The sequence below is a fragment of the Streptacidiphilus melanogenes genome (assembly GCF_000787835.1).
Taxonomy (GTDB): domain Bacteria; phylum Actinomycetota; class Actinomycetes; order Streptomycetales; family Streptomycetaceae; genus Streptacidiphilus; species Streptacidiphilus melanogenes.
Map to the genome: position 1 here is coordinate 1 of NZ_BBPP01000033.1, position 51,517 is coordinate 51,517.

At 71.0% G+C, this 51,517-nt stretch carries 51 protein-coding genes; 39 read left to right on the top strand and 12 right to left on the bottom strand.

Annotated elements, in window-relative coordinates:
• The 21 genes from rho to TR49_RS28100 form a co-directional block, all read left to right on the top strand.
• On the top strand, positions 1-1,603 hold a 1,603-nt coding region (gene rho, locus TR49_RS28000), incomplete at its 5' end, for a transcription termination factor Rho (protein ID WP_042386655.1).
• A gap of 103 nt (positions 1,604-1,706) precedes the next feature.
• Positions 1,707-2,744 carry an LCP family protein gene (locus TR49_RS28005; protein ID WP_042386656.1) on the top strand — a complete coding sequence of 346 codons (1,038 nt, stop codon included), beginning with the start codon at positions 1,707-1,709 and terminating at the stop codon, positions 2,742-2,744.
• Between the two features lie 144 nt (positions 2,745-2,888).
• The gene (rpmE, locus tag TR49_RS28010) at positions 2,889-3,107 is read left to right on the top strand and encodes a 50S ribosomal protein L31 (RefSeq protein WP_042373553.1); all 219 of its coding nucleotides are present in this window, start codon (positions 2,889-2,891) and stop codon (positions 3,105-3,107) included.
• A gap of 139 nt (positions 3,108-3,246) precedes the next feature.
• A complete protein-coding gene (gene prfA, locus TR49_RS28015; protein ID WP_042386657.1) occupies positions 3,247-4,320 on the top strand; it encodes a peptide chain release factor 1 in 1,074 nt (357 codons plus the stop codon).
• A gap of 61 nt (positions 4,321-4,381) precedes the next feature.
• Complete coding sequence (gene prmC, locus TR49_RS28020) at positions 4,382-5,248, top strand: peptide chain release factor N(5)-glutamine methyltransferase (protein WP_042386658.1); 867 nt, start codon at positions 4,382-4,384, stop codon at positions 5,246-5,248.
• A gap of 15 nt (positions 5,249-5,263) precedes the next feature.
• Positions 5,264-5,911, top strand: coding sequence for an L-threonylcarbamoyladenylate synthase (locus TR49_RS28025; RefSeq protein WP_042386659.1), 648 nt, complete (start codon positions 5,264-5,266; stop codon positions 5,909-5,911).
• Between the two features lie 59 nt (positions 5,912-5,970).
• Positions 5,971-6,594 carry an arsenate reductase/protein-tyrosine-phosphatase family protein gene (locus tag TR49_RS28030; protein ID WP_236653564.1) on the top strand — a complete coding sequence of 208 codons (624 nt, stop codon included), beginning with the start codon at positions 5,971-5,973 and terminating at the stop codon, positions 6,592-6,594.
• A 64-nt stretch (positions 6,595-6,658) separates the two neighbouring features.
• Positions 6,659-7,951, top strand: coding sequence for a serine hydroxymethyltransferase (glyA, locus tag TR49_RS28035; RefSeq protein ID WP_042386660.1), 1,293 nt, complete (start codon positions 6,659-6,661; stop codon positions 7,949-7,951).
• 119 nt (positions 7,952-8,070) lie between these two features.
• On the top strand, positions 8,071-9,447 hold the full coding sequence (locus TR49_RS28040; protein WP_084725542.1) for an MraY family glycosyltransferase: 1,377 nt from the start codon (positions 8,071-8,073) through the stop codon (positions 9,445-9,447).
• 134 nt (positions 9,448-9,581) lie between these two features.
• Entirely contained in the window at positions 9,582-10,004 is a 423-nt protein-coding gene (locus TR49_RS28045) for a Cg1360 family ATP-synthase-associated protein (RefSeq protein WP_052434714.1), read from the top strand.
• A 189-nt stretch (positions 10,005-10,193) separates the two neighbouring features.
• Positions 10,194-11,003 carry a F0F1 ATP synthase subunit A gene (gene atpB, locus TR49_RS28050; protein WP_042386661.1) on the top strand — a complete coding sequence of 270 codons (810 nt, stop codon included), beginning with the start codon at positions 10,194-10,196 and terminating at the stop codon, positions 11,001-11,003.
• An 81-nt stretch (positions 11,004-11,084) separates the two neighbouring features.
• On the top strand, positions 11,085-11,336 hold the full coding sequence (atpE, locus tag TR49_RS28055) for an ATP synthase F0 subunit C (RefSeq protein WP_174501616.1): 252 nt from the start codon (positions 11,085-11,087) through the stop codon (positions 11,334-11,336).
• Positions 11,337-11,376: 40 nt separating this feature from the next.
• Positions 11,377-11,928, top strand: coding sequence for a F0F1 ATP synthase subunit B (locus TR49_RS28060; RefSeq protein WP_042386662.1), 552 nt, complete (start codon positions 11,377-11,379; stop codon positions 11,926-11,928).
• On the top strand, positions 11,925-12,740 hold the full coding sequence (locus TR49_RS28065) for a F0F1 ATP synthase subunit delta (RefSeq protein ID WP_042386663.1): 816 nt from the start codon (positions 11,925-11,927) through the stop codon (positions 12,738-12,740). Before TR49_RS28060 ends, TR49_RS28065 begins: the two co-directional genes overlap by 4 nt.
• A gap of 138 nt (positions 12,741-12,878) precedes the next feature.
• Positions 12,879-14,453: a F0F1 ATP synthase subunit alpha gene (gene atpA / locus TR49_RS28070; protein WP_042386664.1), complete on the top strand. Its 1,575-nt coding sequence runs from the start codon at positions 12,879-12,881 to the stop codon at positions 14,451-14,453.
• Positions 14,454-14,478: 25 nt separating this feature from the next.
• On the top strand, positions 14,479-15,390 hold the full coding sequence (locus tag TR49_RS28075) for a F0F1 ATP synthase subunit gamma (protein WP_042386665.1): 912 nt from the start codon (positions 14,479-14,481) through the stop codon (positions 15,388-15,390).
• A 4-nt stretch (positions 15,391-15,394) separates the two neighbouring features.
• Positions 15,395-16,840, top strand: coding sequence for a F0F1 ATP synthase subunit beta (gene atpD / locus TR49_RS28080; RefSeq protein ID WP_042386666.1), 1,446 nt, complete (start codon positions 15,395-15,397; stop codon positions 16,838-16,840).
• 110 nt (positions 16,841-16,950) lie between these two features.
• Entirely contained in the window at positions 16,951-17,322 is a 372-nt protein-coding gene (locus TR49_RS28085; RefSeq protein WP_042386667.1) for a F0F1 ATP synthase subunit epsilon, read from the top strand.
• 164 nt (positions 17,323-17,486) lie between these two features.
• A complete protein-coding gene (locus TR49_RS28090; protein WP_042386668.1) occupies positions 17,487-17,954 on the top strand; it encodes a DUF2550 domain-containing protein in 468 nt (155 codons plus the stop codon).
• A 10-nt stretch (positions 17,955-17,964) separates the two neighbouring features.
• Positions 17,965-18,414 carry a MarR family winged helix-turn-helix transcriptional regulator gene (locus tag TR49_RS28095; protein ID WP_042386669.1) on the top strand — a complete coding sequence of 150 codons (450 nt, stop codon included), beginning with the start codon at positions 17,965-17,967 and terminating at the stop codon, positions 18,412-18,414.
• Between the two features lie 22 nt (positions 18,415-18,436).
• Positions 18,437-19,009 carry a cob(I)yrinic acid a,c-diamide adenosyltransferase gene (locus tag TR49_RS28100; protein ID WP_042386670.1) on the top strand — a complete coding sequence of 191 codons (573 nt, stop codon included), beginning with the start codon at positions 18,437-18,439 and terminating at the stop codon, positions 19,007-19,009.
• Between the two features lie 3 nt (positions 19,010-19,012).
• Here TR49_RS28100 and TR49_RS28105 read toward each other — a convergent pair whose 3' ends face one another.
• On the bottom strand, positions 19,013-19,450 hold the full coding sequence (locus TR49_RS28105) for a MarR family winged helix-turn-helix transcriptional regulator (RefSeq protein ID WP_042386721.1): 438 nt from the start codon (positions 19,448-19,450) through the stop codon (positions 19,013-19,015).
• 114 nt (positions 19,451-19,564) lie between these two features.
• Between TR49_RS28105 and TR49_RS28110 the strand changes: the two genes are divergently transcribed.
• Complete coding sequence (locus tag TR49_RS28110; RefSeq protein WP_042386671.1) at positions 19,565-20,389, top strand: alpha/beta fold hydrolase; 825 nt, start codon at positions 19,565-19,567, stop codon at positions 20,387-20,389.
• Positions 20,390-20,485: 96 nt separating this feature from the next.
• Positions 20,486-21,766 carry a UDP-N-acetylglucosamine 1-carboxyvinyltransferase gene (gene murA, locus TR49_RS28115; RefSeq protein ID WP_042386672.1) on the top strand — a complete coding sequence of 427 codons (1,281 nt, stop codon included), beginning with the start codon at positions 20,486-20,488 and terminating at the stop codon, positions 21,764-21,766.
• A 103-nt stretch (positions 21,767-21,869) separates the two neighbouring features.
• Here the strand turns inward: murA and TR49_RS28120 are convergent, their stop codons facing one another.
• Positions 21,870-22,175 (bottom strand): putative signal transducing protein, encoded by a 306-nt coding sequence (locus TR49_RS28120; protein ID WP_042386723.1) that lies wholly within the window; start codon positions 22,173-22,175, stop codon positions 21,870-21,872.
• A gap of 130 nt (positions 22,176-22,305) precedes the next feature.
• Here TR49_RS28120 and TR49_RS28125 point away from each other — a divergent pair, with 130 nt between their 5' ends.
• From TR49_RS28125 to TR49_RS28135, 3 genes are all read left to right on the top strand, one after another.
• The gene (locus TR49_RS28125) at positions 22,306-23,160 is read left to right on the top strand and encodes a 3-hydroxyacyl-CoA dehydrogenase family protein (protein WP_084725543.1); all 855 of its coding nucleotides are present in this window, start codon (positions 22,306-22,308) and stop codon (positions 23,158-23,160) included.
• A gap of 219 nt (positions 23,161-23,379) precedes the next feature.
• Positions 23,380-23,712, top strand: coding sequence for an STAS domain-containing protein (locus TR49_RS28130; protein WP_042373581.1), 333 nt, complete (start codon positions 23,380-23,382; stop codon positions 23,710-23,712).
• 131 nt (positions 23,713-23,843) lie between these two features.
• Positions 23,844-26,147, top strand: a complete 2,304-nt coding sequence (locus TR49_RS28135; protein WP_052434715.1) for an ATP-binding protein — start codon at positions 23,844-23,846, stop codon at positions 26,145-26,147.
• Positions 26,148-26,180: 33 nt separating this feature from the next.
• On the opposite strand, the gene nucS is transcribed toward TR49_RS28135, so the two are convergent.
• Positions 26,181-26,840: an endonuclease NucS gene (nucS, locus tag TR49_RS28140; protein ID WP_042386673.1), complete on the bottom strand. Its 660-nt coding sequence runs from the start codon at positions 26,838-26,840 to the stop codon at positions 26,181-26,183.
• A gap of 361 nt (positions 26,841-27,201) precedes the next feature.
• Between nucS and TR49_RS28145 the strand changes: the two genes are divergently transcribed.
• Complete coding sequence (locus TR49_RS28145) at positions 27,202-27,594, top strand: SCO5389 family protein (protein WP_042386674.1); 393 nt, start codon at positions 27,202-27,204, stop codon at positions 27,592-27,594.
• Between the two features lie 72 nt (positions 27,595-27,666).
• Here the strand turns inward: TR49_RS28145 and TR49_RS41790 are convergent, their stop codons facing one another.
• Positions 27,667-28,920: an LLM class flavin-dependent oxidoreductase gene (locus TR49_RS41790; protein WP_084725544.1), complete on the bottom strand. Its 1,254-nt coding sequence runs from the start codon at positions 28,918-28,920 to the stop codon at positions 27,667-27,669.
• 241 nt (positions 28,921-29,161) lie between these two features.
• Here TR49_RS41790 and TR49_RS28155 point away from each other — a divergent pair, with 241 nt between their 5' ends.
• Positions 29,162-29,491: an Rv1322 family protein gene (locus tag TR49_RS28155; protein WP_042386730.1), complete on the top strand. Its 330-nt coding sequence runs from the start codon at positions 29,162-29,164 to the stop codon at positions 29,489-29,491.
• Between the two features lie 6 nt (positions 29,492-29,497).
• Here TR49_RS28155 and TR49_RS28160 read toward each other — a convergent pair whose 3' ends face one another.
• Complete coding sequence (locus TR49_RS28160; RefSeq protein ID WP_439654137.1) at positions 29,498-30,262, bottom strand: ABC transporter permease; 765 nt, start codon at positions 30,260-30,262, stop codon at positions 29,498-29,500.
• A complete protein-coding gene (locus TR49_RS28165) occupies positions 30,259-31,245 on the bottom strand; it encodes an ABC transporter ATP-binding protein (protein ID WP_042386676.1) in 987 nt (328 codons plus the stop codon). The genes TR49_RS28160 and TR49_RS28165 overlap by 4 nt, the downstream gene beginning before the upstream one ends.
• A 70-nt stretch (positions 31,246-31,315) precedes the next feature.
• Between TR49_RS28165 and TR49_RS28170 the strand changes: the two genes are divergently transcribed.
• Positions 31,316-32,110, top strand: a complete 795-nt coding sequence (locus TR49_RS28170; RefSeq protein ID WP_042386677.1) for an alpha/beta fold hydrolase — start codon at positions 31,316-31,318, stop codon at positions 32,108-32,110.
• A gap of 457 nt (positions 32,111-32,567) precedes the next feature.
• On the opposite strand, the gene TR49_RS28175 is transcribed toward TR49_RS28170, so the two are convergent.
• From TR49_RS28175 to mce, 3 genes are all read right to left on the bottom strand, one after another.
• The gene (locus TR49_RS28175) at positions 32,568-33,503 is read right to left on the bottom strand and encodes a coiled-coil domain-containing protein (RefSeq protein WP_042386678.1); all 936 of its coding nucleotides are present in this window, start codon (positions 33,501-33,503) and stop codon (positions 32,568-32,570) included.
• 123 nt (positions 33,504-33,626) lie between these two features.
• Positions 33,627-38,525: a polarized growth protein Scy-related protein gene (locus tag TR49_RS28180; protein ID WP_042386679.1), complete on the bottom strand. Its 4,899-nt coding sequence runs from the start codon at positions 38,523-38,525 to the stop codon at positions 33,627-33,629.
• A gap of 273 nt (positions 38,526-38,798) precedes the next feature.
• Complete coding sequence (gene mce / locus TR49_RS28185) at positions 38,799-39,236, bottom strand: methylmalonyl-CoA epimerase (protein WP_042386680.1); 438 nt, start codon at positions 39,234-39,236, stop codon at positions 38,799-38,801.
• A gap of 245 nt (positions 39,237-39,481) precedes the next feature.
• Here mce and TR49_RS28190 point away from each other — a divergent pair, with 245 nt between their 5' ends.
• From TR49_RS28190 to TR49_RS28205, 4 genes are all read left to right on the top strand, one after another.
• The gene (locus tag TR49_RS28190) at positions 39,482-40,690 is read left to right on the top strand and encodes an acetyl-CoA C-acetyltransferase (RefSeq protein WP_042386681.1); all 1,209 of its coding nucleotides are present in this window, start codon (positions 39,482-39,484) and stop codon (positions 40,688-40,690) included.
• Positions 40,691-40,847: 157 nt separating this feature from the next.
• Positions 40,848-41,801, top strand: coding sequence for a methylmalonyl Co-A mutase-associated GTPase MeaB (gene meaB / locus TR49_RS28195; protein WP_042386682.1), 954 nt, complete (start codon positions 40,848-40,850; stop codon positions 41,799-41,801).
• Between the two features lie 93 nt (positions 41,802-41,894).
• Positions 41,895-42,470, top strand: a complete 576-nt coding sequence (locus tag TR49_RS43125; RefSeq protein ID WP_063770194.1) for a helix-turn-helix domain-containing protein — start codon at positions 41,895-41,897, stop codon at positions 42,468-42,470.
• Positions 42,463-43,374, top strand: a complete 912-nt coding sequence (locus tag TR49_RS28205; RefSeq protein ID WP_063770195.1) for an MBL fold metallo-hydrolase — start codon at positions 42,463-42,465, stop codon at positions 43,372-43,374. Before TR49_RS43125 ends, TR49_RS28205 begins: the two co-directional genes overlap by 8 nt.
• Before the next feature lie 96 nt (positions 43,375-43,470).
• On the opposite strand, the gene TR49_RS28210 is transcribed toward TR49_RS28205, so the two are convergent.
• Both TR49_RS28210 and TR49_RS28215 read right to left on the bottom strand, forming a co-directional pair.
• Positions 43,471-43,992 carry a MarR family winged helix-turn-helix transcriptional regulator gene (locus TR49_RS28210; protein WP_084725547.1) on the bottom strand — a complete coding sequence of 174 codons (522 nt, stop codon included), beginning with the start codon at positions 43,990-43,992 and terminating at the stop codon, positions 43,471-43,473.
• 35 nt (positions 43,993-44,027) lie between these two features.
• The gene (locus TR49_RS28215; protein ID WP_084725548.1) at positions 44,028-44,912 is read right to left on the bottom strand and encodes a DUF2127 domain-containing protein; all 885 of its coding nucleotides are present in this window, start codon (positions 44,910-44,912) and stop codon (positions 44,028-44,030) included.
• A gap of 98 nt (positions 44,913-45,010) precedes the next feature.
• On the opposite strand from TR49_RS28215, the gene TR49_RS28220 reads away from it, so the two are divergent.
• From TR49_RS28220 to icmA, 4 genes are all read left to right on the top strand, one after another.
• The gene (locus TR49_RS28220) at positions 45,011-45,319 is read left to right on the top strand and encodes a DUF3817 domain-containing protein (RefSeq protein ID WP_268874125.1); all 309 of its coding nucleotides are present in this window, start codon (positions 45,011-45,013) and stop codon (positions 45,317-45,319) included.
• 81 nt (positions 45,320-45,400) lie between these two features.
• On the top strand, positions 45,401-45,949 hold the full coding sequence (locus TR49_RS28225; protein WP_042386683.1) for a MarR family winged helix-turn-helix transcriptional regulator: 549 nt from the start codon (positions 45,401-45,403) through the stop codon (positions 45,947-45,949).
• 34 nt (positions 45,950-45,983) lie between these two features.
• Entirely contained in the window at positions 45,984-46,328 is a 345-nt protein-coding gene (locus tag TR49_RS28230) for a DUF3817 domain-containing protein (protein ID WP_042386684.1), read from the top strand.
• Positions 46,329-46,491: 163 nt separating this feature from the next.
• On the top strand, positions 46,492-48,195 hold the full coding sequence (icmA, locus tag TR49_RS28235) for a coenzyme B12-dependent isobutyryl-CoA mutase large subunit (protein ID WP_042386685.1): 1,704 nt from the start codon (positions 46,492-46,494) through the stop codon (positions 48,193-48,195).
• 157 nt (positions 48,196-48,352) lie between these two features.
• Here the strand turns inward: icmA and TR49_RS28240 are convergent, their stop codons facing one another.
• Complete coding sequence (locus TR49_RS28240; RefSeq protein ID WP_042386686.1) at positions 48,353-48,973, bottom strand: TetR/AcrR family transcriptional regulator; 621 nt, start codon at positions 48,971-48,973, stop codon at positions 48,353-48,355.
• Positions 48,974-49,283: 310 nt separating this feature from the next.
• On the opposite strand from TR49_RS28240, the gene TR49_RS28245 reads away from it, so the two are divergent.
• Both TR49_RS28245 and TR49_RS28250 read left to right on the top strand, forming a co-directional pair.
• On the top strand, positions 49,284-50,261 hold the full coding sequence (locus TR49_RS28245; RefSeq protein WP_042386687.1) for a tetratricopeptide repeat protein: 978 nt from the start codon (positions 49,284-49,286) through the stop codon (positions 50,259-50,261).
• A 548-nt stretch (positions 50,262-50,809) separates the two neighbouring features.
• Entirely contained in the window at positions 50,810-51,442 is a 633-nt protein-coding gene (locus TR49_RS28250; protein ID WP_236653565.1) for a DUF6230 family protein, read from the top strand.
• Positions 51,443-51,517: the final 75 nt, after the last annotated feature.

Below are 51,517 nucleotides of genomic sequence, written 5' to 3' on the forward strand. Positions count from 1 at the left end.
GGGCGCCGCCGCCACCGCGACCGTCGCCACCGAGGCCGCCCAGGCGTCCGCCAGCGCCGCCCCGGCCCAGTCGCAGCAGGCGGAGAAGACCGAGAAGGCCGAGAAGGCCACCGCCGAGAAGCCCGCCGTCGAGGCGCAGGCCGGCACCGAGACCCGCGAGCGTGCCGACCGCGGGGACCGCGGCGACGGTCGCGAGAGCCGTCGCGAGCGCCGCAACCGCCGTGACCGCCGTGACGGGGGCCAGGACGGCGGCCAGGGCCAGCAGGGCCAGGGCGGCCGCCAGCAGGACGGCGGCGGCCAGGGCGGCCGTCAGGGTCGTCAGCAGCAGGGCCAGAGCCAGGGCCAGCAGGGCGGCGGCGACTTCGAGGACGACGAGTTCGGCGGCCGTCGCCGCGGCCGTTACCGCGACCGCAACCGCCGTCGCGGTGACCGCTTCGACGGTGTGGCCGAGCCGCAGGTCGGCGAGGACGACGTCCTGATCCCGGTCGCGGGCATCCTGGACATCCTGGACAACTACGCCTTCGTCCGCACCTCGGGTTACCTGGCCGGGCCGAACGACGTCTACGTCTCGCTGGCCCAGGTTCGCAAGAACGGCCTGCGCAAGGGCGACGCCATCACCGGCGCGGTCAAGCAGCCGAAGGAGGGCGAGCGCCGCGAGAAGTTCAACGCGCTGGTCCGCCTCGACTCGGTCAACGGCACGGACGCCGAGGGCGCCCGCAACCGTCCCGAGTTCACCAAGCTCACGCCGCTGTACCCGCAGGAGCGGCTGCGCCTGGAGACCGACCCGGGCGTGCTGACCACCCGCATCATCGACCTGGTCGCCCCGATCGGTAAGGGCCAGCGTGGTCTGATCGTCGCCCCGCCGAAGACCGGCAAGACGATGATCATGCAGGCCATCGCCAACGCGATCACCCACAACAACCCCGAGACCCACCTGATGGTCGTCCTCGTCGACGAGCGTCCGGAGGAGGTCACGGACATGCAGCGCTCGGTCAAGGGCGAGGTCATCTCCTCGACCTTCGACCGCCCCGCCGAGGACCACACCACCGTCGCCGAGCTCGCCATCGAGCGCGCCAAGCGCCTGGTGGAGCTGGGCCACGACGTGGTCGTGCTGCTGGACTCGATCACCCGCCTGGGCCGCGCCTACAACCTGGCGGCGCCGGCCTCCGGCCGCATCCTGTCCGGTGGTGTCGACTCGACCGCGCTCTACCCGCCGAAGAAGTTCTTCGGCGCCGCGCGCAACATCGAGAACGGCGGCTCCCTGACGATCCTCGCCACCGCGCTCGTCGAGACCGGCTCGCGCATGGACGAGGTGATCTTCGAGGAGTTCAAGGGCACCGGCAACATGGAGCTCAAGCTCGACCGGAAGCTCGCCGACAAGCGCATCTTCCCCGCGGTGGACGTCGACCCGTCCGGCACCCGCAAGGAAGAGATCCTCATGTCCCCCGAGGAGCTCAAGATCGTCTGGAAGCTGCGCCGGGTGCTGCACGCGCTCGACTCGCAGCAGGCGATCGAGCTGCTGCTGGACAAGATGAAGCAGACGAAGAGCAACGCCGAGTTCCTGATGCAGATCGCCAAGACCACTCCCGGTCAGGACGACTGATCTCACCTTTTTCGGTGAATGAACGTGAGGCCCCGGGCTTTCTGCCCGGGGTTTCACGTTTTTCTGAGAAGGGTTTTAAGGCGCATCACGTACCTTCGAGGACATGTCCGACAAGTGGGCGAAGCTGCGCGGAGCGCGTTCGCGCCGTGCCATGCGCTTCCTGGCGTTGTGCACGGCCGTGGTGGTCCTGCTCTGCGGGGCCGGTGCGGGCTGGGTGTACTGGAAGCTCAGCCACAATCTCAAGACGGTCGACCTGAGCGGTGAGCTGACCCCGCCCGCGCAGGACGCCTCCGGCGCGATGAACATCCTCGTCCTGGGCTCCGACTCCCGTGCGGGGGCGAACGGGCAGCTGGCGGGCGGGACCACCGACGGCACGGCCCGCTCGGACACGGCCATGGTGGTGCACGTCAACGAGGCGCACACGGCCGCCACGGTGGTCTCCGTCCCCCGCGACACCCTGGTGGACCGCCCGGCCTGCGGGGCGGTCCCGGCGGCGTCCGGCGTCATGTTCAACACCGCCTTCGAGGTCGGCGGCGCGAGCTGCGCGGTCAGGACCGTCGAGGCGATGACCGGCCTGCAGATGAACCACTACCTCGAGGTCGACTTCTCCGGCTTCGCCAAGCTGATCGACGCGCTCGGCGGCGTGGACGTCACCACGACGATTCCCATCGACGACGTCCAGAGCGGCCTCCACCTCCCTGCGGGAACCCACCACCTGGGCGGCGACCAGGCCCTGGCCTTCGTGCGCACCCGGCACGGCGTGGGGGACGGCAGCGATCTCGGCCGCATACAGCTTCAGCAGGAGATGGTGAAGTCGGTGCTGAAGCAGGTGGAGAACCTGGACCTGTTCAGCAGCCCGACGAAGCTGTTCTCGATCGCGGACTCCGCGACCGGCTCGGTGACCACGGACTCCACACTCGGCTCGGTCCACTCCCTGCTCGGCTTCGCCGAGGGTCTGCAGCACGTCAAGTCCACCGACATCACCGGCGTGACGATGCCGACCACGACGGCGCCGGGCGATCCCAACCGTCTGGTGACCCTCCGGCCGCAGGCGGACGAGCTCTGGTCGGCGCTCAAGGCCGACCGGCCGGTGCCGGCCTCGGTGATGGAGCTCCAGCCGAAGAACCCGGCCGACAGCTGACGTCGGCACGGCCTGGAATATCCGCCCGCGCAAGGTCGTTTTGGTCCGTGGCGCCAGTGCTGGCAGACTGGTACGTCGGTCCCGGTTCACGGACAGCGTCCGCTCCTCCGACCCGGAACCCTCCCGCAAACCTAGGAGCATCCCTTGAAGCGCGACATCCACCCGACCTACGTGGTCACCCAGGTCACCTGCACCTGTGGCAACGAGTTCACCACCCGCAGCACCGAGAACTCCGGCGTCATCCGCGCCGAGGTGTGCTCGGCCTGCCACCCCTTCTACACCGGCAAGCAGAAGATCATGGACACCGGTGGCCGCGTGGCCCGCTTCGAGGCCCGCTTCGGCAAGAAGCACGCCAAGGCCTAACCGCCTTGCGGCGCCGGCCGGGCGTACCCGTGGTTCCCGCGGGTGCGTTCCGGTCGGCGCCGTTCGCGTTGGCCCCCTTGCCTATTCCGGTCATCTCGGTCATCCCGGTCATCTCGGTTCGAAAGAAGGCTCAGCTCCCATGTTCGAGGCAGTCGAGGAGCTCCTGAACGAGCACGCGACGCTGGAGGAGCGTCTCGCCGACCCGGCGGTGCACGCCGACCCGGCGACGGCGCGGCAGCTGTCCAAGCGGTACGCCGAGCTGACGCCGATCACCCGGGCCTACCGCGACTGGCGCCAGGCCGGTGAGGACATCGAGACGGCCCGCGAGCTCGCCGCGGACGACCCGGACTTCTACGCCGAGATCAAGTCGCTGGAGGCCCAGCGCGAGGAGCTGACCGAGCGGCTGCGGCTGCTGCTGGTCCCGCGCGACCCGAGCGACGACAAGGACGTGCTGCTGGAGGTCAAGGCGGGCGAGGGCGGCGAGGAGTCCGCGCTGTTCGCCGGCGACCTGCTGCGCATGTACCTGCGGTACGCCGAGAAGATGGGCTGGAAGACCGAGATCATCGACTCCAACGAGTCCGACCTCGGCGGCTACAAGGACGTCCAGGTCGCGGTGAAGTACCGCGGCGGCAACCCGGAGCCCGGTCAGGGCGTCTGGGCGCGGCTGAAGTACGAGGGCGGCGTGCACCGTGTGCAGCGTGTGCCGGCGACGGAGTCGCAGGGCCGCATCCACACCTCCGCGGCGGGCGTGCTGGTGACGCCGGAGGCCGAGGAGGTCGAGGTCGAGATCAACGCGAACGACCTGCGCATCGACGTCTACCGCTCCTCCGGCCCGGGCGGGCAGTCGGTCAACACCACCGACTCCGCCGTCCGCATCACGCACCTGCCGACCGGCATCGTCGCGTCCTGCCAGAACGAGAAGAGCCAGCTCCAGAACAAGGAGCAGGCCATGCGCATCCTCCGCTCCCGCATTCTCGCGGCCCTGCAGGAGGAGGCCGACGCTGCAGCCAGCGACGCGCGCCGCAGCCAGGTGCGCAGCGTGGACCGCTCCGAGCGGATCCGCACCTACAACTTCCCGGAGAACCGGATCTCCGACCACCGCACCGGCTACAAGGCGTACAACCTGGACCAGGTGCTCGGCGGCGAGCTCGACGCGGTGATCCAGTCCGCAGTCGACCAGGACGCGGCCGCCCGCCTCGCCGAGGCCACCTGATCCACCCGTCGGGGCCGGAAGGCCCCGTCGGACCGCTCAAGTCCGCTAAGAGAGGCGCGACGTGAACCTCCTTCTCGCCGAGGTGGCCCGAGCCACCCAGCGGTTGGCCGATGCCGGTGTGCCCTCGCCGCGGTTCGACGCGGAGGAGCTCGCGGCGTACGTCCACGACGTCAAGCGCGGCGAGCTGCACGGCGTCAGGGACGCCGACTTCGACGCCCGCTACTGGGAGGTCATCTCCCGGCGCGAGGCGCGCGAGCCGCTGCAGCACATCACCGGGCGGGCCTTCTTCCGCTACCTGGAGCTCCAGGTCGGCCCGGGCGTCTTCGTGCCCCGTCCGGAGACGGAGTCGGTGGTCGGCTGGGCGATAGACGCGCTGCGCGACATGGACGTCGCAGAGCCGACGGTGGTCGACCTGTGCACCGGTTCCGGCGCGATCGCGCTGGCGCTGGCGCAGGAGGTGCCGCGCAGCCGCGTGCACGCCGTGGAGCTCTCCGACGAGGCCTACGCCTGGGCCCGCCGCAACGTCGACGCCAGCCCGGACGCCGCGCGGATCGAGCTGATCCAGGGTGACGCCACCCGCGCCTTCGAGGACCGCCCGGAGCTGAGCGGCCAGTTCGACCTGGTCATCAGCAACCCGCCGTACATCCCGCTGACCGAGTGGGAATACGTCGCTCCTGAGGCTCGCGACCACGACCCGGAGATGGCACTCTTCTCCGGCGAGGACGGACTCCACACCATCCGCGGCATCGAGCGCGTCGCCGCGCGCCTGCTGCGGCCCGGGGGAGTGGTCGTCGTCGAGCACGCGGACACCCAGGGCGGGGTCGTCCCCTGGATCTTCCGCGAGGAGGACGGCTGGACCGACGCCGCCGACCACCGCGACCTGAACAACCGCCCCCGCTTCGCCACCGCGCGCCGCGCCGTCCTGTAGGGAAGGGATCCACCGATGAGTCGTCGCTACGACTGCTCCGACGCGACCGAGCGCGCCGCCGGTCTGCGTGAGGCCGCCTCCGCGATCCGCCGGGGCGAGCTGGTGGTCATCCCCACCGACACCGTCTACGGTCTGGCCGCCGACGCCTTCTCCGCCGAGGCCGTCGCCGAGCTGCTCGCGGCCAAGGGCCGCGGCCGCAACATGCCCACCCCGGTGCTGGTCGGCTCGCCGACCACGCTGCACGGTCTGGTCACCGACTTCTCCGAGTCCGCGTGGGAGCTCGTCGACGCGTTCTGGCCGGGCGGGCTGACCCTGGTCACCCGTCACCAGCCCTCGCTGCGGTGGGACCTGGGCGACACCCGCGGCACCGTCGCCGTCCGCATGCCGCTGCACCCGGTCGCGATCGAGCTGCTGAACACCACCGGCCCGCTCGCCGTCTCCAGCGCCAACCTGACCGGCGGCCCGTCCCCGGCCACCTGCGACGAGGCCGAGGAGCAGCTCGGCCAGTCCGTCTCCGTCTACCTCGACGGCGGCCGTGCCGACCACGCCGTGCCGTCCACGATCGTCGACGTCACCGGCAAGATCCCCGTCCTGCGTCGTGCCGGCGCGGTCTCACTGGAGCAGCTCCGCGAGGTCGTACCAGACGTGGAGGCCGGCAGTTGACCGGGCGCCATCGCCTCCGGCCGCCGATACGTCCCCTCCCGCGTCTGCACCACGAGGTCGTGGGCCATCGTTTCGGCGCGTTCCGGATCCTTTACGTCTGCACCGGCGGCGTCTGCCGCTCGCCCATGGCCGAGCGGCTGACCCGTCATGAGCTGACGCTCCGTCTCGGGGAGGGCGCGGAGACCGAGATATCGGTCGAGAGCGCCGGCACCTGGGGCCACGAGGGCGCCCCGATGGAGTCCCACGCCGCGGAGATCCTCGCCGAGTTCGGCGCGGACTCCACCGGCTTCGTCGGCCGCGAGCTGCTCGACGACCACGTCATCGAGGCGGACCTGGTGCTGACGGCCACCCGCGACCACCGGGCCCAGGTGATCTCCATGGGCCACGACGCCGGTCTGCGGACCTTCACCCTGAAGGAGTTCACCCGCCTGGTCCGTGCCATCGACCCGGCGACGCTGCCGGACTCCGTCGGGGAGGGCGCCCTGGCCGAGCGCGCCCGCGTCCTGGTGCGCGCCGCCGCGGCGCTGCGCGGCTGGCTCCTGGCGGCTTCCCCGGAGGCGGACGAGGTCGACGACCCGTACGGAGCACCGCTCGGGATGTTCCGCAACTGCGGCGAGGAGATCTTCGACGCCCTGGATCCGATCGTCACCGCGTTGACGGGCGTCAGCCGGGTGCGCGTCTGAGCCGTTGCTGGCGTGCTGCAACCTCCGGCTCGGCGTACCGTGACCACCGGAGGTGCATGCGGCCATGGCGACCCTTGCGACCAGTGACGAGTCCACGCAGGCGGCGCTCGCCGATGTGCCCGACGACGCGCTTGCGGCGCTGCTGGCACGCGAGGACGACCGCCGTCGCCGGCAGGTGAACCTTCTCGCCGGGGAGAACCTGGAGTCGCCCGGCGTGCTCGCGCTGCTGGGGAGCGCGTTCGCGGACAAGTACGCCGAGGGGTACCCCGAGCGGCGGCACCACACCGGGTGCGGTCCGGCCGACGACGTGGAGACCCTGGCCGTGGCCCGCGCCAAGAAGCTGTTCGGGGCCGACCACGCGAACGTGCAGCCCTACTCCGGCTCCATCGCCGTCCTGGCCGCCGCCGCGGCGCTGCTGCGGCCGGGGGACGCCGTGCTGGCCATGTCCCTGGCGCACGGCGGCCACCTGACCCACGGGTCCTCGGCGAACTTCTCCGGCCGCTGGTTCGCCGTCTCCGCCTACGGGGTCCGCGAGAGCGACGGCCTGATCGACCTCGACCAGGTGCGGGACCTGGCGCGGGCGCGCCGGCCCAAGGTGATCGTCGCGGGGGCGATCTCCTACCCGCGCGTGATCGACTGGGAGGGCTTCCGGGCCGTCGCGGACGAGGTGGGCGCGTACCTCGTCGCGGGCGCCGCCCAGACGCTCGGTCTCTCCGCCGCCGGGGTGATCCCGTCGCCCGTGCCGTATGCGGACGTCGTCTGCGGAGTCACCCACAAGGTGCTGGGCGGGCCGCGCGGCGGGCTGATCCTGTGCACGCGGGAGCTGGCCGAGCGGGTGGACCGGGCGGTGTTCCCCTTCATCCAGGGCGGGCCGATGGTCAACCAGCTCGCCGCCAAGGCGTACGTGCTCGGCCGGGCGGCCACGCCCGCCTTCCGCGGGTACGCGCAGCGGACCGTCGTGAACGCGCAGCGCCTCGCCGCCGCGCTGGACGGCCACGGGCTGCGCCCGCTCACCGGGGGGACGGATACCCACCTGGTCACCGTGGACGCCAGGGGCCTCGGCCTGACCGGCCGCGAGGTCGAGCGCCGGTGCGAGCGTGCGGGGCTGCTGCTGGGCCACTGCGCGGTGCCCTACGAGGACGTGCCGCCGGCGTCCGCCTCCGGGCTGCGGATGGGGACGCTGAGCGCGACCACCGTGGGCATGGCGGAGCAGGAGATGACCGAGGTCGCCGAGCTGGTCCACGCGGCGGCCACCGGGAAAGCCGATGATTCCGTCACGCAGCGTGTGGAATCCCTTGCCCAGCGTTTTCCCAGTCTGTCGACAAAACCGCAATGCGGGAACTCGACGTCCTCATGAATAGGGTGTGCACGTGACGCACCTCCATTCCCGAGCGCACAGCCATCTCGCGCCCAAGGCAAGGCGGCTATGCTCTGCCGTTGTCACGGGGGTGTCCAGCGCAGCACAGGAGGACTCTGGTGCGTGAGTTCCTGCTGACGCTCTGCGTGACCGCGGCGGTGACCTACCTGCTGACCGGTCCGGCACGGAAGTTCGCCATCATCGCGGGCGCCATGCCGGCGGTCCGCGACCGCGACGTGCACAAGGAGCCGACGCCACGACTCGGCGGCATCGCCATGTTCGGCGGTCTGTGCGCCGGTCTGCTCACCGCTGACCACCTGTCGGCCCTGCACGCCGTCTTCCAGAACTCCAGCGATGTGCCGGCCCTGCTGTCCGGCGCGACCATCATGTGGGTGCTGGGCGTGCTGGACGACAAGTGGGGCGTGGACGCGCTGGTGAAGCTCGGCGGGCAGATGGTCGCCGCGGGCGTGATGGTCTACCAGGGCCTCACCGTGCTGTGGCTGCCGATTCCCGGCGTCGGGACCGTCGCCGTGACGGACACCTGGGGCTCCTTCATCACCGTCGCGCTGGTGGTCATAAGCGTGAACGCGGTGAACTTCATCGACGGCCTGGACGGTCTGGCGGCCGGCATGGTCTGCATCGCGGCCGGGGCCTTCTTCGTCTACGCCTACCGGCTCTGGTACGGCTTCTCGGTGCCGGACGCGGCGCCGGCCGCGCTGTTCAGCGTGATCCTGGTCGGCATGGTGCTGGGCTTCCTGCCGCACAACTTCCATCCCGCGCGGATCTTCATGGGGGACTCGGGCGCGCTGCTGCTCGGTCTCGTCCTCTCGGTCTGCATGATCTCGGTGACGGGCCGGGTCGACCCGGACGTGATCACCGCGCAGAGCGGTGGCAGCCAGACCACCACGGTGCACGCGATGGTGCCGATCTACATCGTGCTGCTGCTTCCGCTGACCGTGATCGCCATTCCGCTCGCGGATCTCATTCTCGCGGTGGTGCGCCGCACTTGGGCGGGAAAGTCCCCATTCGCCGCGGACAAGCAGCATCTGCACCACCGACTGCTGCAACTCGGCCATTCCCACAGTCGCGCAGTACTGATCATGTATTTCTGGGCCGCGCTGCTCGCCTTCGGCACCGTCGCCTTCTCGGTCGACCGCACCGAGCGCCTCGCGCTCAACGTGCTGCTCGGCCTGCTGGTTCTCGGCATCCTGATGCTGCTCTTCCCGCGGTTCCGGCCGCATGCGCCGCGCATGGTGGAGCGCTTCGTTCCGCCCCGGTATCGCCGGACCGTAAAGGTAAGGGATGTTCTTACCGAAGAGACGGTAAAGGAGATCGCGGACGACTCCATTCCGGCAGGTGCGGCTGTCTCCGTCGCAGATGGGGACCTGTTGGACAAGATCGGAACTGGCTCGCACGCGGTGCGTCGCCATTCGGGCACATCGGGACGATCCGGCAGTGGTGCAGAGCGTGTGTCAAGGAGCACACCAAGAAAGTAAAGACTGCACCAAATAGCTTGTGATATCGTTCACGACATCAGGAGAGCTGCCGAAGGACCTTATGGGAGAAGGTCGTTCGGGCCCCGTCTCCTCCTGATCGTCCGCACGACCCCCACCCCCCCGGAGCTTTGACGATGCTGTCCAGCGACGCCCGGATCCTGCGCGGCTGCGCCCTCGTGGCGACGCCGGTGGGCATCCTCGCCGTGGTGCTCAGCACCGTGCTGGCCGGCTCCAAGGGACTGATCGGCGCCTTGGTGGCGCTCGCCGTGGTCGCGGTGGTGTTCGCGGGCGGGTTCGCGGCGCTGATGAGGCTCAGCCGGGACCGGCCGCAGCTGGTCCTGACCGGCGGTCTGCTGGTCTATGCGGTGCAGATGCTGATCGCGGGCGTCTTCATCGTGGTGTTCAAGCACGCTTCGTTCTTCAACGGCAAGGCCTTCGGCTTCTCCCTGCTGGCGACTCTGCTGGCCTGGGTCGGCGGTCAGGTCTGGTTCACGGTGAAGAGCAAGACCCTCTACGTCGATCCTTCGGCCGGTCCCAAGCCCGACGGCAGGGACTGAACGTAAGGCCCGCGTAAAGGTAGTACCAAGACATCTGCTATCGTCCGGATTCCGGAGCCCCCTGCGCGACCACGAGCGTCAAGCGGCCTGTGTGGCTCCGGTCAACCCGATCACGGTGCCAACGCGGCGGCCCCGTCGCGCCGACACACAAGGTTGCAGTTCTGATGCTTCACGACGAAGGAGTCAAGGGTGAGTAACCCCTCCACGCTGCTCGCGAGCGGGTGTCACATCACACCCTCTGGTTGTGGTTTCCCGGCGCCCGGGCTGAACTCCTTCAACTTCAAGCCGATCTTCAGTATCGGAAGCTTCCACTTCACGAAGCCGATGCTGCTGGCGCTCATCTGCATGGTGCTGGTGGTCGGCTTCTTCTGGGCGGCGTTCCGCAAGCCGAAGCTGGTTCCGGGCAAGCTGCAGCTGGTCGGCGAGATCGGCTACAACTTCATCGCGCGGAGCATCGCGCGTGAGGTCATCGGCAAGAAGGGCGACAAGTTCGTCCCGTTCCTGACGTCGATCTTCTTCTTCGTCTGGCTGATGAACATCATGTCCATCATCCCGTTCGCCCAGTTCCCGGTGGCCTCGCGCTTCGCGTACCCGGTGGCTCTGGCGCTGCTGGTGTGGATCACCTACATGTACCTCACCTTCAAGACGCACGGCTTCGTCGGCGGCTGGAAGCACCTGACGTACATGCAGGGCCTGCCGAAGCCCCTGGTGCCGCTGATCGTCTTCCTGGAGTTCCTCCAGAACGTCATCACGCGTCCGTTCACCCTTGCGGTGCGACTCTGGGCCAACATGTTCGCCGGCCACATGCTGATCGTGATGTTCAGCGTCGCGACCTGGTACCTGCTGACCCCGTCGTTCTACGCGGTCTTCTCCGGCGCGTCCTTCACCCTCTCGATCGGCATGACCGCCTTCGAGGTCCTGATCCAGTTCCTGCAGGCGTACATCTTCACGCTGCTCGCCTCGCTTTACATCAGCGGAGCGCTCGAAGAGGGCCACTGAGGCTCCCGCCCGCCTGAAGAACCCATCCAGACTTCCGCCGGGAAGCCCCCCTGCGGATCGCATCACAAGAAGGAAGACAACATGTCGACCCTCCACAACGCCATCCAGCTCGCCGCCTCCAACGGCGTCTCGGGCAACCTGGGTGCCGTCGCGTACGGTCTCGCCGCCATCGGCCCGGGTGTCGGTATCGGTCTGGTCTTCGGCCACTCCATCGAGGCCATGGCTCGCCAGCCCGAGGCCATGCCGATCATCCGCCAGAACATGTTCCTCGGCTTCGCCCTCTGTGAGGTTCTGGCGCTCCTCGGTCTGGTCGTCCCCTTCATCTTCTCCTGAGTCGACCGACCAGTAGCCACGCTCGACGAAAGGTAGAGACATGCTGAGCCAGTTTTTGGCTGAGGAGGCGCCGCAGAACCCGCTGCTGCCCTCCACGCCGGAACTCATCATCGGCCTGATCGCCTTCTTCATCGTCTTCGGCGTCCTCGGCAAGAAGCTCCTGCCCAACATCCAGAAGACTCTGGAGGAGCGGCGCGACGCGATCGAGGGTGGCCTGGAGCGGGCGGCTGAGGCGCAGGCCGAGGCCACCCGGACGCTGGAGGAGTACAAGGCCCAGCTCGCGGAGGCCCGTCACGAGGCCGCTCGGATCACCGAGCACGCCCGTGAGCAGGGTTCCATGATCATCGCCGAGGCCCGCGAGGAGGCGCAGCGTCAGGCTGCCGTCACCGTCGCCCACGCCCAGGCGGAGATCGAGCGCACCCGTGGTCAGGTGACCACCGCGCTGCGGCACGACATCGGCCGCATCTCGCTCGAACTGGCCGGCAAGGTCGTCGGCGAGTCCCTCGAGGACTCCGCCCGCCAGAGCCGCACCATCGACCGCTTCCTTGACGAGCTCGAAGCCAAGGCAGCGGAGTCGGCGGGTGCCAAGTGAGCGGCTCCACCCGGCAGTCCACCACGGCCGCCCGTGAGCGTCTCGAGGCGCTGACGGACAACACGTCCGTCGACCTCGCCGCGCTGTCGAGCGACCTGCTGGACGTGACCCGGGTGCTCGACCGCGAGGTCACGCTGCGCCGCATCCTGACGGACCCGGCCGCCCCCGGTCAGGCCAAGGCCGATCTGGTCGCGAGCCTGCTCCAGGGCAAGGTCGGGGCCGAGACGGTCGACCTGCTCTCGGGCATGGTCCGCTCCCGCTGGAGCGCCGGCCGCGACCTGTCGGACGCGACCGAGCAGCTGGCCGCCCTGGCGCTGATCATCAGCGCCGACAAGGCGGGCGAGCTGGACGACGTCGAGGACGAGCTGTTCCGCTTCGGCCGCGTGGTCGCGGGCAACGTGGAGCTCCGCTCCGCGCTGACCGACAGCGCCGCCGCCTCCTCCGCCAAGGCGGAGCTGGTCGCGAACCTGCTCGGCGGCAAGGCCAAGGCCGTGACCGTCGCGCTGGTCACCGCCCTGGTGACGCAGCCGCGTGGTCGTAGCCTGGAGAGTGGCCTGGACGAGTACGCCCGTCTGGCCGCCGGCCGTCGTGGTCGCGTGGTCGCCCTGGTGACCACCGCGGTGCCGATGTCGGACGCGCAGAAGGACCGCCTCGCCGCCTCCCTGGCGACCCTCGTGGGCCGCCCGGTGCACCTGAACCTCGACGTGGACCCTGAGGTCCTCGGCGGAGTCCGGGTCCAGGTCGGCGACGAGATCATCGAGGGCACCATCGCGGGTCGTCTCGACTCCGCGAACCGGAGCCTGGCCGGCTGAGAAAGCCGCATCCCGACCCTCGGTCGGTACACAACAGAGGACGGTCAGAGCCTCGTTCGCGGGACCTGACCGAGAGTCGAATACTTGCGGCCCTCCACGGGCGGGCCGAGGACGCAACTAGGAGAGCAGGGAACCCAGATGGCGGAGCTCACGATCCGGCCGGAGGAGATCCGGAACGCGCTGGACAACTTCGTCCAGTCGTACCAGCCGGATGCCGCCTCGCGTGAAGAGGTCGGCACCGTCACCTTCACCGCTGACGGCATCGCCAAGGTCGAGGGTCTTCCCTCGGTCATGGCCAACGAGCTGCTGAAGTTCGAGGACGGCACCCTCGGCCTCGCGCTCAACCTCGACACCCGCGAGATCGGTGTCGTCGTCCTCGGCGAGTTCGGTGCGATCGAGGAGGGCCAGACGGTCCGCCGCACCGGCGAGGTGCTGTCCGTTCCGGTCGGCGAGGGCTACCTCGGCCGCGTGGTGGACCCCCTCGGCAACCCGATCGACGGTCTCGGCGAGATCGAGACCCACGGCCGCCGCGCGCTGGAGCTGCAGGCTCCGGGCGTCATGGTCCGCAAGTCGGTGCACGAGCCGATGCAGACCGGCATCAAGGCCATCGACGCGATGACCCCGATCGGCCGTGGCCAGCGTCAGCTGATCATCGGCGACCGCCAGACCGGCAAGACCGCGGTGGCGATCGACACCATCATCAACCAGCGTGACAACTGGCGCTCGGGCGACCCGAAGAAGCAGGTCCGCTGCATCTACGTCGCCGTCGGCCAGAAGGGCTCCACCATCGCCTCCGTTCGCGGTGCGCTGGAGGAGGCCGGTGCGCTCGAGTACACCACCATCGTCGCCGCCCCGGCGTCGGACCCGGCGGGCTTCAAGTACCTGGCCCCCTACACCGGCTCCGCCATCGGCCAGGAGTGGATGTACGACGGCAAGCACGTCCTCATCATCTTCGACGACCTGTCGAAGCAGGCCGAGGCCTACCGCGCCGTTTCGCTGCTGCTGCGCCGTCCGCCGGGCCGCGAGGCCTACCCGGGTGACGTCTTCTACCTGCACTCCCGCCTGCTGGAGCGCTGCGCGAAGCTCTCCGACGAGCTGGGCGCCGGCTCGATGACCGGTCTGCCGATCATCGAGACCAAGGCCAACGACGTCTCGGCGTACATCCCGACCAACGTCATCTCCATCACCGACGGCCAGTGCTTCCTGGAGTCCGACCTGTTCAACGCCGGCATCCGCCCGGCCGTGAACGTCGGTATCTCGGTCTCCCGCGTCGGTGGCTCCGCCCAGATCAAGGCCATGAAGTCGGTGGCCGGCCGTCTGCGTCTGGACCTGGCCCAGTACCGCGAGCTGGAGGCCTTCGCCGCCTTCTCCTCCGACCTGGACTCGGCCTCCAAGGCCCAGCTGGAGCGTGGCGCCCGTCTGGTCGAGCTGCTGAAGCAGGGCCAGTACGCGCCGTTCCCGGTCGAGGAGCAGGTCGTCTCGATCTGGGCCGGCACCACCGGTCGCCTGGACGACGTCCCGGTCGCGGACATCCGCAAGTTCGAGCGTGAGTTCCTGGACTACCTGCGCCGCGAGCACAAGGGCGTCCTGACCACCATCGTCGAGACGCAGAAGCTCGAGGACGGCACGATCGAGTCCCTCACCGAGGCGATCAACGCCTTCAAGCGCGAGTTCACCACCCACACCGGTGCGCTGCTCGGCGAAGACGCCTGACGAGACGGAAAGGACGTAGCGACCCATGGGAGCACAGCTTCGGGTCTACAAGCGCCGGATCCGCTCTGTCACCGCGACGAAGAAGATCACCAAGGCGATGGAGATGATCTCCGCGTCGCGCATCATGAAGGCGCAGCGCGCGGTGGCCGCCTCCACCCCGTACGCGACTGAGCTCACCCGCGCGGTGACCGCTGTCGCGACGCGGTCGAACGCCAAGCACCCGCTGACCACCGAGCCCGTCGGCGCCACCCGCGCCGCGGTGCTCGTGGTCACCGCGGACCGCGGCCTGGCCGGTGGTTACTCCAGCAACGCCATCAAGGCGGCGCAGGAGCTGACCAAGCGGCTCAAGGGCGAGGGCAAGGACGTCGACAGCTACATCATCGGCCGTAAGGGCGTCAGCTACTACGGGTTCCGCAACCTCCCGGTCGCGGGCTCGTGGGTCGGGTTCTCCGACAAGCCGACGTACCAGGACGCCAAGGAGGCGTCCGCGGCCCTGATCGATGCCTTCGTGACGGAGACGTCGGCGGGCGGCGTGGACGAGCTGCACATCGTCTCCACGGAGTTCGTCTCGATGCTCACCCAGAACCCGGTGGAGGCCCGCCTCCTGCCGCTGTCGCTGGCTGAGACCGAGGCCAACGCCGAGGAGCAGGGACCGTTCCCGCTCTACGACTTCGAGCCGTCGGCCGAGGGCGTCCTGGACGCCCTGCTGCCGCGGTACGTGGAGAGCAGGATCTACAACGCGCTGCTGCAGTCGGCTGCTTCCGAGCACGCCGCCCGCCGCCGCGCGATGAAGAGCGCGACCGACAACGCCGGCGAGCTCATCAAGACGCTCACGCGTCTGGCCAACACGGCCCGACAGGCCGACATCACCCAGGAAATCAGCGAGATCGTCGGTGGCGCGAGCGCCCTGGCCGACGCGACCGCGGGGAGTGACTGATCACATGACTGCCACTGTAGAGACGGCCACGGCGACGGGCCGCGTCGCGCGGGTCATCGGCCCGGTCGTCGACGTGGAGTTCCCCGTCGACGCCATGCCGGACATGTTCAACGCGCTGCACGTCGAGGTCGACGCGCCCGACGGCACCGGCAAGAAGACGCTGACCCTCGAGGTCGCGCAGCACCTGGGCGACGGGATGGTCAAGGCCATCTCGATGCAGCCCACCGACGGCCTGACCCGTGGCGCCGCTGTCTCCGACACCGGTTCCGCGATCTCGGTGCCGGTCGGCGACATCACCAAGGGCAAGGTCTTCAACGCCCTGGGCGAGGTGCTCAACGTCGACCGTGAGGCGTTCAACGCCGAGGTCACCGAGCGCTGGCCGATCCACCGCAAGGCCCCGAACTTCGACCAGCTCGAGTCCAAGACCGAGATGTTCGAGACCGGTATCAAGGTCATCGACCTGCTCACCCCGTACGTCCAGGGTGGCAAGATCGGTCTGTTCGGTGGTGCCGGTGTCGGCAAGACCGTTCTGATCCAGGAGATGATCTACCGCGTCGCCGAGAACTTCGGTGGTGTGTCGGTCTTCGCCGGTGTCGGTGAGCGCACCCGTGAGGGTAACGACCTCATCCACGAGATGGTCGACTCGGGCGTTCTGGACAAGACCGCGCTGGTCTTCGGCCAGATGGACGAGCCGCCGGGCACCCGTCTGCGCGTCGCCCTGTCGGCGCTGACCATGGCGGAGTACTTCCGCGATGTCCAGCAGCAGGACGTGCTCCTCTTCATCGACAACATCTTCCGGTTCACCCAGGCCGGTTCCGAGGTGTCGACCCTGCTCGGCCGTATGCCCTCCGCGGTGGGTTACCAGCCGAACCTGGCCGACGAGATGGGCCAGCTCCAGGAGCGCATCACCTCGACCCGCGGTCACTCGATCACCTCGATGCAGGCGATCTACGTCCCCGCGGACGACCTGACCGACCCGGCCCCGGCCACCACCTTCGCCCACCTCGACGCGACGACGGTTCTCTCCCGTCCGATCTCGGAGAAGGGCATCTACCCGGCCGTGGACCCGCTGGACTCCTCGTCCCGCATCCTCGACCCGCGGTACATCTCGGCCAACCACTACGAGACCGCCGTGCGTGTCAAGGGGATCCTGCAGAAGTACAAGGACCTCCAGGACATCATCGCGATCCTCGGTATGGACGAGCTGTCCGAGGAGGACAAGGTCACCGTCAACCGGGCGCGCCGCATCGAGCGCTTCCTGTCGCAGAACACCTACGTCGCCAAGCAGTTCACCGGCGTCGACGGCTCCACCGTGCCGCTGTCCGAGACCATCGACGCGTTCAACGCGATCGCGGACGGCAAGTACGACTCGGTGCCGGAGCAGGCGTTCTTCATGTGCGGTGGCATCGACGACCTCGAGCGCAACGCCGCCGAGCTCGCCAAGAAGTAATCGTGAGGTAGAGGGGCGGTCCGACCGCTGGTTGGGTCCGCCCCTTTCCCACCCGTTATTCTTTCCCCACCCCCGCTTTGCGGCGGGGGGTCGAGACCGAGGAGCCCACTGTGGCTGAGCTGCACGTCGAGCTGGTCGCGGCCGACCGAAAGGTCTGGTCGGGCGAGGCCACGATCGTCCTTGCCCGTACCAAGTCCGGTGACATCGGCATCCAGCCGAACCACACCCCGGTCCTGGGGGCCATGGACCCCCAGCCGGTGACCATCCGCCAGGCGGATGGCACCACGGTGGTCGCGGCGGTGCACGGCGGCTTCCTGTCCTTCGCGGACAACAAGCTGTCGATCCTGGCCGAGGTCGCGGAGCTGGCCGACGAGATCGACGTCGACCGCGCCGAGCGGGCGCTGGCCGGCGCCAAGGCCGACTCCGAGGCCGTGGCCCAGCGCCGCGCCGAGGTTCGGCTCCTCGCGGCGACCGGCCGCTGACGCGCGAGGCACCCGCCGAGCGCTGAAGCGACACGAGCTTCACCGGCAGTCCCGGGGCACCTACGGGTGACCCCGGGACTGCTGTATCAGTTGAGCAGACTGCCACGTCCGTCGGGCGTGCGGGCAGGACGTCGGCTCGGGGGCCGACGAGGAGGGAGCCGGGCATGGTGCTCGCGGTGGTACTCGTCATCGCGGTGCTGCTGGTCTGCCTGCTCGGGCTGGGGGCCTTCGCGGTACGGCGGCGTCTGATCCAGAGACCCGGTGGCACCTTCGACTGTTCGGCGCGCCTGGACGTGCCGCCGCCCCCCGCGCCGGGGGAGCCCGCCGGCGAGGCCGCCGGAAAGGGCTGGATCTTCGGGATCGCCCGCTACAACAACGACTCCGTGGAGTGGTTCCGCGTCTTCAGCTGGGCTCCGCGCCCTCGCCGGGTGCTGGAGCGCTCGCAGATCGAGGTGATCGAGCGGCGCACGCCCGAGGGGCAGGAGGAGCTGGCGCTGCTGTCCGGCGCGGTGGTCCTGGTCTGCACGCACGCGGGCGAGCCGCTGGAGCTCGCGATGAGCGAGGACGCGCTCACCGGCTTCCTGGCCTGGCTGGAGGCCGCGCCTCCCGGCCAGCGCGTGAACGTGGCCTGAGGGTCCGCGCATGGACGAGCTCGTCGAGCACGAGGGCGTGGTCCTCTGGGGCCTGATGGGCAACGTGTACCGGCTGATCAACGACCGGCTGCGGCACGACATCGCCGACGCCACCGGCCTGGACGGCTCCGAGTTCGAGTTCCTGCTGCGCCTGGCCCGTTTCCCCGGCGCCCACGGCATGGCCACCCGGGTCGGCGAGACCATGGGCTTCACCTCCGCCGGCACCACGAAGCTCGTCGCCCGGCTGGAACGCAAGGGCCTGATCGAGCGCACCCGCGACCCCGAGGACGGCCGCGCCTACCTGGTCGGGATGACCGCGAAGGGGGCCCGGGCGCTGCAGCTGGGCCTGGAGGCCCACGTCCCGCGCCTGGAGGAGGAGGTCCTCGGCCACCTCAGCGCGGCCGAGCGCGCCTCCCTGCGCAGGCTGCTGACCCGCCTGGACCCCACCCTGAGGGACTAGTCGGCGGCGTTAGGCTGCGGGCATGGTCAACCTCACCCGTATCTACACCCGGACCGGCGACGACGGCAGCACCGCGCTGGGCGACATGAGCCGCACCCGCAAGACGGACACCCGCCTGGCCGCCTACGCCGACTCCAACGAGGCCAACGCCGCCCTGGGCGTCGCCCTGGCCTGCGGCGCGCTCGACGAGGAGATCGCGGCGGTGCTGACCCGCGTTCAGAACGACCTCTTCGATGTCGGCGCGGACCTGGCCACGCCGATCGTCCCGGACCCCAAGTACCCGCCGCTGCGCGTCGAGCAGTCCTACATCGACCGGCTGGAGGCGGACTGCGACCGCTTCAACGCTGAGCTGGAGAAGCTGCGCAGCTTCATCCTGCCCGGCGGCACGCCGGGCGCGGCCCACCTGCACGTGGCCTGCACGGTGGTCCGCCGCGCCGAGCGCAGCACCTGGGCCGCGATCGAGGAGTACGGCGAAGGCATCAACCCGCTGACCGCGAAGTACCTGAACCGCCTCTCGGACCTGCTGTTCATCCTGGCTCGGACGGCGAACAAGTCGGTCGGCGACGTGCTGTGGGTGCCGGGGGAGAACCGCTAGGGCCTAGCGGGGCGGCTCGGCCGCGCCCAGCTCGACGTCGTCGAAGAGCTCCAGCAGGCGGCCCAGCACGCGCACGGTCGTGGCCACGTCGGCGTCGGTGAGATCGCCGCGGGTGCGGCGCAGCACCGCGTGCTCGCGGGCCACGATCGCGGTGATGGCCGCCTCGCCGGCGTCGGTGAGGCGGATCAGCGAGGAGCGCGCGTGGGCCGGGTTGGGAACGGCCTCCACCAGCCCGGCGGCCGCGCCCTCGTTGACCATCCGCTGGACGAACTGCCGGCTGAGCGACTGGGCGCGGCCCATCTGCGGCACGGTCAGCGGCCCGTTCTCGCGCAGCAGGTCCAGCACGGCGCGGACGCCGACGGAGACGCCCTGCTCGGCGTCCAGGTCGATCCGGCGCTGGACGCGGCGGTAGAGCGGGCCGACGAGCGCGAAGACCTCCATCAGGCGTTCCGGCAGCTCGTCGGGGGAGAGTGGGGTGTCCGTCACCGGTTCACTATCTCACGTCGAATGACAACCCAGTTGCCATTCTCGGACAGTTATGACACCTTGGTTGTCATGACTGAGTTCGCGTTCTTCGCATCCCAGGACGGATCCCTCGCCTACCGTGACGTCGGCCCGCGCGACGGCGCGGTGCTGGTCCTGCTGCACAGCGGCTTCGTCGACAGCACCCAGTTCGACAACCTCGTCCCGCGCCTGGTCGAGCTCGGCTGTCGCGTCGTCGCCCCCGACGCCCGCGGGCACGGCCGGTCGGACAACGCGTCCCGCCCCTTCCGGCAGACCGACGACCTCGCCGACCTGCTGCGCCATCTGGGTCTGCGTCAGGTCGTGCTGGTCGGCGTGTCGATGGGCGCGATGATCGCCGTCGACACCGCGCTGGAACACCCCGAACTGGTCCGGGCGCTCGTCATCAGCGGGCGCGGCATCGGCGACACCGACCGCACCGACCCCTGGGCCGCCGAGGTCGGCACGGCGATGTGGGGCGCCCTCGCCTCCGGGGACCTGGACGGCTGGCTCGACGGCTTCCTGAAGTGGATCCCCGGCCCGGACCGCTCCCTGGCCGACATCGACCCCGAACTGGTCGGGCAGGTGCGGGAGATGGGCCTGCGCACGATGCTCAAGCACACCGCGGACGAGCCGGACCACTCCGTCCCCGTCGGCGACGTGGAGACGCGTGTGAAGGACCTCACCCTCCCGATCCTCGCCGTCGACGGCGCCGCGGACGTGCCCGGCCATCTCGCCACCGTCACCGCCCTCCTCGACGCCGTCCCGAACGGCCGCCGGGTCCTCCTCGACGGCGTCGGCCACTACACCTCCATGGAGGCCCCCGCCGAGTTCACCCGCGTCCTCGACGCCTTCGTCCGCGAGCTCGACCAGGCCTGAGTCCGATGCCTGAGGTCCGAGGCCTGAGGCCGCCGATGTGACGGGACTCACTCGGTCGGCCCAGCTCCCGGCGGGCGCCACGTACGATGCCTGACCATGGAACGGTTCCGGGTGATCGGCGGGGCGCGGCTCGCGGGGCGGGTGCGGGTGCCCGGCGCGAAGAACAGCGCGCTCAAGCTGATGGCGGCGACGCTGCTGGCAGAAGGCGAGTTCAGGATCGGCAACCTGCCGCGCATCCTGGACGTCGAGATCATGGCGGAGCTGCTGCGCCGGATGGGGTGCGAGGTCCGGCTGGAGTGGACCGACGAGTCCGCCGGAACGGCCTTCGTCACCGTTCCGGGTGAGATCGGCCACGAGGCCGACTACGACCTGGTGCGAAGGTTCCGTGCCTCCATCGCCGTCCTCGGCCCGCTGCTCGCCCGCTGCGGGCGGGTGCGCGTCGCCCGGCCCGGCGGCGACGCGATCGGCTCGCGCGGGCTGGACATGCACATCGACGGTCTGACCCGGCTCGGCGCGCGCATCACCACCGAGCACGGCTTCCTGGTCGCCGAGGCCCGTTCCGGCGGCCTCGTCGGCGCGGCGGTGGAGCTGGAGTTCCCGAGCGTCGGCGCCACGGAGAACATCCTGATGGCCTCGGTCCTGGCCAAGGGCGAGACCGCCATCGACAACGCGGCCCGCGAGCCCGAGATCGTCGACCTGTGCGAGATGCTGGTCGCGATGGGCGCGAAGATCGACGGCGCGGGCACGTCGACCATCGCGATCCAGGGCGTCGACCGGCTCCTGCCGGTCGCCTACGACACCGTCCCCGACCGGATCGTGGCCGGGACGTTCGGCGTGGCCGCGGCGATGACCATGGGCGACGTGCGCGTGGACCACGCGCGCGCCGAACACCTGCGCATCGCCCTCGACAAGCTCGTCGCCGCCGGCGCCCAGGTCAGCGCCGACCCCGAGGGCTTCCGCGTGGTGATGGAGCGTCGCCCGCGCGCGGTGGACGTCGTGACGTTGCCCTACCCCGGCTTCGCGACGGACCTCCAGCCCCAGTTCGCCGCGATGAACGCGGTCGCGGAGGGCACCGCGATGATCACCGAGAACATCTTCGAGGCCCGTTTCGTCTTCCTGCAGGAGCTCGCCCGCCTGGGTGCGGACGTCCGCACCGACGGCCACCACGCGGTGCTGCGCGGCGTCCCGCGCCTGTCCGGCGCACCGGTCGTCTCCTCCGACGTCCGCGCCGGCGCGGGCCTCGTCCTGGCCGGCCTCGTCGCCGACGGCACGACCCTGGTCTCGGAGATCCACCACATCGACCGGGGCTACGCCGGCTTCGAACAGCAACTCCGTGCGCTCGGCGCCCAGATCACCCGCGAGAACGAGTTGCAGTAGCCCTCAGGGGCGCGAGGAACTGCGCGAGAGACCGACCAGCGGATGACCCTGCGCATTCGGCGCTCGACCCGCGTGGTGGCCTGTCGCGCAGTTCCTCGCGCCCTTAAGGGCGCAGCAGCGCCCTCGCGCGTTCCGCGTCGTCGGCGAAGACCATGACGCGTGGTCCCGCCTTCGTCCCGGCAAGGGTGTAGCGGATGCCCGCCTCGTCCAGCCGGGCGCCGATCGCCAGCGCCGCGGCGTCGTCGGGCGGGGCGGCCACCGGGACCAGCAGGCCGTAGTCACCCGGCGCCCCCGGCGCCGGATTGCGCTGGACGACCGAATGGCCTTTGCTCCACGTCCAGCGCAGGAGCAGGACGAGGACCCCCACCACCAGAAACGGTGCCAGCACCCGCAGGGTGAGCGCGATCACGCCCCCATTCTGCTTCGGACGGCCGCGAAGTGTGTAGATTCCTCGCAGGCACGACGCCGTGCGCGGGTGATCCTCGTCGTGCGGCGGGCCACCGGGCCACACCACACGACACGACACGGAGGACACCACCGTGACCAGCAGCATCGCCGTCGTCGGAGCCGGCCTCATGGGTTCCGGCATCGCCCAGGTCTCGGCCGCAGCCGGCCACGACGTGGTGCTGCGCGACGTGACCGACGCCGCCCTGACCCGCGGTCTGAACGGCATCCGCGACAGCTACGCCCGGTTCGTCTCCAAGGGGAAGATGACCCAGGACGAGATGGACGCCGCCCTCGCGCGGATCACGACCACCACCGACCTGGGCGCTGCTTCCGGCGCCGACATCATCGTCGAGGCCGTGTTCGAGCAGCTGGAGATCAAGGAAGGCGTCTTCCGCGAGCTCGACAAGATCGCCAAGCCGGGCGCCGTGCTGGCGACCAACACCTCCGCGATCCCGATCACCCGCATCGCCGCCGTGACGGAGCGTCCGGAGGACGTCGTCGGCGTGCACTTCTTCTCGCCGGTGCCGATGATGCAGCTGGTCGAGCTGGTCCGCGGCTACAAGACCAGCGACGCCGCCCTCGCCACCGCCCGCGCCTTCGCCGAGAGCGTCGGCAAGACCTGTGTCGTCGTCAACCGCGACGTCGCCGGCTTCGTGACGACCCGCCTGATCACCGCGCTGGTCGTCGAGGCCGTCAAGCTGTACGAGTCGGGCGTCGCCAGCGCCGAGGACATCGACACCGCCTGCCGCCTCGGCTTCGGCCACGCGATGGGCCCGCTGGCCACCACCGACCTGACCGGCGTCGACATCCTGCTGCACGCCGCGCACAACATCTACGAAGAGACCCAGGACACCAAGTTCGCCGCGCCGGAGATCATGGCCCGGATGGTGACCGCCGGGGATCTCGGCCGCAAGAGCGGCCAGGGCTTCTACAGCTACGAGAAGTAGCACCGAATGTGACGTGGCCCCCAGGTGAGTTGGCTCACCTAGGGGCCCACGTGCCATCCGGAGTCCTCGATAATCAAACGAACATCCGCACGGCCACCGGCAAAACGATTCTTCCTTCACCTGGACGGGTGATTTCCTTTCAGATCTCGCCGTGGCCAGCAACGTACCCGCCTGTCGTTGCGTCAGATGAGAGAAGTAACGCGAGCGAGGGGAGCCCGCATGTTCATTCGCGGTGACCACCGTCACCTCGCCGTGGAGGGCGAACTCGACGTCCGCTCCGCGGCGGACGCGCGCACCGCGCTGCACCGGGCCGTCGACGACGGCGTCGGTGACCTCGTGCTGGAACTGAGCGGCCTCTCCTCCTGGGACGCGACCGGCCTCGGCGTCATCATGGGTACGCACCGGCGCGCCGGGCGGGCCGGACGGCGCCTCGTGCTGCGCGGCGTCCCGCTGCAGCTGCAGCGGCTGCTCGTGGCCACCAAGCTGCACCGCATCCTGGCGATCGAGAGCTACTACCCCGAGGCCGACCCCATGCCGGTCTCCATCCCGTAACGGTCGGCTCCCGCCGTAACGGTCTGGTCTCGACCACTCCCCACCAGTAACTTCCGTGCCGCAGAATGACCCCCGCATCGTGCCCTTCCGAGGCACGGTCGTACGGGCCGGAAGACGGGCTGGAAGAAGACGTGGGCGACGCCACAGGCCACCACTCCGCTCACACACCCAGTGGCGGCGAGCTGGTACTCAGGAACAACACGAGCGGAGCGGTCGTCAGTACCGTTCCCGAACCGAACCATGCCCAGGCGGCCGGCGGCGACCGCCGTGCCGACGGCAGCGCCCGTACCGGCGAGCTCGTCGTCGGCCACCTGCTGCTGACCGTCAACGGCCCCGAGGGTTCCACCCCGGACCCGCTGCCGGAGGAGCGTCGCCCCGCCGCGCCGGCCGCGCCGGCCGCGCCGGCCGCCCCGACGAGCAGCGCCCGGTACGTCCTATCCGGCCTGCTCGAGCGCGAGGAGCAGTGCGCGCGGCTGCGCGAGCTGCTCGGCCAGGGCCGCTCGGTGCGGCTCACCGGCCCGCACGGCTCCGGCCGCACCGCCGTCCTGGACGCCGTGGCCGCCTCCTGCGCCGCGCTGACGCCGGGCGGCGTCGTCCGGCTGAGCGCCCACCACAAGCCCCTCGGAGACGTGCTCCAGGCCCTCTACGAGGGACTCGGCGGCGCACCCGGCCACCGGCCCTCCCGGCGTGAGCTGCCCGCCCTGCTCGCGGGCGTGCAGGCCATCGTCATCGTCGACGACGTCGACTTCGGCGGCGAGGCCCTCGACGACCTGCTCGGCGCCGCACCCGACTGCGCCTATCTGATCGCCGCCACGCCGGAGACGCAGGCGCCCTCCGTCGGCGCGCCGATCGAGGAGTCGCGCCTAGGCGGGATGACCCGGGCCGGCAGCCTCGCGCTGCTCGCCAAGCTGGCCGGACGCTCGCTCGACGAGAGCGAGCGCGCCTGGGCCGTGGACCTGTGGTTCGAGTCCGAGGGCCTGCCGCTGCGCTTCGTCCAGGCCGCGGCGCTGCTGCGCCACCGCGAGGTGGCGATCGACGCCCTCGCCGGCGGACTGGTCGAGCCGGACGAGGACCCGGTGCCGCTGCCGACCGTCGCCGAGAGCGCGGCCCCGGCCGTCCGCATCGCCCGCGGGCTCGGCGAGCCCGCGCGGCGCGTCCTGGAGCTCGCCTCGGCGCTCGGCGGAGAGATCCCCACCCCGCCGCACCTGCCCGCGCTCGTCGACGTCGGCCACGGGGAGGCCGCACTGGAGGAGCTGGTCGAGGCGGGCCTCGCCGAGCCGACCCCCGGGAGCACGCACCGCCTCGTCGAGGGCACCGCGCCGCTGCTCGCGGAGGACTGGCCGGCCGTCGGCCTCGCCGACGCCGCACAGCACTTCACCTGGTGGACCGGCCACGCCTCGGTGACGGAGGCCCAGATCGCCGCCGAGGCCGAGGTTCTGCTGGCGGTCCTGCGGACCGACCAGGAAGCCGGCCGGCACGAGCAGGTCGTCCTCCTCGCCCGCGCCTGCGCACCCTCGTTCGCGCTCGCCCAGCGCTGGGGCGCGTGGGAGCGCGCCCTGCGGTACGGCCTGGAGTCCGCGCGGGCGACCGAGTCGGTCGCGCAGGAGGCGTGGTTCCACCACGAGCTCGGGGTGCTCACCTTCTGCGCCGGAGCGTACGACCGCTCGCGCGCCGAGCTGGAGGCGTCCGTGGCGCTGCGGGGCGCCCTCGCGGACACGCGCGGCACCGCCAACGGCCGACACGTGCTCGAACTGCTGGACCAGGCGCTGGTCCTCTCCGGTGCGACCGCGCTCACCGCGGCCCGCGGGCGCGAGGAGCGCCTGCGGCGTTTCGCGCCGTTCACGACGCTGCGCAACGCCTCCCGCTCTGCCGTCGCGTCCGCGCGCCCGAGCCCGCGTCCGATGGGCCGGCACGCGCTCGACATCCAGAACCAGCCCGCCACGCGGCGCCAACTGGCGCTGGCCGCAGGCGCGGTGGTCCTGATGGGCATTCTCGGCGCGGGCGTCGCGGTGGCCGTCACCTCCTTCGGTGACTCCACCCCGCCGTCCGGCACCCCCGTCGTCCCCGCCGACACGCCGGCCACGACGGCTCCGGCCTTCCCGTCCACGGCGGACTCCCCGACGGACTCCACCTCCCCGTCCGCCTCGGCCTCCGCCACCGGCAGCGCGTCGGCCTCGCCGTCCGCCTCCGGTGCACCGTCGGCCAACGACGGTCACACCGGCGGACAGCCGAATCCCGGCACCTCCTCGACGCCCCCGACGCCGACTCCCTCGCGGCCGGGCCGAACGAGCACCCCGACGAGCACCCCGAGCTCGCCGACGAAGTCACCTACGTCCACTCCGTCCAGCACGCCCACGGTCACGCCGACCCCGACGCCGACGGACACCGCGACCGCCCCGGCGACCACCCAGGACACGACCGGTCCGATGGGCTGATCGCGCCCCCGGCAGGCGGCAACGAGCCCTTGGCTAGAACAGCTTGAGCTTGTCGTCCTCGATGCCGCGAAGGCCGTCGTAGTCGAGAACCACGCAGTCGATGCCGCGGTCCGCAGCCAGGACCCGGGCCTGGGGCTTGATCTGCTGGGCGGCGAAGACGCCCTTCACCGGTGCCAGCAGGGGGTCGCGGTTCAGCAGTTCCAGGTACCTGGTCAGCTGTTCGACGCCGTCGATCTCGCCGCGGCGCTTGATCTCGACCGCGACCGTCGCGCCCTCCGCGTTGCGGCAGAGGATGTCGACGGGGCCGATGGCCGTCATGTACTCGCGGCGGATCAGGCTCCAGCCCTCGCCGAGGACCTCCATGCGATCCGCCAGCAGTTCCTGGAGATGCGCCTCGACGCCGTCCTTGATCAAACCGGGGTCGACACCGAGTTCGTGGGTGGAGTCGAGCATCACTTCTTCGAGCGTAATGATCAACTTCTCGCCAGCCTTGTTCTCCACTGTCCAGCGTCCGTCCTCCTCTTTCAGGGAGCACGGCGGTGACATCCAGTTGAGCGGCTTGTAGGCGCGGTCGTCGGAGTGCACGGCGACACTCCCGTCCGACTTCACCAGGATGAGCCGAGGGGCGGACGGCAGGTGGGCGGTGAGCCGGCCTGCGTAGTCGACAGAACAGCGGGCAATGACGAGACGCACGGCCGACCACGCTAGCCCACGGAGGCCATTCGAAGCGATTCCACAGGAAGACGGGCTTTCCGGTGGTAAGCGGAAACCGGATGCCGCACGGTGGCGTTGTCACTCACAGGAACCGCCGACCACTCAGCGCAGTGGAATGGTGACTGTCAGATCATCTTCGACTCTGGCTTGATCCATTCGTTGCGCTCTGGTGCCACTGCTTATGGAGGCTTACGGTGTGTCACGGCCACTCAGGGTAGGGAGATTGCCACATTCCGCTCCCTGTCCGGCCGTTCCCTGGGACGCTGGTAGCGGTGCCACCGTTCCGCTCTGCACCACCCCCTGGGGGAGCCGCCCCGGGGGCCCTGCGAGAGGAGAACCCATGTCGCTCGACGTCTCACCGGCCCTGCTTGAGAAGGCCGAACGAGGCGAGGTCGACGAGCGGGAATTCGTCGACTGCGTCCGCACCTCCCTGCCCTATGCCTGGGACCTGATCAGCTCGCTGGCGCTCCAGCGGGAGGTCGACGGCGGTGAGTTCGCCGACAACCAGGTCCCCCCGCCGTCCGAGAAGGAGCGCGGACAACTGCTGCGCGCCCTGGCGAGCGACGCCATCAGGGGTTCTCTGGAACGGCACTTCGGGGTGCGGCTCGCTTTCCAGAACTGCCATCGGGTCGCGGTCTTCTCCCCGGGGCCCGAGTCCGAGGCCCGCTATGCCGCGTTCACGTCCGTGCGGGCTCAGCTGCTCAACCAGTCACCCGAGTTCCGCGACTGCTGACCGGCTCGAATCCGGCACGATCCTGACTCGAACGCGGCTCGAACCCGGCTCGATCCCGCGCACGGTCTGCGCTCAATCCTGCGGCAGCTGGGGGAGGACTTCCGCACCCAGTCGAGCGATGTTGGCCACCGTCTCGGCCCGGTCGCCGGAGCCCTCCACCAGCAGGGCGAAGCGGCGGATGCCCGTGCGCTCGTGCGTGGCGAGCAGCCGGTCGGCACAGAGCCTGGGGGTGCCCACGGCGTGCAGGTCGCAGAGCAACTCGGTGTACTGCTCCGGATCGCGCATCCGGCGCTCGCGTCCGTCCACCGTGCGGTGTGCGCCGAGGCCGAACCGCAGGAAGTCCGGCATGGCCCGCAACAGACGGGAGCGCGCGTCGGCCGTCCGGTCGGCGACCTGGGCCACGCCGGCGGCGACATGTTCCGCCTCGATCCGGGCCACCTGGTCCGGCGTGCGGCCGGCCTCCAGTGCGGCGGCACGGTAGGCGGCCACCATCTCGGCCTTGTCCTCGTCGCCCGAGTGCATGCCGAGCAGCATCGGCAGGCCCTGCTGCGCGGCCAGGCGCACGGTGCCGAGCGACGTGCAGGCGACCACCACGGGCGGCCCCCCGGCCGTCCGTGCGCCGCTCAGGACCGCAGTCGGGGACGGTGCGGAGGCCTCCGCGAAGGCGTGCTGGGCCGGGCCCGACTGACGGTCCGTCCGCGTCGCCCCTCCCGTCTGGCGGCCGGTGCGATGCGTCGGGAAGGGCTGCTCCGTCGCCCGCGGCACGACGGCGACCTCGGGAAAGTCGTAGCGGGGGCCGGACGCCCCCACCCGGGAGGACCGCAGCCAGCGCAGCAGCAGATCCAGTGACTCGGGGAAGCCCTGCTCGTACGCCTCCGCGCCACCCCCGAAGACGGCGAGATCCACCCACGGGCCGCCGCGCCCCACGCCCAGCGTGAACCGCCCGCCCGAGGTGAGGTGCAGCAGCGCGGCCTGCTCGCCGAGGCGCACCGGATGGTGCGTCGGCAGCACGCTCACCGCCGTGCCGATGCGCACCCGGCGGGTGCGGCCGAGCAGCAGCCCCGCCAGCGTCGCCGCGTCGGGGCAGACGCCGTAGGGCACGAAGTGGTGCTCGGCCAGCCAGACGCTGTCCAGGCCCGCCTGCTCGGCGGCCACGGCGGCGGAGACGGTGCGCTCCAGCGCCTCGGCGTGGCCCTGCCCGGGGAACTGGGCGGAGAGCAGGAAGACTCCGGTGCTGAGCCCGCCCGGAACCCGCCGCGCGCTGCGCTGCCGGGGCAGCTTGTACGGCGCGAGGGTGGGCGCGGTGCTGGCGTGCACGGCGGACATGGAATCAACTCCTTGGCCCCGCGGGGAACTTCGATCCCGCGACTACCACAGGAGTAACGCACGTCATGTGCCAACGGCACAGCGGAATCCCGGCTTCGACGTGATAACGGGTGGAATTGCCCTTCAGCCCTGGCAGGATCCGGGCCGCTGTGGTAAAAGCCACCCCCGGCGCGTTCGGAAGCCCGCACAACCCACTCCACTACCCTTGAGAGACCAGCATGCCGCCCACCTAGGGGGAATGATGTCTCCTCGCCGAAGTCGCCCCCATGGGGACGAACCGAAGAACGCCCGTACGGTTACCGGCGGCACCTGGCTGGAGCGGACCGAGACCTACGGCGACGAGGAGTGGAAGGTCCGCGCGGTCTCCGGCGACGGCGGCAAGTCCTACCGCTGCCCCGGCTGCGACCAGGAGATCCCGCGCGGCGTCGGCCACATCGTCGCCTGGCCCGCGCTCTCCATGGGATCGGCCGGCGGGGTCGACGACCGCCGCCACTGGCACCGCGCCTGCTGGTCGAACCGCGAACGCCGCGGCCCCAACGTGCTGCGGGGACGCGGCGCTCCGAGGTACTGAGACGCGTCAGGCGTCCCGGCGCGCGAAGAGCAGGTAGCCGATCACCACGCAGCCGAGGGACCAGGCGAGGACGATGAAGAAGCCCGCCGTCGGCCCGTAGGGGACGTCCGTACTCCCCTGCACCGAGTACAGCTGCCGGCCGGCCACGTCCGGGAAGAAGTGCGCGACGTTCTTCACCTTCGGGACCGCGTTGAGGATCGGCGAGATCAGGAAGAAGAACGGCATCAGGATCGCCAGCGCCGGGATCGGGCGGCGCACCATGAAGGCGACGCCCACGGAGAGCAGCGCCAGCAGAGTCATGTAGATCGCCATGCCGAAGACCGCGCGGGTCACCCCGGGGTCCGTGATGGACGTCCGGTGGCTGCCGAGCAGGGCCTGACCCAGGAAGAAGCTGATGAAGGCGGTCAGCACCGAGACGACCCCGACCAGGCCCAGTACGGTCAGGACCTTGGCGAGCATCAGCGTCATGCGCTGCGGCACGGCGCCGAGCGTCGCGCGGATCATGCCGGTGCTGTACTCGCTGGTCACGACGAGCACCGCGAAGACGATCAGGGCGAGCTGGCCCAGGGCGATGCCGCTGAAGCTGACCCCCGTCGCGTCGAAGTTGGCGCGCTCGGTCGGGGTCTGGTTGTTCCAGGTCGAGGCGACCACGGCACTCACGACCGCACCCAGGCCCACCGTGACCACGAACGTGAGCAGCAGCGTGACGAAGGTGGACCGGACCGTCCTGACCTTGATCCACTCGGAGAGCAGTACCGGGACCATCGTCAGCTCTCCTTCTTCCAGCCCGCGCCCCAGGCGGCCGCGGGCTCTGGCTTCTGCTCCTGCTCCTGCTCCGGCGGGAGCGCCGGCGCGCCGGTCTGGTACTCGACGGCCTCCGCCGTCATCCGCATGAACGCCTCCTCCAGGGACGCGCGCTGCGGGCTCAGCTCGTGGAGCGTCACGCGGTGCTCGGCCGCGAGGTCGCCGATGCGGGCGAGGTCGCCGTTCTCCACCTCCCACGTGCCGTCGGCGCCCTGGAGGGCGGCGATGCCGCCCTGGGAGAGCGCGTCCAGCAACTGCTCCGGCTGCGGGGTCCGCAGCCGGACGAAGGAGCGGGAGTTGCGGTCGATGAACTCGTTCATCGGCATGTCGGCCAGGAGCCGGCCCAGGCCGATCACGACCAGGTGGTCCGCGGTCAGCGCCATCTCGCTCATCAGGTGCGAGGAGACGAAGACGGTGCGGCCCTCCGCGGCCAGCGACTTCATCAGGTTGCGGACCCAGATGATGCCCTCCGGGTCCAGTCCGTTGACCGGCTCGTCGAACATCAGGATCTTCGGGTCGCCCAGCAGCGCTGCCGCGATCCCGAGCCGCTGGCCCATGCCGAGCGAGAACCCGCCCGAGCGCTTCTTGGCGACGGCGGTCAGCCCGACCAGGGCGAGCACCTCGTCCACCCGCCGGGTCGGGATGCGGTTGCTGGCCGCGAGCCACAACAGGTGGTTGTAGGCGGTGCGCCCCGGGTGCACGGCCTTCGCCTCCAGCAGGGCGCCGATGTACTTCAGCGGTTCGCGGAGCTGGCCGTAGTGCTTGCCGTCGATCCGGACCGAACCCGAGGTCGGCCGGTCCAGGTCGAGCATCATGCGCATGGTCGTCGACTTGCCGGCGCCGTTCGGGCCGAGGAAGCCCGTCACCACGCCCTGCGGGATGGTGAAACTGAGATGGTCGACGGCGAGTTTGTCGCCGTACCGCTTGGTCAGCTCGTTGACCTCGATCATGAGTTCACCCTAGGGCAGGATCGCCGTGGATGGGGGGTTCGGAGCACCGATCGGTGCATACGCTGTCCCCATGACCGAACGACTCTCCGTGCGCGAGGCGGGCTCCGGCACGCCCCTGGTCCTGCTGCACGCGTTCCCGCTCTCCGCACGGATGTGGGAGTCCCAGCTCGACGAGCTCCCCGGCCCCGACGGCACCGACGCCCGCGTCCTCGCCGTCGACCTCCGCGGCTTCGGCGGCACCGAGCTCGGGGCCGACGCCCCCTCGCTGGACGTCCTCGCCGACGACGTCGCCCTGCTGCTCGACGCCGCGGGCATCGACCGGGCGGTCCTCGGCGGCCTCTCCATGGGCGGCTACGTCGCGATGGCCTTCGCCCGACGCCACCCGGGCCGCCTCTCCGGCCTCCTGCTCGCCGACACCAAGGGCACCGCGGACACCGAGACGGCCCGCACCAACCGCGAACGCATCGCGAAGGCGGTCCTCGCCCGTGACAGCGTCCGCCTCCTCGTGGACGAGCAACTCCCCGCGCCCCTGCTCGGCGGCACGACGGCGAAGCGCTGCCCCAAGCTCGTCGACTACGTCGCGGAACTGATCGGCGAGGCCTCCCCGGCCTCGGTCGCCTGGGCCCAGCGCGCGATGGCAGCCCGCCCGGACTCCCTGGACTCCCTCCGCGCCGTCGACGTCCCCGCCCTCGTCATCGTCGGCGACGAGGACGCGCTCACCCCGGTCCCGGACGCCGAAGCCCTGGCCGCGGCCTTGCCCCAAGCCGAACTGACGATCCTTCCGGGCGCGGGCCACCTCTCGTCCCTGGAGGTCCCCGAGGCCTTCAACACCGCGGTCCGCGGTCTGCTCGCGCGGATCGACTAGCGTCACGCGGAAATCCGGACGGGACGATCCGCTGGTTCAACTGATGCCGGGCCCAATCGGAGACGCCGCTCAGCCGGGCTGCGGCTCTGGCGGGGTCACCGGTTCGCGTGGGCTGGTCCACCTCGAAGTCGTAGCCGGTCAGGCCGCTCTCGGCCTCGGCGATGCGAGCCATGCGACAGGCCGGCTCCATCACGTCCAGTGCCGCCGGGCGGACCAACGGTCTCAAGCGTGAGGCTGTACAGGTACGCGGCAACGGGATCGGCCGGCGTTGAGGCGGTCGAGCGTCTCCTGAGGCGTCAGCCCCGGCACCGACCGAAACAGCTCAGGGGCGCGGGGAACTGCGCGAGCAACCACCATGTGCGGATGGTCCTGCTCGCTGAGCGACTCACCACTCGGGTGGCTTGTCGCGCAGTTCCTCGCGCCCCTGAGCAACTACCGGGCGGCGACCAAAGGAGCGTCAGCGGCTCTGCTGGGCGGGGACGCCGCGGCCGATGACGTCGTCGTCGGGGGCGGCGGCAGCCGCGACTGCCGCGCCCGTGAGGGTGGCGAGCATCTCGCGGACGTTGGTGAGCTGGGCGTTGATGCTGTCGCGACGGTTCGTCAGCGCCGCGAGCTCGCGCTCGCTCTCGCTGCGGACACGGTCCGCCTTCGCGTTCGCGTCGGCGACGATGTCCTCGGCCTGGCGCTGGGCGGTCTCGACCGTCTGGCGCGCGCGACGCTCGGCGTCGGTGCGGAGCTTCTCCGCCTCCAGACGGAGCTGCTCGGCGCGGTGCTCGATCTCGGCGAGGCGCTTCTCGGCCTTGGCCTGACGCGCAGCCAGGTCACGCTCGGACTGCTCGCGGCGCTTGGCCAGGTTGGTCTCGAAGTCGGCCGCGGCCTGGGCGGCCTTGGCGCGGGTCTCCTCGAAGAGGGCGTCCGCCTCCTCGCGCTTGTTCTGCGCGTCCTTCGCGGCCTCGGCCCGCAGCTGCGCGGAGTCGCTCTTCGCCTTCTCGACGATACGAGCGCCCTCCTCCTCGGACTTGGCCTTGCGGTCCTTGGCGAAGCCGTCGGCCTCACTGCGGACCTGCTGGGCCGCGGCCTCGGCGAGCTCACGGTGCTGCTCGGCGGCCCGACGGGCCTCCTCGCGCAGGTCCTTGGCCTCCTCCTCGGCCAGGCGCAGGATCTTCTCGACCCGGGCGCCCAGGCCCGCGTAGGACGGCTCGGAGTCCGTGATCTGTGCCTGTGCGGTCTGCGTCTCGAGGTGCAGCTCCTCGATGCGCTTCTCCAGCGCGCCGATCCGGTTGAGGGCGCCGTCGCGGTCCGTGACCAGCTTGCTGATGCGCTCGTCGACCTGAGCCCGCTCGTACCCGCGGCGCACAACGTCGAAGCCGTGCGGAGAGTGTGTGTCGCTCATAGGGGTGGAGTTCCTGTCGTATGCCCGGAGAGTCGGATGGTTGAGGTGAGGTGATAGGGCGAATCCTGACACGGATTCGGTGTGTCATCGGCGGAAAGCCGATGAAGAGTGGAGAATGTCCGCTCAATCGGGTGGTTGCGTGCCGGCACGTTTGCCACCCGGACGGGTTGCCCCCGCTCCCACGCCCGCCGGGGCGCTTCCGCGGCCGCCGCCCGATCTGTTGGTGCTGTCCCCGTTGGCCCTGCTCGCCCCTGGGGCGGCGCCGTTTCCTGCGCCGCCCGATCCCCCGCTGGGCTTGCCCGCGGACGAGGGCGCCTCGAAGGCCTCGAGGGCCTGGAGGACGTCCTGAACGCGGGCGATCTCGGTGTTGATGTCCTTGCGCCGGCCCACCAGTTCGTCGAGCTCCCGGCGCCCCTCGTCGGTGATCCGCTTGGCCTCGGACCTCGCCTCCTCGACGGTCTGCTCGGCCTCGGCCCGTGCACGGGCCAGCTCCGTCTCGCCCGCCTCGACGGCGTCCTGACGAGTCTTCTCGGCGGCCTCGGCCGCCTCCGCACGCCGACGGTCGGCCTCCTCGCGGGCGGCTTCGAGCGCCGCGTCGGCGTCGGCCTTGCGGGCCTCCGCCTCCTTGAGCAGGCTCTCGGCCTTCCTGACCGCCTGGATGCGCACCTTGCTGGCCTCGGCGGACGCCTCGGCCTGCAGTTCGGCGGCCTTCTCCTTGGCCACGGCGAGCTCGCGCTCGGCCTCGGCCCGGGTGGCGTCGAGCTGCTCGCCGGTGTCGGCGATCAGCTTGTCCACCCGCTCGCCGGCCGCGCGCAGCGCCTCCGCGGACTCCTTGCGGGCCCGCTCGTGCAGCGCCTCGATGTCGGCGTGGGTGCGCTCGCGCAGCTCCTCGGCGCGCTCGCGGATCTGCGTGGCGTCGCCGCGGGCCTCGACCAGCATCTGGTCGGCGTCCCGGCGGGCCTGCTCGACGACCGCGCTGCCCTCGGCGGCGCCCTCGGCGGTGATCCGCTCGGCCTCCTTGCGGGCGGCCGACACCATGGCGTCGGCCTGCTCCTCCGCGGCGGCCGTGGTGGCCAGCGCGGCGGTCTCTGCGTCGGCGGTGACCGACTCGGCCAGCTCCTGCGCCTCGGCGAGGGCCCGGGTGGAGTCCTCGGCGGCGCGGGCGCGCAGCTCCTCGGCCTCGGCGCGCAGACGCTGGGACTCCTGCTCGGCCTGCTCGCGGATCTGCTCGGCCTCGGCGCGCAGCCGGGCGGCCTCGGTCGTGGCCAGCTCCCGGATCTGCGCGGCTTCGCGTTCGGCGTCGGCGCGGGTCTGCGTGGTCTGCGCCTCGGCCTGCTCGTAGAGGCCGGCGACGGACTGGCGGACCGCCGCGGCCTCGTCCTCGGCCGCGGCGATGCGGGTCGCGGCGTCGCGCTCGCTCTGCTCGCGCTCGGCCTCGATCCTGGCCCGCTCCTCGGTGAAGGCCTCGGCGGCCTCCGTGCGCAGCGCGGCCAGCTCGGTGGTGACCCGCTCGCGGTCGTCCGCGGCCTCGGCGCGCAGCCGGGCGGCCTCGGTCGTGGCCAGCTGCCGCACCTGCGCGGCCTCGCGCTCGGCGGCGTCCCGGGTCTCGCCGGCCACCAGTTCGGCGGCGGTGCGCTGCTCGGCGAGCTCGGCGTCGAAGAGCGCGCGGTCGGCCGCGGCCTTGGCCTCGGCGTCGGCGAGGACCTTGGCGCGTCCTCGCGCAGTTCGGCGACGGCGGTCTCGGTGTCGGTGAGTGCCTTGGCCGCGGTCTCGCGGGAGTTCTTTGGCGTCGGCGAGGTCCACCGCGGCGGCCTCGCGGGCCTCGGCGCGGACGCGGTCGGCCTCGGCGTGCGCCTCGGCCATCACCGCGTCACGGCGGTCGGCCAGCTCGTGCTCGGTCTCCGCGCGCAGCGCGGCCAGGTCGGCGGCGTGCTGGGCGGCGTCCTGCTCGGCCTGGGCGATGATCTCCGCGGTGCGGGCGTCGGCGGCGGTGCGCTGCTCCATCATCGCCGCGCGCTCGGCCTCGATCGCGGCGTCCGCCTCGGCGCGGATCCGGGCCAGCTCGACGCCGGCCTCGTCGTAGTCGCGGCGGGCCCGGGCGTGGATCTCGTCGGCGGCGGCCTGAGCGGCCTCGCGGATGCCGGTGGCGGCGCGGTCGGCCTCGGCGCGCAGCTCGGCGAACTCCGCCTCCAGCGCCTCGCGGTCGGCGGCGACCTTGGCCTCGGCGTCGGCGAGGACCTTGGCGCGTCCTCGCGCAGTTCGGCGACGGCGGTCTCGGTGTCGGTGAGTGCCTTGGCCGCGGTCTCGCGGGAGTTCTTTGGCGTCGGCGAGGTCGGTGGCGGCGGCCTCGCGAGCCTCGGCGCGGACACGGTCGGCCTCGGCGTGCGCCTCGGCGAGGACCGTCTCGCGCCGCTCGGCGTGCTCGCGCTCGGCCTTGGCCCGCAGGTCGGCGAGGTCGGCGGCGTGCTGGACGCGCGCCTGCTCGGTCTGCTCCACGGTGGCCCGGGCCTCGGCGTGCAGGGCCTCGCGCCGGGCGGTGGCGTCCGCCTCGTGCTGGTCCATCGTCAGCCGCAGCTGCTCGGCGGCTCCCTGGGCCTCGGCGGTGAGCCGCTCGGCCTCCACCTGCGCGGCGACGAGCAGGGCCTCGCGCTGCTGGGCGTCCTCGGCGAGCTGCTGGGCGCGCTCCTGCTCGGCCTGCTCGGCGGCCTCCTGGGAGCGACCGCGGATCATGTCCGCGTCGGCCTTGGCGGTGGCCAGCATGGTGACGCGGCGCTCGGCGAGCTCGTTCGCCTGCTTCTCGGCGGCCTGGCGGGCCTCCTCGGCCAGACGTGCGGCCTCCGCCTCGGCCGCCTCCCGGCGGCTGACCAGGTCGGCCTCCAGGTCGCGGGCGGCCTCGCGGATCCGTTCGGCGTCGGCCTCGGCTTCGGCGATCGACGCGGCGGCCTGCTCGCGCAGCGTCCTGGCGTCCTCGATGTCCTGGGCGGCGGCCTCGTGGGCCCGGGCCCGGATCTGCTCGGCGTCGCCTTCGGCGGAGTCGGTCGTGGCCTTGGCGGCGGCCAGATCCCGGTCGACGGTCTCCTGCGCCTCGGCGCGCAGCCGCTCGATCTCGGAGTCGAGATCGGCGCGCATCCGGGCGAGCTCGTTCTCGGCCTGGGCGCGGGACTCGGCGACCTCGGCGGCGGTGCGCTCGCGCAGCTCGGCGGCGGCGCGGGCGTCCTCGGCGGCCTGGTCGGCGTCGGCGGCCGCCTGCTGGGCACGCTCGCCGGCCAGCTGCTCGGTGGCGGCCAGGATCTCGTCGCGCTCCTGCCGCGCCTCGGCGCGGACGCGCTCGGCCTCGGCGGCGGCCTGGACCCGCAACTCGTCGGCGGCGGCCGCGGCGGACTGGTGGGAGTCCTGGGCGGCGGCCTGGGCGGCGGCGCGGATCTCCTCGGCCTTGGCGGCGCCCTTGGCGGCCTCGGTGTCGCGGACACCCTCGGCCTCGCTGCGGATGCGGTCGCCCTCGGCCTTGGCGCGGGTCAGCACCTGCTCGGCGCGGGCCTGCATCTCGCGGGCCTCCTCGGCGGCGCGCGCCTTGGCGGCGGCGACCTCCTCGGCGGCTCCGCCGCGCAGCTCGTCGGCGTCGGCCTTCGCCTTGACCAGGAGCTCCTCGGCCGACCTGGCCGACTCCTCGATCTGCGCTATGGCCTGACGACGGGCTTCGCCGAGGGTCCGTTCGACCTCGACGGCGGTCTCGGCGCGCAGCTGCTCGGCCTCGGCCCGCAGCTGGGCGGCGGCGTCCTGGTGGGCGGCGATCTCGTCCAGCGCCATGCCCTGGGCCTGCTCGGCGGCGGATCTGGCCTGCTCGCGCAGGAGCTGCACCTCGGACTTGGCCTCGGCGCGCAGCCGCTCCGCCTCCTCGGCGGCGTTCTGCCGGACCGTCTCCGCGTCGGCGGTGGCGCGGGCGACGACGTCCTCGGCGGTGCGGGCGGCCTTGGCGAGGTGGACGGTGGCGGTGGCGGCGCCCTCGGTGCGGGCGGATTCGAGGGCCTCGGCCTTGAGCCGCTCGATCTCGGCGCGGGCCTCCTCCAGCAGGCGCTGGGCCTCGGCCCTGACCTCGTCGGCCTCCTTGGTCGCGCTCGCGACCATGCGGGCGACCTCGGCCTTGGCGGTGTCGGCGCGCTGCTGACCGGCGGCCTCGGCGGTGGCCAGGCGGGCCTCGGCCTCGTGGCTGAGCTGCTCGGCCTCGCCGCGCAGGGCGGCGGCTTCATCGCGCAGCCGCTGGATCTCGGCCTGGGCCCCGGCCAGACGCTCGTCGGCCTCGACCCCGGCGTCGGCGCGGACGCGCTCGGCCCGCTCGGTGGCGTCCTGGGCCTGCGCCGCGGCGGCGTTCAGCAGCCGCTCCGCCTCGGTCCGGGCGCGGTGCAGCACCGAGTCGGCCTCGGCGCGGGTGGACTCGACGTCGGCGGCGACCTGGGAGGTGGCGACCTCGGAGACGGCCATGGCCTCGGCGCGGGCGACACTGAGCATGCGCTCGGCCTCGGCCCGTGCCTCGTCCATGATCTGCCGGGCCTGCGCCTCGGTCCCGGCGCGGGCCTGTTCGGCCCAGGAGACGTTCTCGTTGACGTGCTGCTCGGCGTTGCGGCGCAGCTCGGCGAGCTCGGCCTCCAGATGGCGGCGCCGGGCCTCGGCCTCGGCCTGCCACTCGGCCTGGAGCCGGGCCGACCGCTCCGCGGCCTCCTGCATCAGCCGGGCGGTGGCGTTCTGCGCCTCCATCCGGGTGCGCTCGGCCTCCTGCCGCAGCTGCTCGGCCTGGGCCTCGGCGTTGCGCAGGATCTGCTCGGCCTGCCCGGCCACGGAGTCGAAAGCGCGCGGCTGGGCGAGCTGCCGACGTGCCTCGTGCAGCTTGGCGCGGAGGACTTCGACCTGGTAGGCGAGGTCCTCGGCGTGTGTGACGGCCTTCTCGCGCTCCTTGCGAAGCCGCTCCATGTCGGCCTCGAACTTGGCGAGGTGATCGTCAACCTCGTAGCCGTCGTTGCCCCGCACTCCGCGGTCCCATCCGTCTCCATGATCGCGTCGCCGCACCGTGCGCGGATCGGGTGTATCCCGCTCCGCCGTCCGGGTGAGCTCCTTGGTGAACCCTATGCCTTACGGAGAATGGTGGCAGATCGTTGGGAAGGGTGGGCCACTCGGTGTCCTGTTCACCCCACCCGCACCCCCGACAACCGGGTCCGTGGCACCGGCGCATTTTCTCACGTCATCGGGGGTGCGCGCAGGGGGGTGGGCCGGATTTTCTGGTTGTGCGTGCCCAGATGTTCGTTACTGGTGGGTTTCCTGAGCGGCGGAGGTCACCAGCTCGGTGAGGACTCCGTGGCAGTCCTTGGGGTGGAGGAACGTGATCCGGGAGCCCATGGAGCCGATACGCGGCTCGTCGTAGAGGACCCGGACGCCCTTGCCGCGGATGTCCGCCGCGTCGCCGTCCACGTCCGCGGTGCCGAAGGCGATGTGGTGCACGCCCTCGCCGTTCTTGGCCAGCCACTTGCCCACGGCGGAGTCCTCGCGGGTGGGCTCCAGCAGCTGCAGGTAGCTGGCGCCGCCGTCGGAGGTCTCGTTGATCTTCAGCATGGCCTCGCGGACGCCCTGCTCCTCGTTGACCTCGGTGTGGAAGACCTCGAAGCCGTAGGTCGCGCGGTAGAACTCGACCGTCTTGTCGAGGTCGAAGCAGGCGATGCCGATGTGGTCGATGCGCGTCAGCACGGGGAGGTCCTCCTGAGGGCTGTGCTGTCCAAAGGGAATGGGAAGCGACCTGGGATCGCTTCTTCAAATAGAGCGCAACTCGCGTTCCGGCGAAACCCGCGCCGACCGTGCCCGTGATCACACCGTGTGCCGGGTGACGGTGTCACGGCTCCTCGATACATTGGCGGAAAACCCTCAACTGGCACTCGGTGCCGTGGCACACCGCCTCCTGCCAGTTCCCGTCGCAGCAAAGGGGCTCGACCACCATGAGCAACACGGCAAGCCGCGCCACCACGTCCGTGATCGTCGCGGGCGCCCGCACTCCCATGGGCCGCCTGCTCGGCTCGCTCAAGGGGTTCTCCGGCGCCGACCTCGGCGGCGTCGCGATCAAGGCCGCGCTGGAGCGCGCGGGTGTCACCGGGGACCAGGTCCAGTACGTGATCATGGGCCAGGTGCTGCAGGCCGGCGCCGGCCAGATCCCCGCCCGCCAGGCCGCGGTCAAGGCCGGCATCCCGATGAACGTCCCGGCGCTGACCATCAACAAGGTCTGCCTCTCCGGTCTGGACGCCATCGCCCTGGCCGACCAACTGATCCGCGCGGGTGAGTTCGACATCGTCGTGGCCGGCGGCCAGGAGTCGATGACCAACGCCCCGCACCTGCTGCCCAAGTCCCGCGAGGGCTTCAAGTACGGCGCGATCGAGATGCTCGACGCGATGGCCCACGACGGCCTGACCGACGCGTTCGACGGCATTCCGATGGGCGAGTCCACCGAGATCCACAACACCCGCCTCGGCATCGCCCGCCCCGAGCAGGACGAGATCGCCGCCCGTTCGCACCAGCTGGCCGCGGCGGCGCAGAAGAACGGCGTCTTCGAGGCCGAGATCGTCCCCGTGGAGATCCCGCAGCGCAAGGGCGAGCCGGTGCTGTTCTCCGTGGACGAGGGCGTCCGCGCCGACACCACGGTCGAGTCGCTCGGCAAGCTGCGTCCGGCCTTCACCAAGGACGGCACCATCACCGCCGGTTCCGCCTCCCAGATCTCCGACGGCGCCGCCGCGGTGGTCGTGATGAGCAAGGCCAAGGCCGAGGAGCTGGGCCTGACCTGGATCGCCGAGATCGGTGCGCACGGCAACGTGGCCGGTCCGGACAACTCGCTGCAGTCGCAGCCGTCCAACGCGATCAAGCACGCCCTGGACAAGGAGGGCATCGGCGTCGAGGAGCTCGACCTGGTCGAGATCAACGAGGCCTTCGCGGCCGTCGCCGTGCAGTCCGTGAAGGACCTGGGGATTTCCCTCGACAAGGTGAACGTCAACGGCGGCGCGATCGCGCTGGGTCACCCGATCGGGATGTCCGGCGCCCGCCTCGTGCTGTCGCTGGCGCTGGAGCTGCAGCGCCGCGGCGGCGGCGTCGGCGCGGCCGCGCTGTGCGGCGGCGGCGGCCAGGGCGACGCGCTGATCGTGCGCGTGCCGAAGGCGTAGGCCTTCGGGGGCGCGGGGAACTGCGCGAGCAACCACCCGCGTGCGGATGGCCCTGCTCGATCGCCGAGTCACCACACAGGGTGGCTGGTCGCGCAGTCTCCCGCGCCCCTTGCGTAGTGCAGCCGGCCCGATCGATCCCTACCTGGAGCTCCGCACGATGATCGACGTTCCCACCCTCGTCGCACAGGCCCGAGAAGGGCGACCGCGTGCGGTCGCGCGGCTGATCTCCCTGGTGGAGGGCGCCTCCCCGCAGCTGCGGGAGGTGATGGCCGCGCTGGCCCCGCTCACGGGCCACGCGTATGTCGTGGGCCTCACCGGTTCCCCCGGGGTGGGCAAGTCGACCTCGACGTCCGCGCTGGTGACGGCCTACCGACGGCTGGGCAAGCGGGTCGGCGTGCTGGCGGTCGACCCGTCCTCGCCGTTCTCCGGCGGCGCGTTGCTGGGCGACCGGGTGCGGATGCAGGAGCACGCGACGGATCCGGAGGTCTTCATCCGCTCCATGGCCACCCGTGGCCACCTCGGCGGGCTGGCCTGGTCCGCGCCGCAGGCGATCCGCGTGCTGGACGCGGCGGGCTGTGACGTGATCCTGGTGGAGACGGTCGGCGTCGGTCAGTCCGAGGTGGAGATCGCCGCCCAGGCGGACACCACGGTCGTGCTGCTCGCCCCGGGCATGGGCGACGGGATCCAGGCCGCGAAGGCGGGCATCCTGGAGATCGGCGACGTGTACGTCGTCAACAAGGCCGACCGCGACGGCGCGGACGCCACCGCCCGCGAGCTCAACCACATGCTCGGCCTCGGCGAGGCCCGCGGCGCGGGGGACTGGCGGCCGCCGATCGTGAAGACGGTCGCGGCGAAGCACGAGGGCGTCGGCGAGGTCGTCGAGGCCCTGGAGAAGCACTACGCCTGGATGTCCAACAACGGCGAACTCGCCGCCCGGAGGCTGCGCCGCGCCGCCCAGGAGATCGAGGCCATCGCCCTGACGGCCCTGCGCGAGCGCTTCGGCAGTCTGCACGGCGACCGCCACCTCGACGCCCTGGCCGAGAAGGTGGCGCAGGGCGAGCTGGACTCGTACGCCGCGGCGGACGACCTGATCGCCTCCGTGACCGGCTGACCTTCCGCTGTACCGCCCTTCGTGGGGGTGCAGCTCCGGGAAGAAGCCAAAGAAAGCGTTGACATCCCGAAAAGCCAAAGTACTCTTTGGGGCATGGAGCTCACCGATCCCAAAGCGATCCGGGCCCTGGCCCACCCGCTCCGGCTCGACCTGCTGGAGCTGCTGACGGCGACCGGCCCGGCCACCGCCGCGCACTGCGGCCGGGTCCTCGGTCAGACGCAGGCCAGCTGTTCGTTCCACCTGCGGCAGCTCGCGAAGTACGGATTCGTCGAGGACGCGGGTCCTGGCCGGGACCGGCGGGAGCGGAAGTGGCAGGTGCCGGAGCCCCGCCCGACGCTGCGGATCCGGGGCGCGGGCAAGGAGCTCGAACGCCTCGTCGTCGAGCGGGAGGCCGCGGCGATCCTCGACTGGCTGGAGCGGAAGCCCCAGGAGACCGGTGCGTGGCGGGACCGGTCCGACATCGTCAGCGCCCTCGCGGTGCTCACCGTCGAGGAGGCCGCCGGGCTCAAGGCGCGGATGCACGAGCTGATCGAGCCCTACCTGCTCCGTTCCGGGGACGACGCCCGGCTGCTCCACCCGGACCGCCGCGCGGTCCGCTACTTCATGGCCGCCACACCGATGCCGTTGCTCGAAACAGGGGGTACAGAAGATGGGCAAACCGATGACTGACGGATCGCTCGACGTCGCGTGGATCCACGGCGAGCCCGGCGAGCCCGCGATCCAGGTGCACCGCTACGACGCCGGGACCGTGATCCTGCGTCAGAGCAAGCGGCTCAACTACGAGGCGCCGTTCATGTTCCTGCTCTTCGGCGCGGACCGCGCCCTGCTGCTGGACACCGGGGCCACCGAGGATCCTGCGACGTTCCCGCTGCGGGAGACCGTCGACGGCCTGGTCGCCGAGTGGCTGGAGCAGCACCCCCGTGAGGGCTACGAGCTGGTCGTCGCGCACACCCACGGTCACGGCGACCACGTGGCCGGCGACGTCCAGTTCGCCGACCGCCCGCACACGACCGTCGTGGCGCGCGAGGCCGAGGCGGTGCGGGACTTCTTCGGCTTCGGCGCGGACTGGCCCACCGGCAGCGTCCGTTTCGACCTGGGCGGCCGGGAGTTGACGCTGATCGGCTCGCCGGGGCACCACGCCGCGTCGGTCACCGTCCACGACCCGGAGACCGGTTTCCTGCTCACCGGCGACACCGTGCTGCCGGGTCGGCTGTACGCCTTCGACTTCCCGGCGTTCGTCGCGACCCTGGACCGCCTGGTCGCCTTCACGGCGGAGCACCGGGTGACGCATGTCATCGGGTGTCACGTCGAGATGAGCGGCAAGCCGGGGCACGACTACCCGATCGGCGCGCAGTTCCAGCCGGACGAGCGGGCGCCGCAGATGACGCCCGCCCAGCTGGCCGCCGTCCGCGACGCGGCCGCGGCCGTCGCCGACCGGCGCGGGGTGCACCGGTTCGACGACTTCGTCGTCTACAACGAGCCGCGCAAGCGGGACATGCTCCGCCTGATGGCGCGGGGCCTGGCCAACAAGGCGCTCGCCCGGCTCAGGCCGCCTGCGGCGGCTGGACGGTGAGCTAGTGGTCCGCGCGGGATCCGGTCCTCCCGGGTGAGCAGCAGGAAGGCCCGCGCCGGCGCGTGAGGACGCGCCGGCGCCCCGGATCCCCGGGGTCTAGGCCCGGCCGCGCAGCTCGCGGAGGTGTTCCGCAACGGGGGCCAGCGCCTCGTACATGGAGGCGATCTGGTCCTCGTCGAATCGGTCTATGAAGTGCTCGCGGACCTTGCGGACGTGGTGCGGGGCCACGTGGCGCATGGTGTCCCACCCCTGCTCGGTGAGGACCGCGAACAGGCCGCGCCGGTCACCGGGGCAGGTGTCGCGGGCGACCAGGCCCGCGGCCTCCATGCGGGTGATCTGGTGGGAGAGGCGGCTCTTCGACTGAAGCGTGGCGACAGCGAGATCCGTCATCCGCATCCGCCGTTGCGGTGCCTCGGAGAGTTCCACCAAGATGGTGTAGTCGTTGATCGAGAGCCCGTACGGCTGCAGCTCGCGCTCCAGTTGGTACATCAGGAGCCGGCTGACCTCCAGATGGGCGCGCCACAGACGCTGCTCCTCCGCGGTGAGCCAAGGGGCTTCCTCGTCGGCGGCCTTGTGGGACTCGTCGGGGAGGACGGCCGGGGCTGTGGTGGTGTCCATGGTCCCGATGATACGTCGTTTAGTTGAAAAGTGTACTATTCAACGATTGTCGAAGGCCCGCCCACGGCCTCGTCCGGCTGCGGTGCCACCCGATCGAGTGGCACCGTCCGGTGGACGCCCGCCAGCGCCTCGGCCACGTTGGCCTCCCGGGCCCTGAGCGAGGCCTGCTGCGCCGCGGCCTCGACCTCCAGCAGCGAGGCTCCGTGCCGCTCCGCCTCGAAGGCCTTCGCCCCGCCGCGCAGGCCGAAGAGGCGCTTGGCGAGCAGGATGTAGAGGACGGCCAGCACGTTCAGCGCCAGAGTGCCGATCTTGAACCCGCTGACCTTGTGCGTCAGCTCCATGATCTCCAGCGGCAGGAACGCCGCCGTCGCGACGACCGTCAGGTACTCCGCCCAGCGCTTGGCCGCCCAGAGGCCGAAGGCCTCGACGATCTCGATCAGCGCGTAGGCGAGCAGCGCCACCGCGGTGATCAGCAGCGTGCTGTGCTTGTACTGGAAGGTCTTCTGGATCGTGTCGACGATCGGGGAGTGGTCGATGTCGTAGTGGAAGTGCTGGGCGATCGGGCGGAAGAGCGTCAGGTTGTCGTTGAACAGCTGCTGCACCGAGGTCTGGCTGTTGCTGAACTTCCAGACCGCCCAGGCCACCAGGACGATGAAGACGCCGCGGACCAGCCGCTCCACGGCCAGGAAGCGCAGGATGAAGAGGTCGCGCAGCGCCTTGCCGCGCGGGACGTAGGGGGCGTCGGCGGCGGCGCCCGTGCCGTGCGGGGCGCCGACGGAGAAGTCCCCGCAGCGCAGGCAGCGCCAGGCCTCGCCGACCGCCGTCGCGACGTGAAGCCGGTCACGCAGTTCCGGCTCGGTCGGCGCGTAGGTGATGTGGCCCTTGCGGGCGCAGTGTCGGCGGTCCCAGTCCCTCGTCATGGCTCGGGACAATAGCCGGATTCGGGTGGGAAATACCGGTCGGTCATACTGAACCGGCGCCCTTGGCGCGAGATTGCGACATTCCCGAGAGGTTCGAAGTGAAGACCACCGCCGTCCACCGCCTGCGTCTGGTGTCCATGCCGGAGGGCGTCTCGTTCGTGCTCCTGCTCGTCTGCACCTACCTGAAGTACAACTCCGGCTTCAATGCGGTCCCGGTGCTCGGCCCGCTGCACGGCTGCCTCTTCATCGCCTACGTGATCTTCGCGATGCTGGCCTGGCGCGAGCAGGGCTGGAGCTTCGGCCGTTTCGTCTGGATCACCGCGCTGTCGGTCATCCCCTTCGGCGGCCTCTACGCCGAGCGTCTGCTGGCCCGCGAGGAGCGGGAGACCGCGCCCTCCGCGGTCTGACCTCCACGCTGACCTCGGCGGTCCGGCGGCGGGCGTGAGACGGCCGGTCACCGTTCGTCGACCAAGCGGTACGGTGTCAGCGTGCCGAAGCCGCTGAGCCTGAACTTCGACCCCATCGAGCGCGCCGACGAACTGTGGGCGCGGCGCTGGGGCGCGGTCCCGTCCATGGCGGCGATCACCTCGGTGATGCGGGCACACCAGATCCTGCTGGCGCAGGTCGACGCGGTGGTCAAGCCGTACAAGCTCACCTTCGCCCGCTACGAGGCGCTGGTGCTGCTCACCTTCAGCAAGGCCGGCGAGCTGCCGCTGTCCAAGATCGGCCAGCGGCTGATGGTCCACCCGACCAGCGTCACCAACACCGTGGACCGCCTGGAGGCGGCCGGGCTGGTCACCCGCCGCCCGAACCCGCTGGACGGCCGCGGCATCCTCGCGGCGATCACGCCCAAGGGCCGGGACGTCGTCGAGGCGGCCACCCGGGACCTGATGGCCATGGACTTCGGCCTGACCGGCTACGACGCCGAGGGATGCAAGGAGCTCTTCGAGATGCTGCGGCCGCTGCGGATAGCCGCCGGGGACTTCGAGGACGCGGAGCTCGCGGTCGACCCCGAGGCCAACGCCGGGGCGGTGTGAGAGATCGACTTTTGTCGGTCTACTCTCGATGACTATGAACAAGTCCCCCGCCTCTCTGCTCACGGCCTACCGTGCACTGGCGTACGTGACCGGCGTGGGCCTGGTCCTGCTGTGCGTCGCCTGCATCGCCCACTACGGCTTCGGTGCCTCGGCCACGCCCGTGATGATCGTCGGCACCCTGCACGGCTGGTTGTACATGGCCTATGTCGTGGTCGCCTTCGTGCTCGGCATGAAGCTCGAATGGCCCATGGGCAAGATCGTCTGGACGGTCCTCGCCGGGACCATCCCCACCGCCGTCTTCTTCGTCGAGCGCCGCGTCGTGCGTGAGATGAAGGCCCAGCTCGCCGCCCAGGAGCAGGAGCAGCTCGTCGGCGCCTGACCTTCGCGACATCTGCCCGCGCCCCACGGTTCACCGGACCGTGGGGCGTTGTGCGTCATGTCTCAATCGACAGGTAGTAGGACGTCCGAGTAAATTGAGGTAGTAGGACGTCCGAATATCTTCTGTATTCGCAGATTCTGCCGAAGGGCCAGGGCCACCACCGATGGACGCACAGCAGACCGACGCCGCCCGGGAGCGGTGGCAGCAGCGCTACGACCGCGCGCGCAAGCGCGACGCGGACTTCACCACGCTCTCCGGCGACGAGGTCGAGCCCGCGTACGGCCCGCCCGAGGGCACGACGTACCCCGGCTTCGAGCGGATCGGCTGGCCCGGTGAGTTCCCCTTCACCCGCGGCCTCTACCCGACCGGCTACCGCGGCCGCACCTGGACCATCCGCCAGTTCGCCGGCTTCGGCAACGCCGAGCAGACCAACGAGCGCTACCGGATGATCCTGGACGCGGGCGGCGGCGGCCTCTCGGTCGCCTTCGACATGCCGACGCTGATGGGCCGCGACTCCGTCGACCCGCGCTCGCTCGGCGAGGTCGGCCACTGCGGCGTCGCCATCGACTCCGCGGCCGACATGGAGGTGCTCTTCCGCGGCCTGCCGCTGGCCGACGTCACCACCTCGATGACGATCTCCGGCCCGGCCGTCCCCGTCTTCTGCATGTACCTCGTCGCCGCCGAGCGCCAGGGCGTCGACCCGGGCGTGCTCAACGGCACCCTGCAGACGGACATCTTCAAGGAGTACATCGCGCAGAAGGAGTGGCTCTTCGCCCCCGAGCCGCACCTGCGCCTGATCGGCGACCTGATGGAGTACTGCGCCGCCAACATCCCGGCGTACAAGCCGCTCTCGGTCTCCGGCTACCACATCCGCGAGGCGGGCGCGACGGCCGCGCAGGAGCTGGCCTTCACCCTCGCCGACGGCTTCGCCTACGTCGAGCTGGGCCTCTCGCGCGGGCTGGACGTCGACGTCTTCGCGCCGGGCCTCTCCTTCTTCTTCGACGCGCACCTGGACTTCTTCGAGGAGATCGCCAAGTTCCGTGCCGCGCGCCGGATCTGGGCCAAGCGCCTGCGGGACGTCTACGGCGCCAAGACCGAGAAGGCGCAGTGGCTGCGCTTCCACACCCAGACGGCCGGCGTCTCGCTGACCGCACAGCAGCCGTACAACAACGTGGTGCGCACCGCGGTGGAGGCCCTCTCGGCGGTGCTGGGCGGCACCAACTCCCTGCACACCAACGCCCTGGACGAGACCCTCGCGCTGCCGAGCGAGCAGGCGGCGGAGATCGCGCTGCGCACCCAGCAGGTGCTGATGGAGGAGACCGGCGTCGCCAACGTCGCCGACCCGCTCGGCGGCTCCTGGTACGTCGAGGCGCTGACCGACCGGATCGAGGCCCAGGCCGAGGCGATCTTCAGCAAGATCCTGGACATGGGCGAGGCCGCGGTGGGTGCGGGCAAGCAGCACCCGATCGGCCCGATGACCTCCGGCATCCTGCGCGGCATCGAGAACGGCTGGTTCACCGGCGAGACCGCGGAGGCGGCCTTCCAGTACCAGACCGCGCTGGAGAAGGACGAGAAGCGCGTCGTCGGCGTCAACTGCCACACCGGCTCGGTGACGCCGCCGCTGGAGATCCTCCGGGTCAGCCACGAGGTCGAGCGCGAGCAGGTCCGCGTCCTCGCCGACCGCAAGGCGGCCCGCGACGAGGCCGCGGTCAAGGCCGGCCTCGACGCGATGCTCGCCGCGGCGCGCGCGGGCGAGAACATGGTCCCCCCGATGCTCGACGCCGTCCGCGCGGAGGCCACCCTCGGCGAGATCTGCGACGCGCTCCGCGCCGAGTGGGGCGTCTACGTGGAGCCGGCCGGCTTCTGACCCTCCGGATTACCGGCTTCCGGGCCGACGGCGTCGATCACGTACGCCGTCGGCCCGCTCTCGTCCTCCGGGTCGACGGCGTACGTGATCGACGCCCGGCGGACGCCACACACCCTGACGCCACGGACTGATCCGACCTGGTCCGCAAGACGGGCTCCTAGCCCGCGGCGATCTCCGTCAGCGGGGCCAGCAGCAGGGTGGTGAAGGCGCTGATCCACTCCGCCGTGGCGGGTTCGCCGCTGACCAGCATGCGGTGGACGACCGTGCCGGCGACGGTGTCGAAGATGATGTCGACCGCCGCCGAGGCCATCTCCTCGCAGGAGTCCATGGGCAGCTCGCCGCGGGCCTGCGCGGCCGCGCGGCCGGCGATGACGAGACGTTTCTGCGGCTCGATGATGGACTCGCGGACGCGCCTGCGCAGCAGGGGGTCGCGGGTGGCCTCGGCGAAGAGGGCGAGCAGGGCGGCCTGGGTCTCCGGCGCGGACAGGAGCGCGGCGAACTGCGCGACCACGGCCTCTATGTCGGCGCGGAGGCTGCCGAGGTCCGCCATCTCGAGCTCGTCCAGCTGCTCCGCGACGGCGGCGACGACGAGCTCGTTCTTCGAGGGCCAGCGCCGGTACAGCGTCGTCTTGGCCACGCCCGCGCGCGCGGCGACGTCGCCCATGGTGAGCCCGCCCCAACCCAGCTCCGCCAGCGCCTCGCGGGTGGCCGCGAGGATCGCGCCGTCCGCGTCGGCGTTGCGCGGGCGGCCCTTGCGGGGGCCGGACGGTGGGGTCACGTCGGCTCCTTGTGTGACGACTGGGTTAACGAAGGCTACTCGTCGGTACTCCGGTCGCCGAGAGGCCGTCGGCAAGAGTGGCGCAGCTCACCCGAAACCTGCTGCGCGCCGTCCCGGGCTCGATATACGCTACGACTCGTAGCGAAAGAGCGACAACCACGCTGTCGCGCGGATGGGGATCCGCGCTCGCTGACCAGTACGACAAGCGGTACCACCTTGTCACACGCATCACAGCCCCCGTGGTCCTGCATCCGGCAGCACAGCGGGGGTATTGGTGCGAACGGACCGGCCGACGGGGGAGGATAGGCCCATGCAGCCACGGAACAACATGTCCCTGCGCGGCGCGGTCGACCTCGCCGCGGTCAAGGCGGCCGCCGACGCCGCCGCCAAGGCGGAGCAGATGCGCGCCGAGCGCGCCAGAAAGGCCGAGGCGAACGGGGTGGACGCCGCGGCCGAGCCTCTGGTCTTCGCCGTCAACGAGGCCGACTTCGAGGCCCAGGTGGTCCCGCTTTCCGCCGAGGTCCCGGTGCTGCTGCTGTTCTGGGCCGAGGGCTACGGCCCGGCCGAGCAGCAGGTCCCGGTGATGGAGGCGCTCGCCGAGGAGTACGACGGCCGCTTCGTGCTGGCCGAGGTGGACGTCCGCGAGAACCAGCGCCTGGCCCAGCAGCTCCAGCTGCGCGACCTGCCCACGGTGCTGGTCGTCGTCGCGGGTCAGCTGATCCCGCTCTTCGAGGGTCCGGCCCTGGCGGAGGAGATCCGCCCGCTGCTGGACCAGCTGATCAAGGAGGCGGCCGAGCGCTTCGGCATCGCCGGCGAGCCCGGCGCCCGCAGTGGCAAGGGTGAGGCCGTCGTCGCCGAGGGTGTCGAGCCCCCGCAGGACCCGGCGCTCGCCCTGGCCCATGACGCTCTCGACGCCGGTGACCTCGGCGGCGCCGTTCAGGCCTACCGCAACGTCCTCGCCGAACAGCCCGGCAACGAGGAGGCGAAGCTGGGCCTGGCTCAGGCGGAGCTGCTGCAGCGGGTGCAGGGCCTGGACCCGGCCGCCGTGCGGGCCGCGGCCGCGGAGAAGCCGAAGGACGCCGAGGCCCAGATCGCCGCGGCCGACCTCGATCTGGTGGGCGGTCATGTGGACGACGCCTTCGGGCGCCTGGTCGACACCGTGGGCGTCACCTTCGGCGAGGAGCGCGACAAGGTCCGCCTCCACCTGCTCTCACTGTTCGAGGTGATCGGCGCCGAGGACCCGCGCGTTGTGAAGGCCCGGGGAGCATTGGCACGCAAGCTCTTCTGACGGGTGTCACCTTTGTGAGCGTGTTGCGGGGATGTGTCGACACGGTGATTACGTTTATCAAATCTTGACATAGCGGCGAGGCGGTCACTCATCGTGGCCGCCTTCGTCTGTTCTGCCCGCCTTTCCTGCAGCTTGACCCTGAGTGCCATCAGTGGCCGCTCACGGAGCGTCATATCGGGCCCACTGAGGCGTGGGGCCTGGTTCACGTGTTCCTTACTCATCGGTAATGAACCACTTGTGCAGAGGCTCTGCATGGACCACGATCAGCACGCTCGGTCCATCACCTATTTCCCGGCAGCCGGTCGGGAGCGGGAGACGGAATCCCCACCGGGCGGGGTGTCGGTTCGCCGGCACCTGAGTTGAGGACAGGGGGGTCTCCGTCCACCGGATGGAGCCTGTACTCGCAACGGGCGTGCCTTAAGGCACGCACGAGTGGTTGTCGCTCGGGGGTGCTCTCACCTCCCGAGGACGTAGCTCTTCTCCCCATCTCCGGCCGGGATCCCACACCTGGTCGGGAGATGTACGTCCGAGAAGGAGGATCTCGACTCATGTCCCAGACCTTCGGCAAGACCCGCTGGAAGCGGTTCGCAGTCGTCATGGTCCCGACGCTGGCCGCGACCGCCGCCGTCGGTGTCAGCATTGCCCAGGGCGCGCTCGCTGCGTCCTTCGCGCTCTCCGGCGCGTCGTTCAAGGTCGAGGCCGGTTCGCTGCACGGCGACGGCTTCTCGCAGTACGGCACCGTCGACGCGGTGGTGGACAGCAAGGGTGCCAAGACCAACCTGCCGGTTGCCGTCTCGGGCTTCAACAGCGCGAGCATCACCAACCTGTGCCAGTCGGTCGACGTGCCGATGCCGTGGGGCGACTACACCCTGCGCATCACCGCCGGTGACGCGGGCACGCCCGTCGCGGCGTCGAAGCTCTTCATCGACATGACGGACCTGAAGGCCGACACTGCGACCTTCAACAACATCAACATCGGTGTCGCCGGCGGCGCCATCAGCAAGGGCCCGGTGGACTCCACCTCCGCCGGCCAGCCGGGCTTCGCCGGCAGCTTCGGCCAGGAGGCGGACTCCGCCGACCTGACCAACGTCAAGCAGACGGCGTGGGCCACCTCGGCCGGCACCTTCGCGCTGGCGAACATGCACCTCAACCTCTCGTCCGGCAGCAACCCCTGCTTCTGACGTAACAGAGGTACCTGAGGTCTTTCGGCGGGGAGGGCCTGTCCCCTCCCCGCCACACCCCTTGAGCCTTTCGAA

Excerpts from the sequence above, each read along its gene's own strand:
- TR49_RS28005 (WP_042386656.1), top strand. The coding sequence starts at position 1,707 with ATGTCCGACAAGTGGGCGAAGCTGCGCGGAGCGCGTTCGCGCCGTGCC.
- prfA (WP_042386657.1), top strand. The coding sequence starts at position 3,247 with ATGTTCGAGGCAGTCGAGGAGCTCCTGAACGAGCACGCGACGCTGGAG.
- TR49_RS28025 (WP_042386659.1), top strand. The coding sequence starts at position 5,264 with ATGAGTCGTCGCTACGACTGCTCCGACGCGACCGAGCGCGCCGCCGGT.
- glyA (WP_042386660.1), top strand. The coding sequence starts at position 6,659 with ATGGCGACCCTTGCGACCAGTGACGAGTCCACGCAGGCGGCGCTCGCC.
- TR49_RS28045 (WP_052434714.1), top strand. The coding sequence starts at position 9,582 with ATGCTGTCCAGCGACGCCCGGATCCTGCGCGGCTGCGCCCTCGTGGCG.
- atpE (WP_174501616.1), top strand. The coding sequence starts at position 11,085 with ATGTCGACCCTCCACAACGCCATCCAGCTCGCCGCCTCCAACGGCGTC.
- TR49_RS28060 (WP_042386662.1), top strand. The coding sequence starts at position 11,377 with ATGCTGAGCCAGTTTTTGGCTGAGGAGGCGCCGCAGAACCCGCTGCTG.
- atpA (WP_042386664.1), top strand. The coding sequence starts at position 12,879 with ATGGCGGAGCTCACGATCCGGCCGGAGGAGATCCGGAACGCGCTGGAC.
- TR49_RS28075 (WP_042386665.1), top strand. The coding sequence starts at position 14,479 with ATGGGAGCACAGCTTCGGGTCTACAAGCGCCGGATCCGCTCTGTCACC.
- atpD (WP_042386666.1), top strand. The coding sequence starts at position 15,395 with ATGACTGCCACTGTAGAGACGGCCACGGCGACGGGCCGCGTCGCGCGG.
- TR49_RS28090 (WP_042386668.1), top strand. The coding sequence starts at position 17,487 with ATGGTGCTCGCGGTGGTACTCGTCATCGCGGTGCTGCTGGTCTGCCTG.
- TR49_RS28095 (WP_042386669.1), top strand. The coding sequence starts at position 17,965 with ATGGACGAGCTCGTCGAGCACGAGGGCGTGGTCCTCTGGGGCCTGATG.
- TR49_RS28100 (WP_042386670.1), top strand. The coding sequence starts at position 18,437 with ATGGTCAACCTCACCCGTATCTACACCCGGACCGGCGACGACGGCAGC.
- TR49_RS28105 (WP_042386721.1), bottom strand. The coding sequence starts at position 19,450 with ATGGAGGTCTTCGCGCTCGTCGGCCCGCTCTACCGCCGCGTCCAGCGC.
- TR49_RS28110 (WP_042386671.1), top strand. The coding sequence starts at position 19,565 with ATGACTGAGTTCGCGTTCTTCGCATCCCAGGACGGATCCCTCGCCTAC.
- murA (WP_042386672.1), top strand. The coding sequence starts at position 20,486 with ATGGAACGGTTCCGGGTGATCGGCGGGGCGCGGCTCGCGGGGCGGGTG.
- TR49_RS28130 (WP_042373581.1), top strand. The coding sequence starts at position 23,380 with ATGTTCATTCGCGGTGACCACCGTCACCTCGCCGTGGAGGGCGAACTC.
- TR49_RS28145 (WP_042386674.1), top strand. The coding sequence starts at position 27,202 with ATGTCGCTCGACGTCTCACCGGCCCTGCTTGAGAAGGCCGAACGAGGC.
- TR49_RS41790 (WP_084725544.1), bottom strand. The coding sequence starts at position 28,920 with ATGTCCGCCGTGCACGCCAGCACCGCGCCCACCCTCGCGCCGTACAAG.
- TR49_RS28155 (WP_042386730.1), top strand. The coding sequence starts at position 29,162 with ATGTCTCCTCGCCGAAGTCGCCCCCATGGGGACGAACCGAAGAACGCC.
- TR49_RS28165 (WP_042386676.1), bottom strand. The coding sequence starts at position 31,245 with ATGATCGAGGTCAACGAGCTGACCAAGCGGTACGGCGACAAACTCGCC.
- TR49_RS28170 (WP_042386677.1), top strand. The coding sequence starts at position 31,316 with ATGACCGAACGACTCTCCGTGCGCGAGGCGGGCTCCGGCACGCCCCTG.
- TR49_RS28175 (WP_042386678.1), bottom strand. The coding sequence starts at position 33,503 with ATGAGCGACACACACTCTCCGCACGGCTTCGACGTTGTGCGCCGCGGG.
- TR49_RS28190 (WP_042386681.1), top strand. The coding sequence starts at position 39,482 with ATGAGCAACACGGCAAGCCGCGCCACCACGTCCGTGATCGTCGCGGGC.
- meaB (WP_042386682.1), top strand. The coding sequence starts at position 40,848 with ATGATCGACGTTCCCACCCTCGTCGCACAGGCCCGAGAAGGGCGACCG.
- TR49_RS43125 (WP_063770194.1), top strand. The coding sequence starts at position 41,895 with ATGGAGCTCACCGATCCCAAAGCGATCCGGGCCCTGGCCCACCCGCTC.
- TR49_RS28205 (WP_063770195.1), top strand. The coding sequence starts at position 42,463 with ATGACTGACGGATCGCTCGACGTCGCGTGGATCCACGGCGAGCCCGGC.
- TR49_RS28210 (WP_084725547.1), bottom strand. The coding sequence starts at position 43,992 with ATGGACACCACCACAGCCCCGGCCGTCCTCCCCGACGAGTCCCACAAG.
- TR49_RS28215 (WP_084725548.1), bottom strand. The coding sequence starts at position 44,912 with ATGACGAGGGACTGGGACCGCCGACACTGCGCCCGCAAGGGCCACATC.
- TR49_RS28230 (WP_042386684.1), top strand. The coding sequence starts at position 45,984 with ATGAACAAGTCCCCCGCCTCTCTGCTCACGGCCTACCGTGCACTGGCG.
- icmA (WP_042386685.1), top strand. The coding sequence starts at position 46,492 with ATGGACGCACAGCAGACCGACGCCGCCCGGGAGCGGTGGCAGCAGCGC.
- TR49_RS28245 (WP_042386687.1), top strand. The coding sequence starts at position 49,284 with ATGCAGCCACGGAACAACATGTCCCTGCGCGGCGCGGTCGACCTCGCC.
- TR49_RS28250 (WP_236653565.1), top strand. The coding sequence starts at position 50,810 with ATGTCCCAGACCTTCGGCAAGACCCGCTGGAAGCGGTTCGCAGTCGTC.